Origin of the sequence: Fictibacillus nanhaiensis (genome assembly GCF_042686385.1) — a bacterium.
In the GTDB taxonomy this organism is placed as follows: Bacteria; Bacillota; Bacilli; order Bacillales; family Fictibacillaceae; genus Fictibacillus; species Fictibacillus nanhaiensis.
Genome location: NZ_JBHUPF010000003.1, coordinates 1 through 56,084 on the forward strand (window position 1 = coordinate 1; position 56,084 = coordinate 56,084).

A 56,084-nucleotide genomic window follows, 5' to 3' on the forward strand; every position below is an offset into this window, starting at 1 on the left:
CCCATACCGAACACGGAAGTTAAGCTCTTTAGCGCCGATGGTAGTTGGGGGTTTCCCCCTGTTAGAGTAGGACGTTGCTAGGCAATGAGGAAGATGGATGAAAATCCATCTTCTTTTTTTGTGTTTTCAAAACTGTTTCCATAAACGTTGTTGCTTTTGAAAGTGTTGATTTCCGTTCCAGGCTGCTCGCTTTCAACGGGGCAGGCGGTGAGCCACATTCGGACGTTTCAACTGTCAAAGAAGAACAAGGACTCGAAAGTGGAAGTGATGCCGGAGCCTCGGGGGTATAGAGCTTGGATCAAGCTGAGAACGGTTGTCGAGAATTAGCGAATGGCCTTTATTTTTGATTTTAGACTTAATTGAGGTTCGTTCCGACTTAATTGGCTCTCATTACGACTTAATTTTCTTTTATAGACTTAATTACGGCTGGAAAATACCCAGCATGGTATTCACGATACTCCAGCTTAAAGCTTCAAAACCTCTCAAACCCTCAAAATAGGAAGAAGATGGCCTTAGCCATCTTCCACTTCGCGATATTCTTCAGCAAAAGCTCCAAAATCTATCTCATAAACCCCTCAAGCAGCTCCATCAACCATCACCCAAGCCAAAACCCCACAAAAAACCACTAATCAGCTCGCCCCACCAATCCAACCCCACACATTTACGAGGTAATCTTCTTTTTATACGAGGTAATCCTCCATATATCCNAGGTAATCTTCTTTTTATACGAGGTAATCCTCCATATATCCGTAAAACTTCATCACAATTCCGCAGATAAAAATTTTCAACAATAACACTATCTTACTAACGCAACTAACAAACCTATCTACTCTAATAAACTAAATCCTCTTTACAGAGAAACAATGAACTAACAAAATCCTAACACCATAATTCCAACCAATTTTATGCTAAACTAAAAGATAAAAAAACAATGGGGAGGCCATATATCATGAAGAAAGTTCATTTTGATACATCCAGCGTACATGCAAGTGGTCATAATAGTGTGAAGTCGGTAAGTAAGATCAATCCGATCTATCAGACGTCAGCTTTTTCATTTAACGATCTAGACGACCTAGAGGATTATTTTAGAGGAAAGAACGATTATTTATATACACGTATGAATAACCCCAATCAGAATGATTTTGCGAGTGGTGTAGCGAATCTTGAACAAGCTCCTGCAGGTGTTGTGACTTCATCGGGGATGTCAGCCATTTTGGTCGGTATCTTGGCCGTTACACAAGTTGGAGATCATATTCTAGCTTGTGATGATTTGTATGGAGGAACCTATCAGCTTCTTTCTGACGATCTTAAAAGTTTTGGGATCGAAACAACATTCGTTTCATTCAAAGACTTAGATGAGATAAAAAGAAACATTCGTAGCAATACGAAGCTCATTTATTCAGAATCTATAACGAATCCTTTATTGCGCGTAGAGGATCTAGAAGGACTTGTTGCGCTTGCAAAAGAACACAATCTTACGACGATGATCGATAATACATTTGCAACACCTTATGTTCTACAGCCTTACACAAAAGGTGTTGATCTTGTTGTTCATAGTGCGACGAAATATTTAAACGGACATAGCGACGTAACAGCAGGTGTGGTAGTAGGGAAAGAAGAATTAATCGCAAAAGCGCAAGCGAAAATGATTCACCTTGGTTGTAATTTAGGACCGTTTGATGCGTGGTTAGCTTCTCGCGGATTAAAAACGTTAAGCGTTCGTATGGATCGTCATATCTCTAACGCCACTGAATTAGCGGACCAGCTTAAACAAACAGATGGAATTAAAACTGTGTACTATCCAGAATACGTGAGTGAAACGGGTAATTCTTCTATTGTTACGATCGAACTCGACGAGAAAAGCAACGTGCACACGTTCTTTAAGTCATTAGATTGGGTTCACATCGTTCCAACCCTTGCAGGTGTAGAAACGACGGTATCTTACCCGTTAGGAACTTCTCACCGTTCTTTACCAGCAGAGACATGTGAAAAATTGGGGATTAATAAGAATGTGATCCGTATTTCGGTTGGGATTGAAAATATTGAGGATATCGTAACTGTTTTTAAAGAAGCTGCCAAAAAAGCCCTGTTACAATAGGGCTTTTGGGCTTTAAATTGTAATAAAATCGAATTGTTCCTTTTTGTCGAAATATGTTATGATACCTGAGTGAAAGCGCTTCATCATATACATCAAGGGAGGCATAAAAATGAAGCCAAAACAAGAATTACAGCGTGGGCTCGAAGAACGACATATCACACTTATGTCACTCGGGGCCGCTATTGGAGTGGGCTTGTTTTTAGGGTCAGCTTCAGCAATTGAAATGGCGGGGCCAGCAATTTTATTCGCATATGCATTAGGCGGAGCCGTAATGTTCATCATTATGAGAGCGTTAGGTGAGATGGCGATCCATCAACCGGTTGCCGGATCGTTTAGCCGTTATGCAAGAAACTATATCGGACCACTAGCTGGTTATTTAACAGGCTGGAACTATTGGTTCTTATGGATCGTAACATGTATGGCTGAGATAACAGCCGTAGGTATTTATATGAAAATGTGGTACCCAGATGTACCTGTTTGGATTTGGGCACTATCAGCACTTGTGATTATGGCGAGCATCAACTTGCTTGCGATCAAAGCTTATGGAGAGTTCGAATTCTGGTTTGCCTTAATCAAGATCGTTGCCATCGTATTGATGATTATTACAGGTTTAGGCATGATACTATTTGGGTTTGGTAACGGTGGAGTAGCAACAGGAATCAGTAACCTTTGGGAAAATGGCGGTTTCGCTCCAAACGGCATACAGGGAATCCTGATGTCTATGCAGATGGTTATGTTTGCATTCTTAGGAATTGAAATGATCGGGGTTACAGCAGGTGAGGTTAAGAACCCTGAAAAATCTTTAGCACGAGCTGTAAACTCTGTATTCTGGCGTATCCTGATTTTCTACGTTGGGGCATTATTCGTTATCATGTCCATCTACCCGTGGGATCAGATCGGTACGCAAGGAAGTCCGTTCGTTCTAACATTCGAAAAAATCGGTATCGGACAAGCTGCTGGTATCATCAACTTTGTCGTCTTAACAGCTGCATTATCTAGCTGTAACAGTGGAATATTCAGTACGGGACGTATGCTATTCAACCTGGCTGAACAAAAACAAGCACCGGCAGGACTTCATAAAGTAAGTAAGACGGGTGTACCGTCTGTAGCCGTATTGGTTTCAGCTGGAGCACTTCTAATTGGAGTCGTATTAAACTATCTTGTTCCTGAGAAAGTATTCGTATGGGTAACAAGTATCTCAACATTCGGAGCAATTTGGACATGGTCCATTATCCTTGTGTCACAGCTTAAGTTCCGTAAAAGCTTAAGTGAAGAAGAAAAGAAAACATTAAAATTCAAAGTGCCGTTCTTTCCTTATGGCTCATATATTGCACTAGCGATTCTAATCTTTGTAGTCGGGATCATGGCATACTTCCCAGACACACGTATCGCCTTGATCGTAGGCCCTTGTTGGTTGATCTTATTAACAGCGATCTACTATTTTAAAGGGTTCAACAAACGCCCTGAGAATAACGATAAAGTAGCATAAAATAGAGGGCACAGGAAATAAATAAAATTTCTTGTGCCTAATATTTTTAAAACACTTGCATCATACTAATAAACGTGATATATTAATAAATGTCCGAAACAAGTTGTTATCTAAACCAGAGAAAACAACATTTTATAACGTCGCGGGGTGGAGCAGTCTGGTAGCTCGTCGGGCTCATAACCCGAAGGTCGCAGGTTCAAATCCTGTCCCCGCAACCAATTATTATCTAAACAATAACTACATCAATTACATACAAGCTGGACCCGTGGTGTAGTGGTTAACATGCCTGCCTGTCACGCAGGAGATCGCCGGTTCGACCCCGGTCGGGTCCGCCACTTTTAAAAACGAAACAAGGTTTCGTGTTTTTTTATGTCTAAAAGTAAGTTAAACTAATATACAACTGTCACCTTAGGAGTTTTATTATAATCCTAAGGCTTTTTTATAATTTGAATTGTCTTTAAGTTTATTCTTAGCTGTTTTTTTGAGCTGTTGATTTCCGCTCCAGGTGCTTCGCTTTCCGCGGGGCGACCGGTGAGCCCCTTGCCGCCATGCGCCCTTAAGGGTCTCACCTGACCGCTCGTCCCGCAGGAGTCTTGCACCTTCCACTACAATCAACTTATCATTGAAGTGAAAAGCTATTTTAAAAACTTTATTTAAAAGCAAAGACCAGAGAGGAGCACATCCATGATTAAAGATGAATTTGAATGGATCAACAGCATCACGCCTCGGCACTTTTTTCAAAAAGAGGTTGTTCAAGGTATCGGTGATGACGCTGCTCTCTGGTCGGTGAACGAAGAGATGGATCAAATCGTTTGTGTGGACACCATGGTAGAAGGCGTTCATTTTACGAGGGATACCTTATCTCCTTATCAAGCGGGATTTAAAGCACTTGCTGTGAACGTGAGTGATATAGCCGCTATGGGTGGTATTCCGCAGTTCTATCTTGTCTCGATCGCGATTCCTTCAGAATGGTCGGAGGATGAGCTTCAAGAGATCTATCGAGGCATGGGAGATCTTGCAGAGAAATACAAAATGGATCTTATGGGCGGCGATACCGTTTCTACAAAAGGACCGTTAGTATTATCGGTGACGGTTATTGGAAAAGTAGAAAAAGGAAGATCTTTATTAAGAAGTAACGCGAAACCTGGAGACATTGTATTTTTAACAGGAACAACGGGAGAATCAGCGGCAGGACTCAACATTCTTCTTGAAAAAACAAGACATGCTGATTTCACGGCAAACGAAGCAAAATGGATAAATCAACATCAGATGCCCGTTCCTCATATCGAACAAGGAAGACTTCTTGCAGGAAGCGGTTTTCGAATTTCCTTGAACGATGTTAGTGACGGAGTGGCTAGCGAATTGAATGAGATCGCTGAAGCGAGTAACGTTTCCATTCATATAGAAAGAAACAGCCTGCCTGTTAGTGAGTCCTTAAGAGATTTACCAGATGCTGACGTGCTCAACCACCAGTTGTTTGGTGGAGAGGACTATGTGCTGGTTGGGACGGCAAGAGAAGAAGACTTTAAGGTGCTGGCAGATACTTTCAAACAACATAGGCTGCCGCTTTATGAAATCGGGAAAGTTGGAGAAGCTGGTAAGGCTGAGGTCTATCTTCATAAACAGGACGAGAAGCCTGAACTTCTCACGAAAAAAGGATTTAATCATTTTAGGGAAAGGTAAGGGGAAGTCATGAGTACTTATCAATACGAAACAAAGTCAGCGGAAGAAACGATGTCTTTTGCCGAAAAGCTGGGCTCTCTTCTTCAAAAAGGAGATGTACTCACACTGGCTGGAGATCTTGGAGCGGGAAAGACGACTTTTACAAAAGGGCTTGCAAAAGGGCTCGGAGTGACCCGTACAGTGAACTCTCCTACTTTTACCATCATTAAAGAATATAGTGGACGACTGCCGCTTTATCATATGGACGTGTATCGATTAGAAGACTCGGACGAAGATTTAGGATTCGAAGAGTACTTTTCAGGAGATGGCGTTTGTGTGGTAGAGTGGGCCGTATTTATAGAAGACTATTTACCAGAGGAAAGACTTGAACTCGTGATCTCACATAAAGGCGACGAAGAGCGCGAGATTCAATTAAGACCTATCGGAAGCAGATACGAAGAACGCGTTAAGGAGATTATGTAATGAAAGTTCTTGCAATAGATACATCCAATCTTGTGATGGGGATCTCAGTATTGGATGAAGGAAAAGTACTCGGTGAGTATATAACGAACTTAAAAAAGAATCATTCGATACGAGTGATGCCTGCGATTGAAGAAGTATTAAAAGAGACTGGGGTAAAGCCTGCAGATCTTGATCGCATCGTGGTTGCGAAAGGGCCAGGATCATACACAGGTGTTAGAATCGGTGTAACGATCGCAAAGACACTCGCGTGGACCCTGAAAAAAGAACTCGTTGGGATCTCAAGCTTGGAAGTACTCGCTCAGAGCGGGAAATACTTTGAGGGCTATACTGTTCCTTTGTTCGATGCGCGTCGCACACAGCTGTTTACGGGCCTATACGGAAGTAATGATTCAGGGGAATTTCAAAATCTTTGGGAAGACCAGATCATCTTATTAAAAGATTGGTTGGAAAAGCTTCAAACGCTAGATAAAAAGATATTATTCGTAGGTAATGATTTGCCTTTGCACCAAGAAACGATTCAGAACGTTTTGGGGGATCAAGCTGTTTTTGGACAAGTATCTGATCACAATCCGCGTCCAAGCGAACTCGGACGTATCGGTATGACGAGCGAACCCGTAGATATCCATTCGTTTACACCAAGCTATCTTCAGTTGGCAGAAGCAGAAGTGAACTGGCTGAAGTCACAGGGGAAGTAGGTGGATCTGATGGGAGAGCCTTATACATTCAGACTGGCAAAAGTAAGCGATATAGATGATATCCTTGGTATTGAGCAAGCATCGTTTGCCGTTCCATGGTCAAGAGAAGCTTTTTATCGAGAGATCGTTGAGAACCAATTCGCTCATTACCTCGTGATCGAAGATTCCTTTCAGCCGGTCGGTTATTGCGGCATCTGGCTCGTTATGGACGAGGCACATGTTACGAACATCGCAATTCTTCCTTCTTATAGAGGAAGAAAGCTAGGAGAGATGCTCATGAGAGAAGCGATCAAACTGGCGAAGATGCACGGCGCTGCAACGATGACGCTAGAGGCACGCGTAAGTAATCATGTGGCACAGAATTTATACAAGAAACTAGGATTCGAAGCAGGCGGTATCCGGAAAAACTATTATAGCGATAATGGTGAAGACGCTTTAGTGATGTGGGTGGAATTATGATAAAAGACGAATTGATATTAGCGATAGAAACAAGCTGTGATGAGACGGCAGTAGCGATTGTAAAGAACGGTACTGAACTGTTGGCAAACGTAGTCGCGTCACAGATTGAGAGTCATAAGCGTTTTGGCGGGGTGGTGCCTGAAGTGGCGTCACGCCATCATGTTGAAGAGATTACGGTCGTGATCGAAGAAGCCTTAACTCAAGCAGGATTAGAGCCAGCAGAACTCACGGCGGTTGCTGTAACAGAAGGACCTGGCCTCGTGGGAGCGCTATTGATCGGTGTTAACGCAGCGAAAGCGTTCGCCTTTGCACATAATCTGCCGCTCGTGCCTGTGCATCATATCGCAGGACATATCTACGCGAACAGACTCGTTAAAGAAATGACGTTTCCACTCTTGTCTCTTATCGTCTCAGGCGGGCATACAGAGCTTGTCCTGATGGAGGAGCACGGCACGTTCAAGGTGATCGGTGAAACAAGAGATGATGCAGCAGGGGAAGCGTATGATAAAGTCGCGCGAACACTGAACATGCCATACCCAGGCGGTCCTCATATCGATAAGCTGGCACAAGAGGGTGAAGCAAACATTGACCTGCCTCGCGCTTGGCTAGAGCCGAACTCGCTTGATTTCAGCTTCAGCGGCTTGAAGTCAGCCGTGATCAACACGGTTCATAATGCAACGCAGCGCGGAGAAGTGATCAAGCCTGAAGATCTAGCTGCAAGCTTCCAAGCGAGTGTTGTGGATGTACTTGTGGAAAAAACATACCGTGCCGCAGAGCAATATAACGTAAAACAAGTCCTCTTGGCCGGTGGGGTAGCAGCGAACAAAGGACTTCGTCACATGCTAGAAAGCCGTTTTAATGGAACAAAGTACGACCTCGTCATTCCTCCGCTTCACTTATGCACAGATAATGCAGCCATGATTGGAGCTGCAGGAAGTGTGGCGTACCAAAAAGGAACGCGTGGAGATATGTCATTAAACGGTGTACCAGGATTAGATTTAGAAGCGCAATAATGTAAAAGCTCTTTTCCTTATATGAGGAGAAGAGCTTTTTTAGCAATCGACTTAATTCGACACAAAAACCCTTCATTTTTGTGGAAAAGTTATACACAGGTTTGTGGATAATGTGGACAATGGTTTTGAAACATTTGAAATAAAGGGTTTGTGTTATACACAATTCACATCATGTATACACATGTTCATGTGGATAAAGTGGATAAGTCGTCAAAAAGTGCAGAATCCACAGGGTGAACTGTGGATAAGAATTTATAGTAGTAACGTTTTTAAGATTTTTTGGGGCTCTTGTTCGTAAAATTGTGTGTAAAATGTATGGAAGTGATGTCGAAATGTGCAAAACCAACTTGGAGATGAATATAAAAAAGCTGACATCCCACTATGTAAGGATATCAGCTTTCAACTTAAGCATTCTGAAGTTCTTCCCATTCTTCCATCAACGTTTCCATCTCTTCATTCAAATCATCTAGCTGAGACTGAAACTCTTGTGTCTTTTCATAATCCTGAAAGACTTCAGGTTTACAAAGTTCAGCTTCTGCCGAAGTGATCTTGCTTTCGAGCCCTTCAAGCAGACCCTCAATCTCCTCGATGCGACGCTGTCTTTTACGATCCAGCTTCTTCGCTTCTTTATCGATCGAGTTCTTCGCACCGTTTCCTTGGTTAGAAGAAGGAGTGTTAACCGCATTTTCTGCTTTCTGGCGCGCGGCGATTTCTTCCCGTGCTTTCATCTCATTTTTCTTTTCCGTGTAATAGTCGTAGTCACCTAGATACTCGGTCATGCCTGTTGGCGCGAGCTCAACGACTTTCGTGGCGATACGGTTTATGAAATAACGGTCATGCGATACGAATAGGATCGTACCAGGATAGTGGATCAGAGCTTGTTCAAGGATCTCTTTGCTGTCAAGATCCAGATGGTTCGTCGGCTCGTCAAGCAGAAGAAGGTTTCCTTTCTCCATCATAAGCTTCGCCAGGGCAAGTCGAGCCTTCTGACCACCGCTCAGCTCTGTTACAAGCTTAAGTACATCGTCACCGCTAAACAGGAACTGTCCGAGGATCGAGCGGATCTCTTTTTCCGTTTTTTCCGGGTAGTCATCCCACAGCTCGTTCAGTAAGGTCTTGCGTGAATGCAGATCCGCTTGTTCCTGATCATAGTGAGAGATCATGAGTCCACTGCCGTAACGTATATCGCCCGATATGAGCGGCAGCTGCTTACGTATCACTTTTAATAAAGTAGATTTGCCGATTCCGTTCGGTCCAACGATCGCGACGCTGTCCTGGCGGTTAATCGCTACCGATACGTTCTTAAATAACGGCTCACCGTCTTCATATCCTGTGCTCACGTTCTCAAGCTTCAGCACATCGTTCCCGCTTTGTCTTTCAATCTCAAAAGAAAAACTAGCAGACTTTTCGGCACCAGCGGGACGCTCTTTCAATTCCATCTTCTCTAACTGTTTGCGACGACTTTGTGCACGTTTCGTAGTGGAAGCACGCACGATGTTGCGCTGAATAAAATCTTCTAACTTCGCAACCTGCTCTTGCTGCTTCTCAAACTCTTTCATCTCTTGAGCGAAACGCTCCGCCTTTTGCTCGAGATAGCTAGAATAGTTACCTGTGAAACGGTAAGAACGTTTTCTCGAAACCTCGTAAACGGTCGTTACGATCTTATCGAGGAAATACCGGTCATGGGAAACAATTAAGATGCCACCAGGATAACTCTGCAAATACTGCTCGAGCCACGTGAGCGTTTTGATGTCTAAATGGTTCGTCGGCTCATCGAGAATGAGTAGATCTGGTTTGGTTAATAGGAGCTTTGCAAGTGCGAGTCTCGTTTTTTGCCCACCACTCAATGTGTTGATCTTCGTATCGCGATCAAAATCGGCAAACTGAAAACCGTGAAGCACCGTACGAATCTCCGCTTCATACTGATAGCCGCCTTCGTCTTTAAACGTAACCTGCAGCGCATCATAATCTTTCAGAAGACGTTCATACTCCGCTTCATTCGCAATCACTTCCGGATCGCCCATACGCGCTTCCATCTCACGCAGCTTTTTCTCTTTTTTACGAAGGTCTTCAAACACCGAGAGCATCTCATTCCAGATTGATTCATCCGAATCTAGCCCTGCATCTTGCGCAAGATAACCAGTCTTCACGTCTTTTGGAATCATGACATGACCAGAATCATAGGAATACTCACCAGTAATCACGCGAAGCAGCGTAGATTTACCCGCACCGTTCCGCCCAACAAGCGCAATTCGCTCACCTTTTTGAACCTCTAGTTTTATATTCGATAAAATAACGTCCGCGCCAAACGACTTCGTAACGTCTTGAACTTGTAAAATAATCATTGTAATTTCACCTCTATGAAAAACGGGTGGTTTTATTTATTGGCTTATTCCCAAAAAGAATTGAGTTAGTGCTTCATTGAATAGTTGATTGAAGTGTAAGGTGAGAGACTCCTGCGGGACGAGCGGTCAGGTGAGACCCTTAAGGGCGCAAAGCGGCAAGGGGCTCACCGGTCGCCCCGCTGAAAGCGAAGCACCTGGAACGGAAATCAACTACATTCAACAATCATGCAATCAGCCTTTATACAAATAACCCTGTCTAACTAGTAGTTTAGCGTAGTTTGGAGATTCGCGCCAACAAAGGGAATGTTCAACATTTTGCAATAATTACAAGTAAAATCTTAACGACAATAAAAGCGGTTTCGTGTATATTCATCATGAGGAGGGGTTTTATGACAGAGTTTACCCATTTTAACGAAGAAGGCCGCGCGCGCATGGTTGATATTTCGGAAAAAGAAACATCTCACCGAACAGCCGTAGCGGTAAGCGGGGTAACGGTTTCTGAAGAAGTCTTACTTAAGATCAAAGAAAACGGATTTAAAAAAGGGGACGTTCTAGCCGTCGCACAGATCGCTGGGATCATGGCTGCGAAAAAAACCTCTGACTGGATTCCGATGTGTCACCCGTTATCACTGACTGGCGTTGATCTGTCTTTTTCATGGGATGAATTAGCGGACAGCATGTATAAATTAAACATCCAAGTTGAAGTGAAAACGAAAGGTAGCACCGGTGTTGAGATGGAGGCGTTAACAGCGGCTTCTGCAGCAGCATTAACCGTCTATGATATGTGTAAAGCAGCGGATAAGGGAATGGTGATCGGGCCTACATACCTCCAATCGAAAACAGGAGGCAAGAATGGGGACTTTCTACGTTCTTCAAGCCCTGACAAAATATGATACAATAGGAATAGATAAGCTTTCTAAACTTGGAGGGCTCCAAATATGAACCAAGACCAGTTAAAAATACCCCACGCAACAGCAAAACGGCTGCCCTTGTATTATCGTTTTTTGAAAAACTTATCATCTTCCGGTAAACAAAGGGTGTCTTCTGCTGAATTAAGCGAAGCCGTAAAAGTAGATTCTGCAACAATCCGCAGAGATTTTTCATACTTTGGCGCATTAGGCAAAAAAGGTTATGGCTACAATGTTAATTATCTGCTGTCGTTCTTCGCAAAGACGTTGAACCAGGATGAAACGACAACCGTAGCGTTAATCGGAGTAGGTAACTTAGGCACGGCCTTTTTACATTACAATTTCACCAAAAATAACAATACCAAAATAGAAGTCGCATTCGATGTAGACCGAGCTAAAATCGGCACCGAAATTGCCGGAGTTCCGATCTATCACACAGAAGACATCGAGCAAGAACTGAAGAATCGAGGCATCGATGTTGCGATCCTGACCGTTCCAGTAGGAGCCGCTCAACCGATCGCCGATCAACTCGAGCGCGCAGGTGTAACAGGCATCTTAAACTTCACACCCGCACGATTGACCGTCTCACCCGAGATTCGTGTTCATCACATCGATCTAGCTGTTGAATTGCAATCGCTTGTTTATTTTATGAAAAACTATTCTTAAAACAAGGAGGTAATCGTTATGTTAGGACCAGGAAGTATCGCGGTAATCGGACTTGCAGCTCTTGTTATGTTTGGACCGAAAAAGTTGCCTGAGCTAGGTAAAGCAGCAGGTAAGACGCTTCGCGAGTTCAAAAATGCAACAAAAGGCATGATGGACGAAGAAGATGAGAAAAAGGAAAGCGAACAACTGAAGAAGTAAGGATGTTTGTCTATGACCTCTGAAAAAAATATGTCGCTATACGGTCACATTGGCGAATTACGAAAGCGCATCATATGGGCGATCCTAGCCTTCTTCCTATTCTTGATCGCTGGATTTTTCTTAGCCAAGCCCGTAATCGTATATCTGCAAAGTGACCCAATCGCAAAGAACATTCAGATGAACGCTTTTCATCTAACCGATCCACTGAACGTGTACATGACATTTGCCTTCTTCATCGGCCTCGTCCTATCCGCACCAGTGGTGTTGTACCAACTCTGGGCATTCATCAGCCCGGGGCTTTATGAGAACGAACGAAAAGTAACGCTCATGTACATCCCGATCGCATTCGTGCTCTTCTTGACGGGACTCGCATTCTCGTACTTTATTCTGTTTCCGTTCGTTGTGAGCTTTATGGGAAATGTCGCCGTGGCACTTAGTGTAGAAGGTGAATACGGAATTCAGGAATACTTCTCATTCCTATTCAACATCACACTGCCGTTCGGATTGTTATTCCAGTTTCCAGTCTTAATTATGTTCTTGACTCGACTTGGAATCGTAACACCTGATTTCCTTAAAAGCATTCGTAAGGTAGCTTACTTTGGGATTTTAGTAGTAGCGGGTCTTATCACACCGCCAGAGCTGCTGTCTCACTTGATGGTTACGTTCCCGCTTATCCTGTTATACGAAATCAGCATCATCATTTCGAAGACCGCTTATAAAAAACGAATGAAAGCCGAAGTCGAAGCACTCGTAAAAGAACGAGAAGCTCAGGCAGAAGCGATGTATCATGATTAAAAAGAGGATGACTCCACGTGGGGAATCCTCTTTTTTGTGTGGTTGGAATGAAGCTGCGGTATGGGAGAGTGGGAGTGGACAGTAAAAATGAGGAAGTAGACAGTAAATATGCAAAAGTGGACAGTATTTCAACGAAAGTGGACAGTAAAACTCAAAAAGTGGACAGTATTTTCGTGAAAGTCGACAGTAAGCATCGTTTGAGGTGACTTGCGGGCTATTTAGGTGCTACCTAAAGTACTGCTCGTGATGATAATCTGTCGGATTCGATGACTAATCTGTCCAATCCCACATCCGCCACTGGCCATCCTCACAAAACACCGCCAAAAAACGAAAAAAACTGCCTCCAATAAGAAGCAGTTCCCGCATATTATTTCTTTCGTTTTCTTTTCAAGTGGTTGTTTAACGCAAAATAGCGGATGGCATTGGCGTAATCGAAGGTTGCAACGACCATCGTGATGATCGTCCAGAAGCTTGTCATACCGTACTCGCTTGCGTAATGAACGGCTAAGTACGTAAAGACGACTCCGATTCCTAGATATAAAAATGCCATAAACAGTGGTGATGTCTTCATAATAGTCCTCCAATAATCAGTTGCGCTGTTTCTAGCTGTTGTTCCATTTCTTTGATTTTATCGGCAAATAATACTTGAACGATCAAAACGAGCGTGTTCATGGCAACGTGTGCCGCGATCGGTACGATAAGACGTTGCGTTTTAACATACAGAAAAGCGAACGTGAAGCCCATTGCCGTGTAGATTAATAAGTGTGTGAAGTCCGCATGAACAGCAGCAAAGATTAAAGAACTGATCAAAGCAGAAATAAAGAAATTAAAGCGTTTATGAAGAGAGCCGAAAATGATCTTTCGGAAGATGATCTCTTCTAGTATTGGCCCAACGATGGCCGTTACAATCATAAAATATTTAACGTTTTTCACGATCTCAACAAGTTGCTTCGTGTTTTCCGATCCAGGCTGGATACCAAACAGGTTCATCTCGATCATGCTCGCGATAATTTGAGCGGCGTACGCCATGAAAATACCGATGATCGACCATAGAATGGCAGATCCTTTTGAGACGCGCTTAGAATTTCGGTGGCGTTCTCTCATTTCAGGGATCAGCATGTAAAGGATGATTACAAGAGCCGCGATAAAGCTGAACGTTCCCCACATTCCAAAAAGTTGATTTTTAGGAACACCAAGTTCATGTAGCAGTGGAACCCCAATGTAACCTGAGAATTGCATCACGATATATATGAAGATGATCCACCAATATTTTTTCTTCAAATTACCTTCTCCTTTACGTACAGCCCTAAAAATAATTACGTTTCATACCTCTTTATATGCTTACCCATTTTAACATAGAATAGGCAGGGCTCGCGAGGATATCGAATTTGCGGGTAATTCGATTTATATTTATATTTCTCACTTGCAAAATTTTTTAGTTTTATTTATTATTAGAAATGGAGTTAGCACTCACTAACAAAGAGTGCTAATAAGAAATCTTTTAACTATTTAAGGAGGGTGTTTCACTTGTTAAAGCCACTAGGTGACCGTATTATTATTGAGCTTGTAGAAGGTGAAGAAAAAACTGCAAGCGGCATTGTATTGCCAGATTCAGCAAAAGAAAAGCCTCAAGAAGGAAAAGTTGTTGCTGTAGGTACGGGCCGTGTAACGGATAACGGCGAGCGTATCTCTTTAGAAGTTTCTGAAGGCAACACGATTATTTTCTCAAAATACGCTGGTACAGAAGTAAAGTACCAAGGTAAAGAATACTTGATTCTTCGTGAGTCTGACGTATTAGCGATCGTAGGCTAATCGTTAGGTAACTTGGAAGCTTCAATATTTTGAAGCTACATAAATCAAACATAAAGCATATGTAAGTCACTAACTTTTAAAATTAATGGGAGGGTTTTTACATGGCTAAAGATATTAAATTTAGTGAAGACGCACGCCGCTCAATGCTTCGTGGTGTTGATGCACTAGCAAACGCTGTAAAAGTAACACTTGGACCAAAAGGACGTAACGTTGTGCTTGAGAAGAAATTTGGTTCTCCTCTAATCACAAACGACGGTGTTACAATTGCAAAAGAAATCGAGCTTGAAGATGCATTCGAAAACATGGGTGCTAAGCTTGTAGCTGAAGTTGCGAGCAAAACGAACGACGTAGCAGGAGACGGAACAACTACTGCAACAGTTCTTGCTCAAGCAATGATTCGTGAAGGATTAAAGAACGTAACAAGCGGTGCAAACCCAATGGTACTTCGCAAAGGGATCGAAAAAGCAACGGCTGCTGCTGTTCAAGAACTAAAAGCGATCTCTAAACCAATCGAAGGCAAAGAGTCTATCGCACAAGTTGCGGCGATCTCTGCAGCTGACGAAGAAGTAGGACAATTGATTGCTGAAGCGATGGAGCGCGTTGGAAACGACGGCGTTATCACGATTGAAGAATCAAAAGGATTCACAACAGAGCTTGAAGTGGTTGAAGGTATGCAGTTCGACCGCGGATACGCATCTCCATACATGGTAACAAACTCTGACAAGATGGAAGCAGAGCTTGAGAACCCGTACATCCTTATCACAGATAAGAAGATTACGAACATCCAAGAAATCCTTCCAGTACTTGAGCAAGTCGTTCAACAAGGAAAATCTCTATTGTTGATCGCTGAAGACGTTGAAGGTGAAGCACTTGCTACATTAGTAGTTAACAAGCTTCGCGGAACATTCAATGCAGTAGCTGTTAAAGCTCCTGGATTCGGTGACCGCCGTAAAGCCATGCTAGAAGACATCGCAGTACTAACTGGCGGTGAAGTGATTACGGAAGAGCTAGGTCTTGACCTTAAGACTGCGAACATCACGCAGCTTGGTACAGCTTCTAAAGTTGTGGTTACAAAAGAAAACACAACTATCGTAGAAGGTGCTGGAGATTCTTCTAAGATCGCAGCTCGTGTTAACCAAATCAAAGCACAACTCGAAGAAACAACTTCTGAGTTCGATAAAGAAAAATTACAAGAGCGCCTAGCGAAATTAGCTGGCGGAGTAGCCGTAATCAAAGTTGGTGCAGCTACAGAAACTGAGCTAAAAGAGCGCAAACTTCGTATCGAAGACGCACTAAACTCTACGCGTGCAGCGGTTGAAGAGGGTATCGTATCCGGTGGTGGTACAGCTCTAGTTAACGTGCTAAAAGCGATCGCTCAAGTAGAAGCGACTGGCGACGAGTTAACAGGTGTGAAACTAGTACTTCGTGCACTAGAAGAGCCAGTTCGTCAAATCGCACACAACGCAGGTCTTGAAGGATCTGTAGTGGTTGAGCGTCTGAAGAACGAAGAAATCGGAGTTGGATTTAACGCTGCAACTGGCGAGTGGGTAAACATGTTCGAATCCGGAATCGTTGACCCAACTAAAGTTACACGTTCAGCGCTACAAAACGCAGCATCCGTATCTGCAATGTTCTTAACAACAGAAGCAGTAATCGCGGATAAGCCAGAAGAAAACGCTGGCGGCGGAATGCCTGACATGTCAGGCATGGGCATGGGCGGAATGGGCGGCATGATGTAAGGATTTTTTAAAAGTAATAAGCATTATAGAAAAATTAGAGACTACTTTCTATTATCAGAAAGTAGTCTCTTAAGTTTTCTGAAATATGGTAAGTTAAAGGTGTATTTCTTAATATGTAAGTAAGGAGACTAATTATGAACTGGTTAACGAATTTAGACACATTATATGCATCTAGTGTTGAAAAAAAAAATAATAAACAATTAATTTATTATCCTCTTGTTAATATCAAATGTGCGACTGAAGGTGTGGAATTCATTTTTAGAAAAAAAAATAGAAAAACACAAATATTGTTTAAAGATGAGTATGGAAGGAGAGTATACTTAACAGATGTAGATATTATAAATATTTTAGTAGAGGCTAAAGATAAAATATTTACTTTAATACATCAAAGTTTGGTGAATTACTTAATTGAGAAACATCAAAATAAATTAATATGGGAAATTGAAAATAAGACTTTTGAATCTGGGTTTGTTATGCCAGAATATTCAGATCAAAATAAAGAAGATCTAGAGTTATTAAAAAAACATACCTTTAATACAGTAGCTGATTTCGAAGTCAGTTATTACGATTTATTGGTACTCATAAGTTTAATAGTTGATAAAGAATATGTAGTCAATGAAGTAGATGCTGAAATTAGAAAAGCAAGACAGCTAAAGAAGTTTATCGTCTTAACAACTTTCTATAGAAATTATCATTACGCACAAGAGCTTGAAGAAAATGGATACAATGTTGGTTTGAAAATTGAACAGGTTTATTATAATAAGAGCATCGCCAAAGAAATAGATAAAGTATTTGATAAAATAAAGTTTTAAATTCATATACTTAGTGGTATATTTAAAATAATGAGCCCTAGTAAAACTGTCATGTACACAGTTACCTTAGCGTCTAAGGTTGAGACAATCACAAAATGTAAAAATATTCAGAACTTGCGTTCATTGTTTTACAAGAATGCAATTAATTTTATAACAACCGCTCGCTTACGCAATCTTTGCTCCAGCTCGGAACGCTATAAAATTAATAACATTTACAATGAAATTCATGAATATTTTTAGTAGGGCTCTTTTTATTTATTTTGGGGGTAAATTTATTGTATGGAGAATTTATCATATTTTAAATTAAATAAAACATTAGACAATCCTTTAAGGATTTTTTTTTTATGTGGTAGTTATTTTAACCCTGGTGAACAAGATAAAGTAGATAAGAGAATAATACTTAAAAAGTATATTGAATCTATTAATTCTAATTTTAAATGTTTAATATTAGAAGAAAACTTTATGTTCAGTAGTAGAAATAATAAATTAAATTATAACGATATTCAATTAAAAAGTTTAAAATCTATTGAGTTAATTACTAGCTTAATGAGTGATAAAGTCATTATATTACATGAAAGTATTTCTACTGCTGCGGAGATAGGGTTATTTTCAAGTGAAAAAATAATAAATGATAAATTAATTGTCCTGGCGCCAGATATCTTTTCTTCTGAAGAAGATTTAATTTCAGGGTTTATGAAATTAGCCTATGCCAATAAATTTTATTCAGCTAATAATCTTAATATCATAAGGTATTTTCCTGGACAGTTTTTCTATGAGATATCTTCTGAGTTAATTAAACCTCATTTTTACTTTGTTAATAATGTTTTAGGTGATAATTTACAAAATAAAATTAATAATTTGATAGATTTTAAATGTAATACAATTAAAATAACTAAACAAAATTACCTTAATGCTAATAATAATAGAGTAAGTAAATACACGGTAGACAATAAAAATATAAATGTGACTTTAACTCTAGATAATTTGGTAACACTTCTAATAAGTCTTTTCACAGTTGATATCATAAAATCAGATTTGCGATCTCCAATAACAAAATTGGAGGGAGATAATATAACAAAAAGAAGAAGAGTTTTTCATAAAACTATAGACATTCTTAAAAAAAACTTCATAAGTTTTATGGCCCGTTCTATAGAAAGTGAAGTCCCACTTAAATCAGAAGAAATCAATGTTAGTACTAATTATTCTGATATTAATATTTCACAAGCAATTGGATACTTTGTGTACGTTATGTATGCTATTGGAATGATAAACATTGGTAGTCAGAATACTAAACTTACTATTTCTAATGAATTTGATTCTGTTCTAACTGAGTATTCTGATTTAATTGTTACACCAAGTGGTGGGCTAACGGAGGTGTTAAACTCTTGAATAAAGTTGACGCAACATGGTATAAAATTAAGTTTATCAGAAGAAAAGGAAAGATAAGAAAAATAATAACATATACAGATCAGTCTGTAATTGAAAAACATACAAGAATAAAAGAATTTTTAGAAGAAAGACTAATTTTTTCGAAATTCACAAAAGCATATGTAAAGAATTCCTCTATATTTAACAATGCAAAGGCTCACATGTATAATGATATTTTTATCAAACTTGATATTAAAGATTTTTTCATAAGTATAAACCATAAAATACTTTTAGATTTATTATTTTCACAATTAAATGTAAACCCTGACCAAACTAAAGTTAGTAAAATGGAAATATCGAGATTAATTAGTATTTGTAGTATAGAAAAAAAAGGTCTTCCTTTAGGCTTAATTACGTCACCAATTTTATCAAATATCTATCTAAAAGAATTTGATAATATCTTGTATGGCAAGTTAAAAAAAATGAATTTTAAAAATATAATTTATACAAGATATGCTGATGATATAACAATCTCTTTTAAATCTGAGGATACAAATGAGTTTATACAAGGGTTAAAAGTGGAAATTCTAAATTTAGTTGAGGTTTTATTAAAAAGGTATAAATTAAAATTAAATAGAGATAAGATATCACTGATAAATTTAAATATATCCAATCATGTAAGAATAACAGGAGTTAGTGTTACAAAAGATTCCAATAATTATAGAAGGATTTCTATTGGTCGTAAAAGAATCAATAAATTATATCACGATGCATTAAATTTATTTATTAAGATTAAAGTGCGTAATATGTCACTTGATAATCATGATTTTCTTAAAATTAGACAAATAAAAGGTATGGAGTCTTTTATTTTTTCAATTGAGAAAAATGGATATGATACTATTTATTCAGAGAAAATGAAACTAAGAATAAATGAACTTGGTTTTGAATCCTTATCTCAATTAATAAAAAATCTACCGGAAAAAAATTTTTAATAATATTTGTTAACTTGAATTAACTATTGTGAAAGTGATTTTAAATGTTCGATTTTTAATTTTTCTCATAATATAGAATTGTAATCCATTGTAACTTAAGCCCTCCCGCAATTGAGGAGGGCTTAAGTCATGTAATTTGTAGATCTATTTTTCCACCTTCTCCCTAAAAGCCTCAGGAATCATCGTAAAGCCTTCAATCACCGTATCTTCCTCAACTTCAATCATAAGATACCGTTTACCACTAAGTTGCACTTGTTTCACATACCTTAAATCCTGAGGACTAATCGATATTTTAGCTACCTTTGTGTCGATCTTAATAGATTTTGAGTTGTATTTCGGTACAACACTGCTTGCTTTTATTTCATATTTATCATCATCGATCACCTTTTGGAAAGCTGATTCAACCTTCTCCACACTGATATCTTCAACACCGCTCGCTTTTAAAACGCGTTCAACGTCTTTGGAATCTAAGCGTGGATGTTCTTCCTCTTCGTTCTCTTCAATCATTCGGTTGATCTCTTCGTACACATTGGAGAGGGTGGATGTGTTCAACTGATCTCGTGTTACGTCTTTAATGATTTCTTCAAACACGATCTTATCGTCTTTTGCCGTCATGATTTCTTCGCCATTTAAAACGTCCACGATGAATTCATAATCAGGCTCATGCACTTTGCCTGCTGAGTACAGGATGTGGTTCACGTCTGCTGCATTATCACTGAAACAAGGGAAGAGAAATCCTCCGATGGGCGCGTTCAGGTTGATGACAGGATTGACCACGAAATTGTACTTGAACTCTTTTTCCACATAGTCAAAGAGAAGTTCTTTCTTTGGTTCTTGTGTATTGTTTATGCTGCACAAAATAAAGGGGAAGGAGTAGACGGCATCTCGTTCACTAATCTCAGCCTCATCATTTTTGCGTTTCGTAGGCTTATAGTATTCCCCCTTAATAAAGGTGATCACGATATCCTTTTCGTACTGACGGTTTAGGAGCATTTTTCCTACCATTTGAAGCATTCGTTCTTTCCAGTCTTCTGTATCGCTTGCGAGTAATCCCTGATGCAGAATAAGCTGGCTATTGTTTTCAGCATTTCTATTAAACTTTAATTCAAATAACTTTTCATCGAGATTTCCACCAAGTAATTTTTTGAAGTTATTAAAAAAGAGCTCTTGTTGTTCAGCGTCTAGCATCTCAAAAGGCTGACTCACGTGATGATAGATCTCGCTGGATTCTTTCGTAATATACACATTAAAGATGCTGGAGATTTTCAGTAGATCGTTCTCTTTCTTGAACTGTTTTCGTATTTGAGCGATATCTTTTTTGTTCATGCTTGTATACACTCCTAAGTTGTTGCGATTTTAAGTCGACACTCTATATGTCTAACAGGGAAGTATTCTTTATTTTAACATTCAGAAGGAGTGAAGTGTGAAGGTGAAGTTTTGTTGGTTCATAGATTGGTTGCATTAGTAGTTTAATATCTTTTTTAATTTAACAACATCAAGTTGCTGCAGGGTATAACCCGTACTTGTATCGTCGACATACATAATCATTCCACTATCACTGTCTTTTCGTAACCAAAGGAAATAGTTCTCCTTATTTCCATTTGAATCAACAAGAGTCATCTCTAAATTATTTCTTGATACATTTAAGATCCCAGGTATTCTTTCGGCAGACTGTATCGCATCTCTAGCAATTCTAACGGCCTTGTCATTTTTAAAGGTCTTCTTCACTTCGCCTGATACGATAAGCGTCTCTTTTGTATCCTGCTTAATGAGGTTTGGAGCGGTCTCCTTACTTTCAGAATAAACACTACACCCAACAAACAAGATACTAAACGTAATAAAAAACAGTTTAAGTAATGATTTCTTCATCTTCACACCCCTGATATCCATTTTATAGTAAGTCGCTTTGTATTCTTAAAAGGTTTCAGGGTACTCCATAAACATAAAAAAACCCCATATCGCATAGCGTTTAAGCCGATACGATACAAGGTCTCTGTTACTAAAGAATTCTTTTCTTAATACGTGCTACGAGTGGAACCACGATTAGTCCAGCAAATCCAACTTGCAGAACGTTTCCTGGAATTGATCCGAATGGTTGAATCCAGTTGCTATAAAGCACAACTTCTGCAAAATAGTAGCCTACCACTTTAATCAGCATAGCTACGACAACTGCCAAGGAATAAACGAGCACACGTTTTCCTGGTACTTTTTCAGATATAGCGCCCGCTACATAGCCCATTGCCCCAACGATGATAAATGTGAACGGAGCCCATATTGTCCATCCAGATAGAAGATCGAATAATCCCATCCCAAAAGCACCTGCAATAGCACCGGTTCTTCTGCCGAAAACAAAAGCCGCTACAAATAAAGGAATGTTACCTAAGTGGATTAGACCACCGTTTCCTGCGATGGGAAGCTTGATGTTGATGAACATTGTTGCAACAAGCGTTAGTGCCACGAATAGTGCGCTGATGACTAACATTCTTGTTTTAGTAGATTGTATTGATGAATAAGTAGTATTCATACCATAACCTCTTTCATAAAAAATGAATGTAAAAAAATGATTGCACTCATTCATTATATATGTCCTTATTCTTTTAGAAAACAGCTATTTTCTGGGTAGGGTGAAGAAATAGAAAAATAAACTAGTGGAATGAGCGAGTTTCTCAAAAGGAAAGAAGGGGAGAACGACACATTTGCCGAAATCTATTTAGTAGAGCATAGACGTATTGATACAGTTTATTGCGAATGCCTATAGTAGAGGAATTAAACGATATGTATCGCATGGCGATATAAGCAATAGATGAAAAGAAATGAAGGAGGCCCGATATGCGACGTGATATACAACCGAATGAACGAGCTTTCTCCTCCAAGGAAGTTGCAGAAGAAGTAGGAATCGCAACACCTACTGTTCGAAAGTATGGACAAATTTTAGAACGAAACGGATACGAGTTTTTAAAGGATGGAGATCGACGTATTTTCGTTCAATCTGACATTAAATCGCTCATAGCGCTACGCGATACAGAAAAGCCTTTAGACGATACAGCTAAAGATATTGTGCTTCAACAAAAAGAAAGACTGAAAGAAACGATTCAAACGGACGTAGCGCTACCCGATACATATGAGAACCTTCCACAAGATCCGAACCAATTACGAGAAGTCTTAATGATGCTAGCGAATGAATTAGCAGCGACACGTGAGATGAATGCCCAGCTGACAAACGATATGTCAGAGCTTAAAGTAACCGTTTCAAGACTTCAGCAAGATCATCACGCCATCAGTGCGAATGTTGGAAACGCAGCTCAGAAAACCAACGCTAAGATTGAGAAGCTGACCAACCAACAGAAAGAACAATACGAAGCATTGCTAGAACAGGAAAAAGAGAAAAGTGAAATTCTGCAACAGGAAATTCAAAAACTAAGAGAAGAACAAGTCAAGGAATGGCGTCTGCAGAACGATTTTAATAGACGACTTGAAATCGTGGTTCAAAGCCGGCCGAAAAGCAAATGGGAAGCCATTCTTTCTTTATTTAAAAAGTAAGGTTGTATGTATCGGTGGGCGATGCGGTCAACTTACGAAGCTCTATTTAACATGGGTATATCGTGACCCGATATGGATTCTATAACGATACAAGATACAATCCTCAACAACAAATCGTCATATTTCTACAATTTCCCGAGAAATATCTACAAAAACAGCAAACTAATTAAGCTTGGGAAATTAGAGTTTAAGGTCTTAAAACAATGTCAGAAAGTACGATTACGGTGCACTGTATAGAGTGCATCTTTTTTTATTTATTTTCCTATATCGAATCTTCTCTTTTTTTGTAAAAAAACAAGGAATATCGTCTGTGTGATTAGAATATTTAAAGGAAAGAAAAAATTAAATAATGTAGAGACAGAAATGTTAGAGGGGAGTCTATCATGAACGCTAGAAATGAAAAGACATTTGAATATCATCCTCAACTTAGAGAGGTTATCGCAAACGTAGAAAAAGTTATGGTAGGTAAGAAAAAGGTCACAGAGCTGACGCTTGTTTCGTTATTAGCAGGTGGACATGTTTTACTTGAAGACGTACCAGGAGTAGGGAAAACAATGATGGTGCGATCTATCGCTAAATCCCTGGGCCTAACCTTTAACCGCATCCAGTTCACACCAGATTTATTGCCGTCTGATATGACGGGAGTATCGATATATAACCAAAAAGATATGAGTTTTGAATTTAGGCCCGGTCCTCTTGTAGGAAACATCATTCTCGCTGATGAGATCAACCGTACATCACCGAAGACACAATCTGCACTTCTTGAATCCATGGAAGAAATGAGCATGACGGTTGATGGGCAGACGCACATATTGCCCGATCCGTTCTTAGTAATGGCCACACAAAATCCGATCGAATACGAAGGAACTTATCCGCTTCCAGAAGCACAGCTTGACCGCTTTTTAATGAAGTTGACGATGGGATATCCGACTCCAGAGGAAGAGTTTAACGTATTGAACGTGATCGGAAACGAACACCCGATCCACCTCCTTAAACCAGCCATCTCACCTGAAGAGATCTCAGAACTGAAAACAGCCGTAAAGAACATCTTTGTATCAGATTCAATCAAGCGATATATCGTCGACCTGATCAACCGTACACGTAATCATAAGTCCATTGCGCTAGGCGTCAGTCCGCGTGGGTCGCTCGCGTTATTAAAAGCAGCACAGGCTTTTGCATTGCTCATGAACCGTGATTTTGTAATCCCTGATGATGTGAAATACTTGGCGCCGTATGTTCTTGTACATCGTGTGCTATTAAAACCGGAAGCTCGTTTTGAAGGAGTTTCAGCTGAAGAAGTAATCAATGAGCTTTTGGCACGTGTGCCTGCACCTATTCATAAGGAACAGCATGCATAATGAAGGCGTTTCTTCATAAATTTCGGGAGCGGTATAAAACACCGATCGGGTTTTCAGGGATCATCTTTTTACTGCTTGTTACCTTCTCTTTTGCCATGTTTCAAGGAGGATTCGTAAGCTGGTTTCTGTTTTACAGTGTACTTCCGCTTGTCATTTATTCCATTACGATGGCTTTTTATCCGATACAACGGTTGAAGGTGGAGCGATATATCTCTAAAAACAAGTTGATGGCAGGCGAAGAAGTAGAAGTTACGATTGTCATCAAACGAAGAAGCAACTTTCCGCTCTTTTACGTTGTGTTAGAGGACGTGCTGCCAGAGGTGCTGCTTCGTGAAACGCGATATGAGGGCAATACGCATCAGATCCAGTCTCGGATTTTGCTGTTTCCGTTGTTCCGCAGGCATCTAGAATATTCATATACGATCAATCCTGCACCGCGTGGGTTATTTAAATTTGATCAGATTCAAATCAGTACAGGAGATATCTTTGGCTTTGTTTTAAAAAGCACGAGTGTCTCCGTTCAAGACCAGATCTTTGTGTACCCGCAATATCAAGATATCGAACGCTGGGAAGCAGGAAAGATGCTGCAATCTGGTATGAAAAAAGTCGGAAAGCGCTCTTTCACAGACTACACTTCAACCGTTAGTGTTCGTGATTATGTGGCTGGCGACCGTATGAACTGGCTGCACTGGAAAGCGAGTGCGAGGTCGAATAAGCTATTAACAAAAGTGTTCGAACAGCAGCGAAATGATGATTTTGTGATCGTGCTTGATCATTGTGAAAAGAGTTACGGCACGCAGGATTGGCTCTTTGAACGCGGCGTTTCACTTGCGGCATCCATCGTCCACTATGCGATCTCAAAAGGTGGTTCGATCGGCTATCATCCTTTATCCGGAAAAGAAATCCCGATGAATATAGGGGTTGAACAAGAGTGGCGGATTCTTCACGAACTGGCAAAAGTAAAATCAGACGTGAAGCTGCCGTTTGAAGAACGATTGAAACAAGAATACATGGCAGGCTTTATGGAAGGTAAAACGGCGCTTATCATTTCGCCGAATCTTTCTGAATACACGATGAAAACGCTCGAACTTATCGCATCGAGACAGCAAACGAACGTAATTTTCTTTTACCTAGCGCTTGATTCTAAACTAAAGAGTCAAGAACTTACGTATATCTCTCGAATCAGACAGTTCGGTGTGCCTGTAACACCGATGATAGGCTCTGACTTTAACGAATCGCTGAAGGCAGGTGGCACATATGCCTCAATCTAATCAGCAACAAGCGTCAACGCTACACGTCTTGGTTCTGTATGGCTTGGGCTTCCTTCTTTTATGGGAGTGGTTAAGACCGCTTAAAGAGCTTACGACGACAAACGATATCCAGATTTTTGTGATGTATACGCTCTTTTTGTTTATTGTAACGTATTTTCAGCTTCCGCTCTGGATATCTTTTCCGGTGAAATTAGGAGCAATGTTATATGCGCTTCATTCCCTTTACTTTTTTGATGTCTTCTTATCCTTTAAATGGATTCCATTCTTATTTGAAGACATTCAATACAATCTAGGGCTGTTTTCGGACCAGAACTGGGATGAGATGACGTCTCTTTCCAGGAGTCTGTTGTTCTTTATTTTACTTTGGCTCGTCAGTTATTTGATGCATTATTGGCTCGTCCAAACGCGAAAAATATTTTTGTTCTTCTTGATCACGGTGATCTACATTTCCATACTCGATACATTTACGGTGTATGATGGGAAATTTGCTATCATCCGTACCGTTTTCATCGGACTGATTTTGGTCGGTATCTTACGAATGATGAAGATAATTGAAACGCAAGGCTTTTCCCTTTTAAAAGGAAAGTTCCCTGTTCTTTGGGTGGCTCCACTATCTGGCGTCATCGCGGTATCGTCAGCTCTAGGCTATGTGGCACCAAAAGCATCCCCGATCTGGCCAGATCCTGTTCCGTTCATTCAGAATCTGTCTGGGAAAGGCGATGAAGAAGGTTTAGGGAAAGGTCCTGGTATCGCAAAGATTGGTTATGGAGAAAACGACAGCCAGCTTGGCGGACCATTCGAGTTCGACTATACGCCAATTTTCACCGCTTATGATAACGGCAGGCATTATTGGCGGATAGAAACAAAAGAATTCTACACCGGTAAAGGGTGGGAGAATGTAACTCCGACTCAGGCAATCGCTTTAGAAGCAAATAATCCTTCAGTGGATACCGATTACACGAGAATCTGGGTAGATGGATTAGAAATGAAAGACCATAAAGCACGCATTGAAGCGGAAAAAAGAAAAGAATACTCATTTTTAATGATTCCAGGAAAACTGACCAACATTCAAGCCGATCCGGATATCAGTTATCAGTTAGATGGTGTGAACGGCAAAATTTCTACCTTTCAAGGTGGAGAAGAAGAGAAGCTTTCTGAATATGAGATGGACTATCAGCTGCCTGTTATCAAAGAAGAGCAGCTAAAAGCTTCAACCAATCAATATCCTGAGGCAATAAGTGAAAATTACCTGCAGCTTCCTACTACTTTACCGGAAAGAGTAAAAAATTTAGCGCGAAACGTTACAGCAAACCAACCAACAATCTACGATAAAGTCAAAACAGTTGAAGGGTATTTTGCAAAGAACGCTTATGGCTATAACACGATCGAAGTTGCTGTTCCAAAGGGCGATGAAGATTACGTCGATCAGTTCCTGTTTAAAACGAAAAAAGGGTATTGCGACAACTTTTCAACGTCGATGGTTGTAATGCTTCGCTCAGTTGGCATACCTGCGCGCTGGGTAAAAGGTTTCACACCAGGAACCTTTGAGGCGCTTGGTGATGATGGCCTTCGCGAATATACTGTAACGAATGCAAATGCCCACTCTTGGGTAGAAGTGTATTTTTCAGGAATCGGATGGGTTCCGTTTGAGCCGACGCGCGGATTCGATAATCCATTCCAGCCTGAAGGCGAAGAAAAAGATTCAACACCAGAAGCACCTGTACCGACTCAACCGGACAAGCCTGAAAAAGAGGTAACGAAGGATGATAGTTCTGCTTCAGGAGAAAAAACAGGTTCAGATTCAATCCTGAAATCTGTTGGAACGTTAGCCGTAATTCTGTTAATCAGCCTTGTTGTGATCGCTGGACTCGCTTATCTGTTCCGCAGAAAATGGCTTCGTCAGTACACTATCTGGCGCTATAAACACAAAAAAGGCTCTGATAGCTTTGAGGAAGCATTCGAACGCTTGATGTGGCTATTAAAGGTATATGGCATAAAAAGAAGACCTGCTTTTACACTGAGAGAGTATGCTCTTTATGTTGACAGAGAGCTCGATTCAAAGGACATGAGAATCCTCGCGAAAGCCTATGAAGGCGTTCAATTCAGTCCGAAAAAGCAGGCAGATCTGTGGAATGATTTCCATAAAGAATTGTGGGAAAATTTAATTAAAAGAATCCGCCCTTGACCGCTATAACAGGCATTGTTAGAATGTCTTTAAGATTATAGTGTCAGATATTATTCTCCTTCGTATATCCTCGATAATAAGGTTCGAGAGTCTCTACCGGGTTGCCGAAAATGACCTGACTATGAAGGCAGGATTCTTTATAGCTACATTTTAAGGAATTCTGCCTTTGTTTTTGTATGTGGAAAACAAGGGTAGAATTCTTTTGTTTTATAAAGAAAGTGTAAAGATAGACAAGCTGACGGATACTATAGCTGATAATAATAGATGGGGTGAAGTACATGAGCGTAACGAATGATTTGCACGTAATGAGTGAAATGATCGTTGTGTTAGATTTCGGTGGACAATATAATCAGTTGATTGCACGTCGTATCCGTGACTTAGGAGTATACAGTGAATTACATCCGCACACGACTACGGCGGAAGATATAAAGAAAATGAATCCAAAAGGAATCATCTTCTCTGGTGGACCTAACTCTGTTTATGCAGAAGGAGCACCGGCTTGTGATCCAGCCATTTTTGATCTGGATATCCCAGTGCTTGGCATCTGTTATGGTATGCAGTTGATGAGCTACCACTTTGGAGGTAAAGTAGAGCGCGCGAGCCACCGTGAATACGGTAAAGCAGAGATCACTGTAACAAACATGAACAAGCTTTATGAAAATCTTCCAGAACAACAAGTGGTTTGGATGAGCCATAGCGACTTAGTTGTTGCACCACCAGAAGGTTTTGTAACGGACGCAACAAGTCTTTCTTGTCCTGTAGCGGCGATGAGTGATGTATCTCGTAAACTTTACGGCGTACAATTCCACCCAGAAGTTCGTCATTCCGAGTACGGTATCGAGTTTCTTGATAACTTCGTAAAATCTGTTTGTGAATGTGAAGGCAACTGGACGATGGAAAACTGGATCGAAGACGAAATTCAAAAGATCCGTGACGTTGTTGGCGACAAAAAAGTCATCTGCGCGATGTCAGGTGGCGTTGACTCATCTGTTGTTGCCGTACTTGTTCATAAAGCGATCGGTGACCAATTAACATGTATTTTCGTTGATCACGGACTTCTTCGTAAAGATGAAGCTGATCAAGTAATGAAAACGTTCAGCGAAGGATTCAACATCAACATCATCAAAGTCGATGCGAAAGACCGTTTCTTAAGCAAGCTTGAAGGTGTATCTGATCCTGAGAAGAAGCGTAAGATCATCGGTAACGAGTTCATCTACGTATTTGATGAAGAAGCGTCAAACCTACAAGGCATCGAATTCCTTGCACAAGGTACGCTTTACACTGATATCGTAGAGAGCGGTACAGCAACTGCACAAACGATCAAGTCTCACCATAACGTTGGCGGACTTCCTGAAGACATGCAGTTCAAATTGATTGAGCCACTTAACACACTCTTTAAAGATGAAGTGCGTAAAGTAGGTACAGAGCTTGGCATTCCTGAACACATCGTTTGGCGTCAGCCGTTCCCAGGCCCAGGTCTAGGAATCCGTGTACTTGGTGCGATTACAGAAGAAAAATTAGAGATCGTTCGTGAGTCTGATTTCATCCTTCGTGAAGAGATCGCAAAAGCAGGTTTAGAGCGTGAAGTGTGGCAATATTTCACAGTCCTACCTGACATCCGTAGTGTCGGTGTTATGGGTGACGCTCGTACGTACGATTACACGATCGGTATTCGTGCCGTAACGTCGATCGACGGAATGACTTCTGACTGGGCACGTATCCCTTGGGACGTATTAGAAAAGATCTCTACTCGTATCGTCAACGAAGTGGATCACATCAACCGCGTGGTGTACGATATTACGTCTAAGCCACCAGCAACAATCGAGTGGGAATAGGTTTGAAGGCGAAAACACGAACGATTATTGTAAAATAACATAAAATCATTCGTAAAAATGCTTGACGTACGACAAAGTTCGACCTATACTCAAGTAGTAATTAAAAATTAAATGTATTTCCTACGTATAAATTCGGGGATATGGCCCGAAAGTTTCTACCAGACTGCCGTAAATGGTCTGACTACGAAGGATTTTTGAAACATGGCGCACATGCTCTCTTTGCATAGCCCTCGTTTCATTAACTCTTACGTATTCAGACCCAAGGGCTTGTCCCTTGGGTCTTTTTGTTAGTTATTTTCTATAGATTGCTGCTAGTCGCAGAATTTTTATGAAGTTCATCTTTGAAAGTTGATTGTAGTGCAAGGTGCGAGACTCCTGCGGGACAGGCGTGCAGGTGAGACACTTATACGTGAAACGTACGAATGTTGCTCACCGCTTGCCCCGCGGAAAGCGAGCACCTGAAACGGAAATCAACCTCATCCAAAAGCGACTTGAAATAGCTATCGTTTTTATACGTAGACAGGGTATAGGGGGACATATAGATGGAAAAGTATTTCGGTTTCAAGGAGTTCAACACTTCTTACAAAAAAGAAGCAACAGCGGGATTAACAACGTTCCTTGCGATGGCTTACATTTTATTCGTTAACCCATCCGTATTAGGTGATGCTGGCATGGATAAAGGTGCCGTGTTCACGGCAACTGCACTTGCAGCGGCGCTTGGAACACTTTTCATGGGGATCGTAGCGAAGTATCCGATCGCACTTGCTCCAGGTATGGGACTTAACGCATTCTTCGCTTACTCAGTAGTCTTGGTCATGGATATCCCGTGGCAAACAGCACTTGCTGGCGTATTGATGTCTGGAATTATCTTTATTTTTATTACATTATTTAAAATTCGCGAAACGATCATAAACGCAATCCCGGAAGATCTTAAATTTGCTGCAGCGTCCGGTATCGGACTGTTCATAGCATTCATCGGATTGAAAAACGCAGGAATCGTCGCGCCAAGTAAAGCAACACTGGTTTCTCTTGGTGACTTAACACAAGGTCCAACACTTCTTGCCATCTTTGGTTTCATCATCACGATTTTAATGATGATCCGAAACGTTCGTGGAGGAATCTTCTACGGAATGGTAATCACAGCTGTAGTAGGTATCTTTACGGGCTTGATCAATAAGCCAGACCAAATTGTAGGGGCGATTCCAAGTCTTGCACCAACATTTGGACAAGCTTTCTCTCACTTTGATCAAATTTTCACCATAGATATGATGATCGTTGTTCTAACGTTCTTTATCGTTGATTTCTTTGATACTGCAGGAACATTGATGGCAGTTGCATCACAAGCAGGAATCATGAAAGACAACAAGCTGCCTCGTGCAGGTAAAGCTTTGCTTGCCGATTCATCAGCGATCGCAGTTGGTGCGATCCTTGGAACATCTTCAACAACAGCTTACATTGAATCAGCTTCCGGTGTAGCAGCGGGTGGACGTACAGGATTCACATCCGTTGTAACAGGTGGGTTGTTCTTATTAGCTCTTTTCTTCTCACCATTATTAGTTGTCGTAACACCATCTGTAACAGCACCAGCACTTATCATCGTCGGTGTGCTGATGGTATCCGTACTAAGTAAGATTAAGTGGGACCGTTTAGAAATCGCAGTACCAGCATTCTTAACGCTGATCGCAATGCCGCTCACATACAGCATCGCAACAGGTATCGCACTAGGATTCGTTATGTACCCACTAACAATGACAGTAAAAGGACGTTTCAAAGAAGTTCACCCGATCATGTGGGTTCTCTTCATCGTCTTTATCAGCTATTTCGTATTCTTAGTCGAATAGTGAAAAACTTTCGTAGGAATGTCCATTTTTGGGCATTCCTTTTTGTATGTGTTGGAAAACATATAAAAAAGATAGCCGATAACTTTAAGGAAGAGAGATGCAAAAAAAAAGTTTCTTCATTATAATAGTGTGCAGGATGAAGATTGAGGGAGAAGTGGGAAATGGAAGCAATGTGGAGCGTTTGGTTTTTTGTAGTAGGAGCCGTCTTAGCCTCGTTTGGTGGAGTGATCGGCTACCGTCTGCCAAAGGGAATGAAGGTAATAGGTGTAGAACGTTCACAATGTGACCATTGCGAAAGGCAATTAAAATGGTACGAGCTGTTTCCCGTCGTTTCGTTTCTAGCTGCGGGTGCAAAGTGTAAATCATGTAAGAAGCAGATCCCCCTTTTATATACGATTGTGGAACTGGCAACTGGAGCTCTTTATAGTTTTTCATACATAAAATACGGCTTCTCTATTGAATTGTTGTTAGCCTGTTCACTCGTATTGTTATGCGCCATCATTACCGTTTCCGATTTGTTGTACTTCATCATCTCGGACAAAGTACTGATCGTATTTTTCGTGTGGTTCTTGGCATTACAAGTGATCTTTGAACCTAGAGGCTGGGTAGACGCGGCAGTTGGAAGTCTTCTCGGATTCTTATTTTTGTTATTGTTAGCCATTCTCTCTAAAGGCGGAATCGGCGGCGGAGATATTAAGCTGATGGGCGTATTAGGACTCGTACTCGGGTTTCAAGGTGCATATCTGACACTAATGGTCGCATCCATCGTCGGGGTATTAGTCGCAATCGTAGGGTTAGTGACGAAGAAATATAACCGTAAGACCGCGATCCCGTTCGGTCCGTATTTAGCGGTAGGCGCGTTAGTAACGTTTTATTATAGTGAGGAGTTGTTGGGGTTGATTTTTTGACCCCGACTTTTTTATGTCGAAACTTTGATTTGGATTGAGCGTAAGTAGGGTATGAAAATTAGAGTAGTTTGAGGATTACGAATACATATAGAAGGGGATTAAGTTAGGAGGTATGGTGGCCAGTGTGGTTAATTATATTTTGGAATCTACTAGCGTTCATTTTAGCATTAATATTTGGAATAGGTTATTACAAAAAGAAAAAGAAAGAAAAAGTTAGTCAAATTAGAGCTGAACTCTGGGGGACAGCAGTCTTTATAGGAATTATGGTTTTTTTTAATGGATTATTTGTATATTCCAATTTTATTAATGACCGTAGAGAAAAAAATGCATTTAATGAAATGGAAGAAAAATATAAAGAAGAAGGAATTCCAGATCAAGAAACCTTCAAAAACTTAAAATTATCCATTAAAAGGTACAATCTAAGTAGTAAAAGATATTATGCAGTTTATGTCGCCAATTTTAATGAAAAAGCAACTTTTACTGGGAACATTCTTATAACAGTAAAAGATGATAACAAAAAAGTTGGGGAAATCAAAACTGAACAGATAACGCTCAAGCCAGGTGAGAAGAGGATGATTGATTCATACAAGGGACCTAAATATTCTGATAAGTACTCCTATAAATGGATTGGAGAACTAAAATAAATATTAAGGTAAGAATGTGTTTCGTTGAAAAGAAAGGAAGATGAAAGTGATCTTTAATTCTATGCATTTTTGGTTTAATATGGGGGCTTTGGCTTTGGGACTTATTTTAGCCATTAGCTCATTCGTTCACTATAAAAAGTTAGGTAGAACGAGAACAGGTGTTTATTGGGCAATTGGCTGTATAGCAACATGTTTACTAGCGATGAATGGAATTATGAAGGTTGCAGATGCAATGGATGAACATATGAAGAAAGAGGCCTTTGAATTACTTGATGAAAGATACGAAGACCGTGGAGACCCGAATAACGAGTCATATAAAAATTTAGAGCTCGTTGTGAACCCTGAAAAAATTAGAAGTTTTACGGCTTATAATTTCTATGTGGCGAATTTCAACAAGAAGTATACATACAAAGGAAAAATTCAAATCACGATTAGGAATAAGAAAGATAAGAAGATTTTCACACATGTTACGAAATCAATCACTATAAAACCTGGTGAAAAAAAGGAAATTAAAAATGCTAACTATGAAACTTGGCACCCAAACTACTCGTGGAGATGGTTAGGTGAGCTTAAGGAATAATAGTACGAAATTAAAACATCACTAACTTAAATATTTACTATCTAAATAGGAGGGGGGATGTGTATGAGTTTTCAATCTTTATATTTTTGGGGTAATATTGTTGGGGTATCTATAGGATTATTTGTAGCCATTAGCACATTTATTCATTATAGGAAGTTAAATCAAACTGGTAGAGCTATTCGTTGGTTTATTGGCTCTTTGACGGTCTGTTTAATTTTTGTGAATGGACTTATTAAGATTGTTGAAATTATGGATGACCATATGAGGAAAGAAGCTTTTGAATTGCTTGACGAAAGTTTTAAAGAACGTGGTGACCCAAATAACGAGTCTTATGATAACTTGGAAATTGTTGTAACTCCAGATAAACAGAGGAGTTCTACTTCATACAATATTTATGTGGCGAATTTTAACAAACAGTATTCATACAAGGGGAAAATTAAAATTACAATTAGGAACAAGAAAGACAAAAAGGTTTTTACTCATGTTACGGAAACGATTACTATAAAACCGGGTGAAAAAAAGGAAATAGAAAATACGCTTTATGATACTTGGCACCCAGGTTATTCGTGGAGATGGCTAGGGGAATTAAAGAAATAAAGCAGAAAGACCATCTAAACACAGTTTAGATGGTCTTTTTTGTATTTGAGTCTTTTTTCCCAGTAATTAAAGATTAGTCCAAAAGTATGAAAACCCTTTGGATACAGCTTTTTAGGTTTTAGATTGTCATTTTAGTGGAAATTAAAATTTAGCATTAATGGTTATTTATGTATTTTAGTTATGATTATATTCCTAGTATAGTTATTTTGTAGGGTTGTCGAAAAAAGTCGAAGATTGAAGGAGGATAGTAAGAAGGTTGTGGATAAGTCCTATAAACCTTTATGAGCCAAGGAATTAGAGGGGTTGACGCTCTTGGAAAATATGTGATAGTTTTGGCATAGAAAATTGGCGAGTTATAAAATTAAACCTAAAATTTTATCGAAATAGCAATTTAGAGAGAGAGGTCAAACACAAGAATGCTTGAGTCCAAAAGAAAAGCCATTATTTTTATTACCTTATCTGTGTTATTAGCTATCCTTGCTGGAGTTATGTTTCTCCAGAAAGTCAAAGCGCTTAATAACCAACTAGGTGATACAACCCCGGTATATGTAGCTAAGACTGAAATTATATCTCGTGAACTGATCAAGCCGAGCCAAGTTAAAACCATAGAAATTCCTAATAAATTTATTACGGATAAACATATTGTCGATAAACGAGAATTGGCTAATATGGTTTCAATCGTTCCATTATCCAAAAATGACATCATAACAACCAGCATGTTAAAAGAAGCTTCAAATGTACAAGATCAAAATAACAGACTAGTTACTATAGTTCCTTCTGAAAAAGTAAGCTTTGATCAAGAGCTGGAAATTTCCGATCGTGTGGATATTATCGTTTCACACAAATTTGAAGAAAAACCAAAAACAGAACTATTTATGAGTGATGTACTTGTTTCAATGGTAGCTAAGAAAGGCGAAAAGTTTCAAGGTGTACGTCTTGAAGTATCTGTAGAAGATGCAGCTAAACTTATCCATATGCAGAATTATGCTGACAGTGTTCGAATATTAAAAGCAAACGTGGGTAAATCTGAATCAACAGATAAAAAAGAGCAGCCAGAAGCACCAAAACCTGAGACTCCAGCACCAGCACCAAAAGCTCCAGAGAAAACACCACCTGCTGAACCTAAGCCAGCAGCAAAACCAGCTCCGGCGCCAGCACCAAAAAAAGAATAGCTTTATTCATCAGAAAAGTAACATGATCTGGAGGTTCATTAAATGAATACGCGTCAAAAAATTGTGGTCATTAGTGAAGATACACTACTAAAAGAGAACATTAGTAACTCTTTACTTGAATATGAAAAGGTAGAACATGTTTTGCCGTTCCAAATGGCGAAAGAGATAGATAGATTGGCACCTGATATTGCGATTGTGGCTAAACTGACGTTGGAACAGAGTGTTGAGATGGTTCAGAGCATACATTCTATCAATCCATCTGTGCAAATTATTTTTGTTTCAGATGTACCTGACTTTGAACTGTTACGAGAAGTTATAAGAGTAGGAGCAGTTGATTTCTTTGTCCTTCCAGAAGAACAGACTCTCATGCATGATTCATTAGAAAAGGTTTGCAAGGTCATCGAACAAAATAAGAAACAAGAAGGAAACGCACAAAGCTTTAAAAAAGGAAAAGGTACTATTATCTCTTTTTATAGCGGAAAAGGCGGTAGTGGAAAGACACTGTTATCCACATCTTTTGCACAAACTTTAAAACTAGATTCAACTGCACAAGTTTTATTTATAGATCTAAATCTTCAATATGGCGGAGCAGAAGCTTTTTTAGGATTGGATGAGAGTAGGTCAATAGTTGATTTAAAGCCTGTTATAGAAGAATTGAATGAGGGACATATCAAAAACGTTACTCAAAAAGAAAAGTTTTCATCATTAGAAGTATTGTTGAGTCCTTGTGACGCAGAATCAGCTGAAATGGTAGACACGGAGTTTATAACTAAACTACTAAGAACTTGTAGAAGAGCTTATGACTATGTAATTGTAGATCTCCCTGCTTATATGAATGAAGTGAACGTAACGGCATTAGAAGAATCAGACTTAATCTATTATGTTATGAATTTAGATACACCATCATTAAGAGTATACAAAAACACAGAAGAGCTATTTAATAGATTGAGTATTAATACAGAAAACCGACTATTCTTTGTTTTTAATCAGGTGGGCAAAGAGAACGAACTTACGATTAAAGATTTTAAGAGCCTTTTAACAAAACCAGTTGTGGCAGAGATTAATCGAGATCTTAAAGGGATACAAACTGCAATAAACAATAGCACTCCACTTAGAAAAGAGCCAAATGAAAAGAAAATCTCGGTTGCTGCTAAAGGCATTAAAAAATGGGTTGCTTCAACACTGAAGTAGAAAGGAGAAACGTATATGTCGCTCTTTAATAGAAAAATTTCTGAAACTATTAACGACAGTTCTAATCAAGAGCAAGGCTTTTCTTCTTATAATAACCCTTTTATTGATGAATTAGTGGAGCACTATAAAAACCGGTTATTGAATGAGTCAAATTTAGATCAGATAACCAATTTGTCTAGAGCAGAAATGAGATCAGCTATTGAACGTGTGGTCACACAGTTTATGCAAGAAGAAAAAGTGGTTATTCCAAGAAGTGATAAAGAAAAATTATTGACTAAGCTAATAGATGAATCTGTAGGATTTGGTCCTTTAGAAGCTTTGTTAAATGACGCGGATATAACAGAGATCCTCATTAATGGTCACGATGAAGTATATATCGAGAAAAAAGGTAGACTCGAGCTTACGAATATGAAATTTAGAGATGAAGCACATGTGCGGCATATCATTGATCGAGTTGTTGCACCTTTAGGACGAAGGATTGATGAAAGTTCTCCAATGGTTGATGCCAGGTTACATGATGGGAGCCGTGTAAATGCGGTAATACCACCAGTTAGCTTAAAAGGCACACTAGTTTCTATTCGTAAATTTAGAAAAGATCCGTTAACGATGGAAGAGTTAATTAAACTTGAATCTTTAAACGAAGAGATGAGTATTTTTCTGCAAGCAATCGTTACAGCAAAAATGAATATTATCATCTCTGGGGGGACAGGTAGTGGTAAGACAACTTTATTGAACGGTGTTGCCCGTTCAATCCCTTTCAATGAACGCGTTATAACAATAGAAGATTCTGCTGAATTACGTTTGAATCGACCAAACGTAGTAGGAATGGAAGCCAGACCTGCTAACGTTGAAGGTTCAGGAGAAATTACGATTCGACAACTTGTAAAAAACTCACTGAGGATGCGTCCTGACCGAATTATCGTCGGTGAGGTTCGGGGACCTGAAGCGTTTGATATGTTGCAAGCCATGAATACAGGTCACGAAGGGTCGTTAACAACAGTCCATGCTAACTCACCTCGTGATGCTCTAGGGCGTGTTGAGGGGATGGTAATCATGTCAGGAATGGACTTGCCTACAAGTGTCATTCGAGAATATATCGTAGGAGCCATTGATTTTATTGTTCAGGGTGAAAGATTAACGGATGGTAAAAGAAAGATTGTATCTATCTCTGAATTAGTAACTAATTCAGAAGGTAAGGTGCAGATTAATGAAATTTTTAAATACAAAAAAACTGGTATGGGAAGTTCAGGAGAGGTGAAAGGGCATTTTACACCTACTGGAATTATCCCTGAATGTCTTGAAAGATTAAAGATTTTTGGATTGGATATAGATGAAGAAATGTTTAAGCCAGTAGGAGGTCAACTCCATGACTATAGCCGTTCTATTTAGTTTAGCAGTACTTTTATTAATATTTGGAATTTATAGCTTGTTAGGTTATAGAGCACAAAAGAAAGAATGGAAAAGAAAAACGGAATCCTGGTACGGAGCAACAGATAAAAGAAAAAGTTATTTAGTCGTATTGGGAGATCGATTCGATCAATCACCTTATGCGGTCAAAATGTATGAAAAGCTCCAACAAGCCAATGTTCCATTAACACCTTCTGAATTTTACTCTATGCTGATTGTTGGTGGAATGGCAATAACCGTTCTTTCAAGCACCATGTTTAATATACACATGCCAATCAATTTGTTAATTGCTATAGCATTAGTTGTAATAACGTACTATTCATTATTTGCTATCCGAAAAAACAAGTATCAACAACGATTCGATTCACAATTAGCTGAAGTTTGTCGCCTACTTGGAAATGCCGCGAGAGCAGGGATGACCATAACGCAAGGTGTAGAGCTTGTTTCAAGAGAAGTGGCAAATCCGGCAGGGGGAGAGTTTAAGAGGCTGGCTAATGAAATTAGACTAGGCGTGGATTTTGATAAGGCCATGGTGAATTTTCAGAAAAGAATTCCTTCTCGTGATTTTAAATTGTTTATTGCAACCCTCCTTATTCAGAAAAGAGCGGGGGGGAATCTTCATTCCATATTAGATGGTATGGCACAAACCCTTGAAGATCGGAAAATATTAAACCAAACCATTCAAACGATGACAGCAGAACAAAGATATATTTCGTATATTTTGCCAATGATACCCATATTCCTCATTTTAATCATGAATACTATTATGGACGATTTCTTGTCACCGTTATCTACCTTACCAGGAATTATTTTACTCGTACTATTTATAGTAGGAACATTCCTAACTTTCTTCCTCGTTAGAAAAGTAACCAATATAAGGGTGTAATTAGATGGATGCCATAATTATTATTTCCGTTTTCTTACTATGGTTTTTACTAATCATAGGTTTGTATAATCTATACGTTTATCAAAAAAAGAAACAAGCTTTAATCACTCACGTTAGGGAAGTAACTGATACTTACCAGTTTAATGTAAGAAAAAGAGAAACACCTAGTTCTAAATTGATTAAAAGAGTTTTAAAATATGCCGATGATTTCTCTTCACTTGGACAACGGATAAACTTTTTTAGTGAACCTCATGATGTAGAAGATTGGTTAAGAAAAGCTGCTTATCCTTATGAATTAACTGTTGAAAGATTTCAAGGTACAAAGATGTTCTTTACAATTGTAGGATTCGGAGCAGGACTGATAGGATTGCTTCTCGGCTTACCATTTTCTCAGTTTGGTGTAATTGTTCTTCCTTTAGCTGGTTACTTTGGTACCATTATGTGGCTGAAGAGCAAAGCAAAGAAAAGACAAGAAGAGTTACGGTATGATTTACCTGATTTTTTAGATACAGTCAGCGTTAGTTTAGAAGCGGGTATTGGTCTTGATAAGACTCTTAATGAAGTCGTTAAATACTTTCAAGGTCCAATCAACGAAGAGTTTTCAAGATTTAACCAAGAAATTAGTCTAGGTGTTCCTAGAGAAGACGCGTATCGTGAGCTTCTTCGCCGAAACGATAATCCTGAGTTTCAGACACTCATTAAATCTTTAATTCAAGGTCAGAAGCTTGGAGTTCCGATTGCTACAACTTTTAAGTCGCAAGCTCTTGATATGAGAGTGATCAGGAGAGAATTAGCAAAAGAAAAGGCTGCGAAAGCCTCACCTAAAGTCACACTAATTACTACTTTTATTGTTGCACCAACCGCAATCATTATGATTGCTGGTTTGATGATATTAAACATGTTTTTTGGAGATGATAGTCTATTTAACTTTCTTTAGTCTTAACGGAGGTGAACTGAATTAACCGGGTCTATCCATTTAACATGTGCAAAGCTAAAAACTTACATTCTTGGGAGGAAACAAAAATGATGAATTTATATGTAAAATTAATGAACCAACTATCTAATCAAAAAGGATCACAATCACTTGAGTGGTTAGGTATTGCTGCTGTAATTGTAATTATCGTAGGAATGATTTCACAAGTATTTGGTGGAGACACTGCTTTTGGAGATGCAATTAAAAAGAAACTGGTAGAAATGGTAGATGATATCGGTTAAGTAATACTTACATCGCTCACTCATAAACCGCACAACTTACAGCATGTATTGCTGTAAGTTGTGCCTTTACATAATACAAGGAGGAGTGTAAATGTTACTCAAACAAACAAGATATTTACTAGTAGTTATTTTTCTATTATTAGTAGTTTTAGTAGTAGGTTGTTCTAATAAAGAAAGCAGCACTAATGGTGATAACCAAGAAAAGGCTCAAAATAATGAGCAAAAAGACAAAGAGCCTCCAAAAAAGGATAAAAGTGAAGAAAAAGAACTAAATACTGACGTAACACCTCTCCCCACTTCTACTAACGAGATCTTTACATACCCAAATGGGGATTTGGCAGGTACATCACTGTATGGCTCTGATGAAACTCAAAAGCAATTATTAAAAACAATGCCAAAGTTACCAAAAAATGCAGATAAGGAAACAGTAGATTTATATTTTAATAATTTAGTAGCACTTTATTGGAGTGGATTTGATGATCCTGCCACTCTTGTTGATAAGTGGGAATTGTATTCTTTTGGTAGCCCTGATATTGAAGATCAAAGGTATCAATTTAAAGAGAACTATAATGTTGAAATAGTCTTAGATGCAAGTGGAAGTATGGCAAAAACGGTAAATGGAAAAACACAGATGGAACTTGCAAAAAGTGCTATAAACAATTTTTTAGGAGCTTTACCGGACAATGCCAAAGTCGGTTTAAGAGTATACGGTCATAAAGGTAGTGGATCAGATTCAGATAAAAAGCTCTCATGCAGTAGTTCAGATCTCGTCTACGAAGTCGCTCAATATGACTCGTCTAAATTTAAACAGGCTTTAGATCCTATTCAACCAGTAGGGTGGACACCTATTACACTTGCATTGGAAGAAGCTCAGAAAGATTTATTAAAATATCCAGCTGAGAATAATAATAATATTGTTTTTCTTGTAAGTGATGGTATTGAAACCTGTGATGGCGATCCGGTTGCTGCTGCAAAAAAACTTTCTGATTCAAACATATCACCAATTTTAAATGTTATAGGGTTTAATGTAGATGCTGAAGGACAAAAGCAATTAAAAGAGGTAGCTAAAGCTGCTGATGGCATCTATTCAGATATTAGCGATCAGAAGCAACTGGACAACGAATTTAAACGGATTGAAGAGATTGCAAAACGCTGGGAACAGTGGAAAAAAGATTCTCTCCGTGAAGCAGATGCTGTAAAAGTGGAACGGTCCTTTGAAGCATTGGGCTTTAAAAATGAGTGGAATGATAAAGAAATTACGTTAACAAATAATTTAGGTGGCTCAATTACTTTCCTTGCTAATAGTGATTATATTACAAAAGAGCAAAGAGAAGCTCTACGAGAAAAGAAAAATGAATTTGAAACATTCTTAGATGAATCAGGCACTGAGGTAGAAGAATATTTAAGTACCATGAACGAAAAATCCTTTGAAGAAATGAAAAAATCAATAAATGAGAAGTATAACAAAAATTAAAAGATAGACTGAAAGGGGATTATGAGGTGAAAACAAGATTAAAACCCTTTTTAGCCGGTTTTGCTGTTTTTACACTACTAATTATTCAATTTACTCCTGTTATTGCATTTGCGTCTATTAATCCTTGGGAAGGTAATCCATGGGAAGGTAAAGAGTTTGAGGGTAATCCGTGGGAAGGAAACACTTGGGAGGGTAATACGTTTGAAAAAGACTCCTTTGAAAAGGATTCTTTTGAAAAGGACTCATTTCAAAAGGATCCAAACAATAGTACAAACCCTAATAACCCAGTAAATCCTAACAATCCGAATAACCCGCTAGACCCAAACAATCCCAACAACCCGAGTAACCCTGGTAATGTAGATCCCAATAATCCACAAGGACCGAGTAATAACACCGATTCGTCAAATCCTGAAAATAATTCATCTGCTGATCCTGAATCGACAGATGAATCATCAGGTAAAGATGAAAGTTCTAAAGATAAAAAGGAAGAGTCAGAAACATGGGATAACATTAAATGGGTAGGTCAGGTTTTTACTGATCAATTTGCATTTGCTAGTAAAATGTTAGAAGATCAAGCTGCTCGTGACTTAATAATTGCTCAAGGTGGAGAAGCGGTTGATACTACAGCAAGTAATCTTAGAAACTTCGGTTTAGGGACAGCCCTTTTATTTGCGAAGAATATATCAAAAGATACTATTTTAGAGACTCCTTTTGATATGGCATACGACGCAAAAGACATATCCAATAATATTGCTCCTGCTGCAAAGGCAATGAAAGATAGTTGGAGTATGATCAGTAATTCTAAATTAGGAGAGTTTTTCACCAGTAGAGGAGTCTTTAATGCAACTCCACCTACTGTTACACCACCAGTTCCTGGAATTGTCTCCAAGCTAAACGTTGGGTTAGCGGCTGTAGGAACGGTTACTTCAGGGATTGATGCAGTTAAGGCATATCAAGACGGAAACACAGTGGATATGGTTGGTAACATAGGAAGTACACTTATGAATGCAGGTGTTGTAGCTGCTGCTATTCCTGGAGCTCAAGCTGCTGCACCATTTATTATTGCTGGGGGCGCTGTCCTATACGGTGGTGCCATGATTGTAAAGCATAGTAAAACAATAGCCAAAGCAGCAAAGAAAACCTACGAATTCGCCAAAGACACTGTCAAATCAGTGGGTGATGGCATAAAGAATATTGCTAAAGGTATAGGGTCGCTATTTGGTTAAGGAGATGAATTATGTCATTAGAAACAAATTTTAAACAGTATAAACGATTCTTAGAAACAATAGATATAGCAAAGTATACAGTTATTTGTAAGGAATCTCGTTTTCGCGTAGCGGCTTATAACAAATTAGGTAGTACAAAAGGTTATTTAGTTTTACGAGAGGATGGAGATGTCGCCTCCAGAGATGAAGCAATTCCTCCGTATAGAATGTTTATGGCATTTAACTCGTATATGTTTGCTCTTCATGAACAAGGACAAGCAGAAAGTAATAAACCGACAGCGATTTTTAAAGATACGATAAATCTTTTAAATGAGATTAAACCGTTTGTTACAACAAGTAAAGATGATATTGAGATTGCTATCAACAATATTCAAGAATTAGATGATGGTTATAAAAGAATTAAAGAAATACAACCAGAAGCTATGAAAATATTTAATGAAATGATGAAAGAAGGCATCTTAGATCAAACTGTGTTAGACAATATAACATCACTAATGAAAGAATTTACACGTCTTCAGTATAAACATCTATATATTCAGATAAAGGCAAAAGAACAATTTGTCCGTATTTCTACAGAACTTAGTACAGTTTTGAATACTTTAAGTGGTGATGAAAGAAAAACAGCATCAAAAGCTGAAGATGTATTTAAATTTTTGACGGAGGAAAAGTATCAATCTGGATTAAGGAAAAGTTTAATAGAATTTGAAAAAGATCCTCAAGGTAACCAAGTTGCTTTTTTTGAACGTTCTAATTGGCAAGAGGCTTTAAGCCAAAATACCGATGATAAAAATGATATTTTGTTCGAAAAAACATTATTGTCACAGCTTAGAAATTAATTAAGAACTAGAAAGAGCTTTAGCTCTTTCTAGTTGTAAAATTAAAAAGAAGGAGGCTTCCGAATGAACTACGCTAAAGAAGGGTTCAAGATTTATGTACAAAATATTGGCCCATTATTACTTCTTTCTTTCTCTATTGTTCTTCCAGTGTTACTGTTACACACCATCTATGTGAATTACATTTATGCCATTACAGTAAATTTTGCCTCGACATATATTGGAGACTTTGTAAACGCATTTCTTGTCATTATGTTAGTCGTTGTAATTCAACTTCCCTTTATACAATATGTACATTCTGATATTGAAGGTGAAGAAAATAAGATAAGGAAAGCCTATGTTGCTTTATTTAAATATGGATTTTCTGTTTATCTATTTGGTCTAGTTTATTCCTTTTTGACAATCATGGGACTTGCATTATTTATTATTCCAGGTGTATTACTTCTTATATTCTTCTTTTTGACACCTTATTTAACAGTTCTACGTCAAGAATCAGCATGGAAAACCTTTAAAATGGCTTTTGAATATGGAAAGAAAAATTTTTTATCTTTATTTGCTATTATTCTATTAACAAGTTTCGGTGAATTTTTAATTAGTATTGTTTCTCTTTACGGAGTGGCTTTAATTACAGCAAACTACTTAGCAATTTTATTTAGTCAACTTTTATTGAACATGCTACTACTCCCCCTTATTGTTTCCATAATTACACTTTATGCTAAGAACCTTGATCAAGGTGTGGTACCTGCTCGTGCGTTTAATAAGTTTGCTGAAAATTAAATTAAACAATAAAAAATGGAGTGAAGAGTGATGTGTCGTATTCCTAAAAAGTTTAAAAGTGAAAAGGGTTCAGCTGCCATTGAATTTTTAGGAATGGTTCCACTTGTGTTGCTTTTAATGGTTGCACTATGGCAGTTTTTTGCTGGAGCTTATGCGTTCATCGTTACACAGTCCGCTGCAAATGAAGCGGCAAAGGTTTATGCGATGACAGAGAATATGGATGAAGCCACTAGTGCAGCTAATAAGGTCGTTTCAGCAGCGGGGGATAGTATTCTTTTTAATGCGTCGAGAACCTCTATAAATGCCTCATCTGAAAAGCAATTTTCAGCAAATGTAGGAGTTGATTTTGAACTCTCATTTTTAAAGAAGTTGTTTAAAGGAAGTACACCTAAGATTCCTTTGGATGCTGAGGTTAGTAGCAGGGTGATCAAATGATAAGTAAAGCGAAGAACGAAAAGGGTAATATTAGCTTACTAGTGATGGGTTTAATGGGTGTAACCATGATCATGTTTCTGGTGGTGTTGAGTTTTTCTAAAGTATTCGCGATTAAAGAGAAAGCCTCTACAGCATCAGAACAAGCTAGTTATGCAGCGACGTCTGTCATTTATGAATTAGCGATAACCGCTGTTGAAGATTACGATAGTTCTTTACCAGGTAAGATCGATGAGATTATTGATAAAACGTTACAAGAGAAGATAGATAAGAAAAAAGAAGAACTAATGACGTTTAATCCTTTCCTATCCGAAAATGAAGCCAAGATTGAGGCGATTGATGCTATCTTAAGCGAAGAATTAAATGGAGCGGGATTAAAAAGTGAGATCTTAAATGAAATGTTACTAGAACAGTTAAATCAAGCTGATCAGCAGATACGAGATGCGGTTTCAGGAGTCATCTTAAGTAATGACGGTATTCTGGAAGGAACAATCGTGACGCTGTTGGATGAAAATCAAGTTAAAGTCGAAACTTCTGCTCGATATGAAGCATTAAAATATGATGAACTTATTCCAGAAGATAAGCGAAAGCTGAAGCAAAAAGCTAAAGGCCCAGAAATTGGTTTCATTAAAGAATTAAAAGGGTGGTCTGATTATCCAATTGAATTTTAAAAGAGGTGATGCATATGTCTAAAAAAGAAAAACGTTGGAGAGTATTTTATAAATTTATGTATATCTTCTTTTATGGGTTTATTTTACCGTTTGCCCTGCTCATGTTTTTTCTGGGTGAAGATAAATTTCCTTACACACTACTGCCAGTTGCATTAGGTCTGCCAGTTATGAAAAGTAATCACATACAAAGAATTAGAGAGAAAGAACAAACCTATTAAAACTTAATGAGGGGAATTGTCACTTCCTCTCTTTTTTTATTTACTTTTATTCTCAGAGAGGAGAGGCAGTGATATGAAAATTAAACTAAGACCATTTCTTGCTAGTTGTGCAGTTATGGTATTGTTATTGATACAATTCACCCCAATGGTTGCTTATGCCACGATCACCCCATGGGAAGGTAATCCATGGGAAGGAAATGAGTGGAATAAGAATTCTTGGGATGGTGTGACTTGGGAAAGTGAGGAATGGGAGAAGGATGGGTTTAGCTCAGATCCAAATACTTCAACAGATTCATCAAGTCCAAAAGATAATGATTCTAAAGAAGTAAATGAAACTAAGAAAATTGATAAAGATGATAAAGGATCTTCCGATTTTAAGATTTATGATGGTCTAAAGTTTGCTGGAACGATGATCAATGAGTCTTTTGTCTTTGCTAAAGATATGTTAAGGTCTCAAGACTTAGGAGAACTTACAGATGTAAAAAGCATTCAAAATATGAAAGTATTCGGTTGGGATGCGGCATTATTAGGTATAAAAACTATTTCTCAAGGTACTTTTATAGAAACACCTAGTGATTTCGCATATGATTCAAGAGATATAATTAAAAATGCCGAGCCAGCTAGGAAAGCATTAATAAATAGTTGGAGTGTAATTACTAATTCAAAAACAATTGAAAAACTTAGTGGGAAGTTCGGTGGACAAATTGCAAGAGTATCACCGATTGAAGAGAAACGCACATCAAAAATTGTTGGCCGACTTAGTTTGGGCACAGCAGCAACAGGTACTGTGTTGTCTAGTATTGATGCTTATAAGTCATTTAAAGGCGGAAAGAATGCAGACGGTGTAATTAATACAGGGAGTGCATTTATGAATGCAGGCATTGTTCTTGCATCAGCGCCTCATCCACTAGTAAAAGCAGCATCACCATTTGTTGGGGCAGTTGGAGTTGGCTTGTATGCAACAGGTATGTTATACAAAAAGTCAAAAACTATTTCTTCAGGATATAAAAAATCAAAAAAACTTTTAAATAAAGCCGGAGGAAAACTAAAGAGGGGTATCAAAAGCCTTGGTGCTATCTTTGGTTAAAAGATAATCTATGCTAATAAAAAACATTAAATTACAAAAAAAAACATTCGAGAAATATGACACTCCAGAGTATAGGGTTATTAATGAAGGTGAGCGTTATATGGTTGCAGGTTATTATTTGTTTGGATTAACTCGAGGGTATTTGCTTTTAGATGACAGCGGTGAAGTGTGTCCTCGTGAAAAGGCCATTGTACCATTTAAAATGTTCATCCAAGTAAACTCTTACATGAATGGTTTCTATAGAGAGGGTCGTGCAGAAATTCAAAAACCCTTACATGCTTTTCAAGATACAATTGAACTTGCAAACAAAGTAGATCTATATCTTTCTAAATCAAAAGAAGAACTTATAAAAATAATGGAAATGATTAATGAGTTAGATCGAGGGTTTAAAAGATTAAAAGAAGTGTATAAAGAAGCTGACGATACTTTTATTGAAATTAACAAAAATGAAGAGTTAACCCAACAAGGTGTTAGCAAGATAATTGAGCTGAAAAATGAATTTACTGTTCTTCAATATAAGCATTTGAACATTCAATTAATGTTTAAGGCCTTACTTGAACCAGTCTTAACAGAATTAAGAAGTATTAATGACACGTTAAATAGAAAAGAAAAGAAAAATGTTACAAAAGCTTATGAGGTGTTTAGCTTCTTAACCAGTGAGAAATTTCAAAAGGGATTAAAAAATAGTCTGAAAAGTTTTGAGACAGATTGTAATGGAGAGCAAATTAACTTTTACTCTATGCCAAATTGGGAACATGAACTAATTACAAATGGAATTGCTCGGAGTGAGAAACAATTTAAGAATGAATTGCTGCCAATGCTCAGAAATTAGAGTAATTCAATATATCCCAGGCACACAGTACGACACAAACTATGAATCTCTTTGAGATTTTAAATAAATACAAAAAAATCTTTTGGAACTGTGAATCTGTTTAATTTCGTTGTTAGCTGCTTGCTAAATTACGGAATTAGAAACTATTTCAAAATAAATTCGTAGTATGTATTAACATATAAGATTTGCATAAGAGATGGAGATCCCATCTCTTTTCTTTTTAAACATGAATGGGAAGAAAGCATTTTATTTAAAAAGGAGTATGAAAAGTGATCAGCAAAGTAGATAGATGGAAAAAGAACTATCTGTATCTCTTTATTGTATTTTATGGCGCAATAGGACCGATTTCCTTTTACCTTTTTAAACAAGGTTATACATCCCTTTTTTATGGTTTGGTACCCATTGCTGTCGCGCTTCCGAGTGTTAGAAGAAACCATTTGGGACTCCTTGAAAGAAAAGAAGAAAGTATGAAACGTATTAGGTGAAATATTTAACAAAGGAGTACAACAAATGAAAAACAAACTAACCAATTCTCTTCTGCTTCTCATGGTTTTGACACTAACCGCCTGTACATCAGACCAAAAACCTTCAGTCCAACCTAAACAAGAAGAGAAAAAAGACAAGTACACGACACTTGCTGAGGAAGCGAACAAAGAGGACACATTAGAGAAGCTAGAACTACTTCCGTATGCAGAAAAAGTGGAAGCGACTTTATCCAGTCCTAAGTACAAAGAGTTTAAGGCAAACTCAACGGTAACGATTAAAGGTAAGGCAAAAAAGTACAACAGTTTCAAGTCAGACCATGTATGGATCAAAGTGAGAAGTGATGAAGAAGGGCCGAACGGTCAGGACTTCAGCTATTACGCTCCTATAAAGGAAGGCAAGTTTGAACAAAAGATCCACCTATTTAATGGGAAGGGAAATTATTCTGTCAAAGTGAGTGTGCCGAGCGATACGGCTGAAGATTACTATTACGATATTGCCTCATTTGATGTAGAAAACGTAAACCCTGAAATTAAAAGAGATATTGCTTATACGAAGAACGCGTTTCAATATGATTTAAAGTTAAAAAATTCCATAAATGGGTATATGGAAAGAGATGGTTCTTTCGAGCTGACGGGTGAGGTTGCTGATTCAAGTGTGGAGCAGCTTATGGTTGAGCTAAAAAAAGAAAGTGAATCTACCAAAATTATGGTCCCAGTTGAAAATGGGAAATTCACGCAAAAAATCCCTCTTTATTATGGCGCGGGTGTTCATGAGGTTCAGATCATGACGCCTAAAGAAGGATCGACCGACTTTTTTTCGGATGCGGCTCACTTATATGTAAAGAATTTATCTAGTGAATCCTTTGAACCTGTAAAATACTCCTCTGCTTATGAGGAAAAAGGCTTTAAGCTTGAGACGCCAGAAGTAGGCGGTGAGAAAGCGGATCTGACCTATAGAATTAAAGGAAGTATTGATTCAAAAGGTGAGGATGCGAACAAGACGACTGTCGTTTTCGTTCAGACTAAAAAGGACGATTTACAAGCGATGTACGCAATCCCAGTTAAGAACAATAAATTTGATGGAGAGTTTTTCCTCCGTTTTGGACCAGGGAAATACGATGTTTCCGTTATGGCACCTGAATTTAATAAAACGAATGGATATATGCAGTTCTTTGTTGGTGTAGCAAATTTCACGGTGGAGAATACAAACACGAGTGATCAAAGATTTACCTTACCATCTAGAGGTATTCAGTCGGATGCACCTGCGATTAAGAATCTAGCTCAACAACTGACAAAAAATAAGAAAACTGATAAAGAAAAAGCGCTAGCGGTATACGAGTATGTTGCAAAAAACGTGAGCTATGACGTAGATAAGCTAAACAATCGAACATTCGAGTTTGACGACAGTGCGGTAAAAACGTTGGACGAGAAAGAAGGCGTTTGTCAGGACTTTGCGTATTTAGCGATTGCTCTATTACGTGCAAGTGGTATGGAAGCGCAGATGGTAACAGGGTTTGCTGGGCAGAATCATGCGTGGGTGGAGACAAAGGTCGACGGACGCTGGTTAACGATGGACCCAACATGGGGTTCAGGTTACCTACAGAACAACAAGTTCGTTCCAAAATTCACCATGGAATATTTTGATCCAAAACCATCAGAGTTTCAGAAAACACATACGAAAAAAGAGGTGGAGTTTTAAAATCAATGATAACCGTTAAAAGTTTGCCGGAGCACATTAAAGAAGTAGCTCGAAGACATCAAAAAAATGATAGACGGTTCCACGTATTCCCCTCAATCTTTGATATAGATGAAAAGAAATTTTATTTAATAATGTACGAACCTACGAAACATCAGATCGTGATTAGCTTAGATGGTAGTGTTATGTCCAGAGAAAAAATAAAGATCCCTTTTTTGTACGCTCTAGCTTATAACGCTTCTATAGAGAATATTTCAAATATAGGTGGTGCTTGGGTAAAGGATATTCCTATTCCAAGATACGAGAAGCTCATTAACATCTTAAATAGATTGCAATCTATTATTTCTAATAAGGCGTCACCACCTATACTAGACAAAATAGAAATTTTAAAAAACATGTCTAACGTTCTTCTTGAAGAGCAAAAAAATATCAATTCTTGTGTAATAAAAGGATTGGAACTGACTATGAAAACGAATGACCTTGAACTTGTAACCATTGAAGATTACAAACAAATGCGAATGTACGTTCATAGCATGGTTCAATCCGCCTACAAACAGAATAAAATACAGTTAGATACAGAACACGAAAGAGCTGAAGTATTAAATTATGTAATGGTAAATATTTTTTCTTACGGATTTAAATTATTGCCGATTTTATTTCATTTGTATTTCTATAAAAAGAATATGAGAACAAGTGAAGCGTATGGGTCAAATGAATTGGATGAAATTAAAAAGACTATTTCAGAAGATGTGAATGTTGAGGAAGATATCGAAGCATTATCCATTGTTAAACAATTAAGAAATCCAATTTAGACTGGGGATTCTTAATATTCCTAGCTAAATTAATATTAATAAAAGTAGAGTACCGAAAACATATACGAAAAAAGAGGTGGAATTTTAAGAATTAATGATAACAATTAAGAGTTTGCCGGACCATATATTAAATATTGCCAAAGGATTTCAGGAGAATAATAAACAAATTCATGTTTTTCCTTCCTTACTAGATATTGAAGGCGATAGATACTTTTATTTTAGATTCTCACCTAAACGAGGACAGTTAATAGTAAGAGAAGATGGAGCGGTTTTACCTATTAATCAAGTAAAAAAAGCTTTTGTATACGGATTGGTTTATAACACTTCATTTGAAAATATAACTAAATTTGGACTTAAATGGGTTGAAAGTGGTACTTTACAACGCTATCAAAAGCTATGCCGAATTTTAACGAAACTGTCTTCAACTATTCATCAACAAGCACCACAAGAGGTTATTAATAGCCTTACCAATTTCAAAGAATGTGCAGATGAGATTATTAAAGAACAGAAAAATATAGAGTTTGTAGTAGGAAAAAGTTTTGAGTTGGCTTCAAAAACGAATGATTTAGAACTTGTCACAATGGATGACTGTATACAAATGCGTATATACAATGAAAGTATGGTTAGGTCTGCTTTTAGACAGAATGAAGTGCAGTTAGAAACAGAAGAAGATAGAGCGCGGGTGTTTAAATATATTTGGACTAAAAAGTTTTCTTATAATTTAAAGTTACTTCCTATCTTCGTCCAACTTTTTCCATATAAGAACCACATGAGAACAAGTCAAACCATTGGATCGGATGAAATGGAGAGTATCAAAATTATGATATCCAAAGATTTAATTATTGAGCAATCCGAAGATGCTCTAGCAGCTTTAAACACTTTAAGAAATCCATCTAATTAGTGAGGTGAATTGTACTTGTCCAAAAAAGAAAGAAGATGGAGACGAGTCTATGTTCTTCTATATCTATTAATCTATGGACTTGTCACACCGTTAAGTTTAATTCTCTTTTTCATTGGAGAAGAATCATTTCCGTTCTTTATTATTCCAGTGGTCCTGGCACTGCCAGCTATGAAGCATAACCATATTCAGAAGATAAGAGAAAAAGAAGAGATGAGAGCTTAAAGAATGATGATTAAGGAAAAGGAGAGAAAAATGAATCGTTTATCTAGTGTAAGGTTATCCCTTATTTTATTATTTGTTCTTTTATTAACAGCATGCTCATCCGAAAAAACAGCATCAGAAACAGAACCGAAGAAAAAAGAACCTAAAAAAGAGACGGTTGAAAAAGCGCCTACTGATCCTGAAGAGATGGTAAAAAGAGGTGCAGGTAAGTATAACGAAGAGGTAAAAGATCTTGAGGGTGATGCCCTTGATAAAGAGATTAACAAAATCACAAAGAACTATCCTAAAGGTATGAAGGCTGAGGAAGCCTATAACCGAATTGTTGCTGCGTTCGCTGCCAATCATCAGCCGGGTTTTCAGGAGTTAGAGAACTTTGACATTTCGTTTGAAGAAGTAGAGGCGTATGAGAAGTATCAAGAAGAAAGTGAAGACGGAGAGGAAACGAAGGAAGGTCCTCTTAATGTTGCCATTCTTCTAGATGCAAGCGGTAGTATGGCAGGAAAGGTTTCAGGAACGGATAAAATGACGGCAGCAAAAGAAGCGTTGAAGAAGTTTGCAGGTGGATTGCCTGATGACGCGAACGTCATGCTGCGCGTCTATGGACATAAAGGAAGCAACGATGATAAAGACAAGAAGGTTTCTTGTGAAAGTACGGAAGTTATGTACCCTTTAGGCGCATATAATGAAGGAACTTTCCAACAATCTCTCTCTAAATTCAATCCAACCGGTTGGACACCGCTCGCAGCTTCTATTGAAGCGGCTGAAAAGGACCTACAAGGAAAAGAAGGAAATAACGTCATTTACATCGTGAGTGATGGAATTGAGACATGTGATGGAAACCCTGTAGAAGCGGCGAAAAAGTTACACGAGTCGAACATCAAGGCAGAAGTCAACATCATCGGATTTGATGTGGATAACGAAGGTCAGCAACAGCTAAAAGCAGTAGCAGAAGCGGGTGGCGGAGAGTTCCAATCGGTTTCTTCTCAAAAAGAATTGTTTGATGAAGTCGATTCTAACTGGTCTGAAGCGATGTATGATGCCAGTATCAACTGGAGTTCATCGATGGATTCATCAAGCGTAAATTGGAGTAGTTCGGGTAAGGGTCATTCTATGGGTAAAGTCCATTCAAAAATACTGGATAGTATCTCTGATGAATTTGAGTTACTCCGTTCTGTAAAGAGAGATCTCTACGATAAAGAAAAGATGTCTAATGAAGAATTTATAAAGTTGGACAAACTCCTTTTAGACAGATATACAACGCTTAGAGAGTACAGCTCTAAAAAACATGATGCTAGACAAGAAGAATTGAATCAAGAAACAGACAGAGTGCTAAAACTAATTGATGAGTACGCTGAAGATGCCAGAGTAGAATAGGGGATTGAATCTTGAGTAAATTAAAGCTTTTATTAATAACTACAAGCATTGCCTTAATGGTTTCGGGGTGTAGTAGTAACGAATCAACAAGCGGTAATAAAGAAAATCAAGAACAAGAGAGTAAAAGTGAAAAAGAATCCGTTAAGGTCACAGATAAAAAAGTAAAAGCTCCTAAAGACCAAGGCGATTACGAAGTTTGGTTTGAAGGAGAGGCAGATCGTAAAGGGAAGCAAATTACGGTTAAAGGGCAAACGAACCTTATTCCAAACACTAACCTATTAGTTACGATGGATAGTGTAGAAGATACTTTAATTGGAGGTTCAGATCGAGTACAGGTTAGTGAGGAAGGGACTTTTGAGACAGATTTACAAATACCAAAAAGCTCTGAAGGATTAATTGAAGTTAAAATAGAGTTTGATCCTCATTCCGACAACCAACCAATCAAAGATCACTATGGAGAAAACGGTGAAAAACTCAAAGGCCCATTTGTCAGATTGCAAGAAGAATCAGATATGAAGCAAAACATCACACTTTTAACCCTTGAAATTCCTCAAGATGAATCGAATGCTTCTGCTAAAATAAAGAAGCCTGAGTGGGACAAGCCTGAAGATTTCGGTTCTCCAACAGTTCGATTAGACGAACCTGACATTCAACAAGATGATAGATATCTTTATATAGAAGGAAAGTCAAATCTGTTAGAGGGAACAAGACTGAAAGGGAGCTTGGATATTCCGAATTATATTGTCTCAGGATTATCGGATGTGGCGGTTGTTAATCCCGACGGATCATACAAATTAATCATTGAAAAAACTTCAAGCATAAACAAATTGAAGGATGTTAAGGAATACGAAGTGGTTCTGAGTGTGAGCCCCGTGGATAATCAGTGGAAATCAAACTTAGAAGTATATGGCGTGAATGGCGAGAAGTTTATGGGTGATTATGTTGTCGATCAAAATGGAGTAAAAGAGATTGAAAAGCGTCTTTCCATCTCAGAATAAGAAGTAGCCCGATGATCTTCTAGGTTATCGGGCCTTTTATTATGTTTAACAACCACCCAAATAGAGAAAAATGAAGAGAGAGAAAGGCGGGACTCATACATGAGCTATGAAGATTTAGCATTACATACAGATAAGTATCAAATTAATATGATGTACGCCCATTGGAAAAACGGAACGCACAACAACATTCGCGTATTTGAAGCGTTCTTTCGAAAGAATCCGTTTAAAAGCGGTTATGCCGTATTCGCGGGACTTGAGCGGATCATTCGTTATTTGGAGCATCTTCATTTTACAGAGGAAGATATCGACTACTTAAGAACACAAGAAGAACACTATGAGGAACCTTTCTTGGAGGAGTTAAAGAACTTTAATTTTTCGGGAGAGTTATTCTCTGTAAAAGAAGGAACGATTGTTTTTCCGAATGAGCCGTTAATTCGTATCAAATGTCGTGTGTTTGAAGCACACTTGTTAGAGACAGCACTTCTTAACTTCATGAACTATCAAACCTTGATCGCAACGAAAGCAGCCCGTATTCGCTATGTCACTCCTGATGATCAGTTGATGGAGTTTGGGACGCGCCGCGCTCAAGAAGCCGATGCCGCAATATGGGGTGCACGTGCCGCATACATTGCTGGCTTTGATGCAACGTCAAATATGCGCGCCGGAAAACTATTCGGTATTCCGACAAAAGGAACGCATGCACACGCGTGGGTTCAAGACCACGATACAGAAGAAGAAGCGTTTGAACGGTTTGCTGAAGCTCTGCCCAATCAAAGCGTTCTGCTTGTAGATACGTATAATACATTAAAAAGTGGAATTCCTAACGCGATAGAAGTTGGGTTAAAGATGAAAGCGGCAGGTAAATCACTTAAAGGCATTCGTCTGGATAGCGGTGATCTCGCGTACCTATCCATTCAAGCTCGTAAAATGTTAGACAAAGCGGGGCTCACAGATGTGGGGATTGTAGCAAGTAATGACTTGGATGACGATGTGATTTCAGATTTAAAAGCACAAGGTGCAAAAATCACTTCTTGGGGAATTGGGACGCAGCTTATTACAGCATCAGATCAGCCTGCACTCGGAGGCGTTTATAAAGTTGTAGCTAAATATGAGAACGGAGAATTCGTACCCACGATCAAAATTTCGTCTAATGTAGAGAAAATCACAACACCTGGATATAAAAAGGTCTACCGGATCATCAACTCAAACGGAAAAGCAGAAGCGGATTACATTGCGATGGATGATGAAGTGCTCCCAGAAAAAGATATTAAACTATTTGATCCGGTGCACACATACAAAAGCAAAGTGGTTTCTTACTTTACTGCCGAAGAACTGCTACAGCCCGTTTATATAGAAGGAAAGCTTGTGTATGACCTTCCGAACCTCGAAGAAATTCGGCGCTATCATCAAGAACAGCTTGGTCTATTCTGGCCTCAGCACTTACGAAGATTGAATCCACAAGAGTATTTTGTCGACCTTTCCGTTCAAGTATGGAAGACGAAAAACGATCTTTTAGAGAAGTATTCTTTATAGAAAGCAAACCTCTTTTCGACACGAAAAGAGGTTTTTTAGTAAAATCTTTAAAAAAGCGTTGACGGGCGTCCGTATCGCTGATATAGTAATAAACGTTGTTGCTTTTCTTACATAACGTTCGACAAAAACAAACATAAACTTTTAAAAAAAGTTGTTGCTTCGAAAGAAGATATGTGGTAAGATAGTTTTTGTCGCTGCTTTAAGAGAGTGACGCGGTAAAAGAAAAAAGTTCTTTGAAAACTGAACAAAAGAAATAGGTAAGGAATTAAGAATTAATTCCGTCAGTTTTAAAAACGAGCAAGACAAACACTTTTATGGAGAGTTTGATCCTGGCTCAGGATGAACGCTG

The 56,084-nt window shown here is 38.6% G+C and carries 55 protein-coding genes, 2 tRNA genes, 1 rRNA gene and 2 riboswitches; of the genes, 52 read left to right on the forward strand and 6 right to left on the reverse strand.

The window, feature by feature from the left end; translation table 11 throughout:
* The 10 genes from rrf to tsaD all read left to right on the forward strand — a co-directional run.
* Positions 1-83 (forward strand): 5S ribosomal RNA (gene rrf, locus ACFS5O_RS02040); the annotation flags it as partial.
* A gap of 866 nt (positions 84-949) precedes the next feature.
* Positions 950-2,098 (forward strand): trans-sulfuration enzyme family protein, encoded by a 1,149-nt coding sequence (locus ACFS5O_RS02045; RefSeq protein WP_205724275.1) that lies wholly within the window; start codon positions 950-952, stop codon positions 2,096-2,098.
* Between the two features lie 109 nt (positions 2,099-2,207).
* Complete coding sequence (locus ACFS5O_RS02050; RefSeq protein ID WP_205724276.1) at positions 2,208-3,587, forward strand: amino acid permease; 1,380 nt, start codon at positions 2,208-2,210, stop codon at positions 3,585-3,587.
* A 141-nt stretch (positions 3,588-3,728) separates the two neighbouring features.
* Positions 3,729-3,805 (forward strand) — tRNA-Met (locus tag ACFS5O_RS02055).
* A 41-nt stretch (positions 3,806-3,846) separates the two neighbouring features.
* Positions 3,847-3,922, forward strand: a tRNA-Asp gene (locus tag ACFS5O_RS02060).
* A 349-nt stretch (positions 3,923-4,271) separates the two neighbouring features.
* Positions 4,272-5,270: a thiamine-phosphate kinase gene (gene thiL / locus ACFS5O_RS02065; RefSeq protein ID WP_205724277.1), complete on the forward strand. Its 999-nt coding sequence runs from the start codon at positions 4,272-4,274 to the stop codon at positions 5,268-5,270.
* A gap of 9 nt (positions 5,271-5,279) precedes the next feature.
* Positions 5,280-5,732 carry a tRNA (adenosine(37)-N6)-threonylcarbamoyltransferase complex ATPase subunit type 1 TsaE gene (tsaE, locus tag ACFS5O_RS02070; RefSeq protein ID WP_205724278.1) on the forward strand — a complete coding sequence of 151 codons (453 nt, stop codon included), beginning with the start codon at positions 5,280-5,282 and terminating at the stop codon, positions 5,730-5,732.
* Entirely contained in the window at positions 5,732-6,427 is a 696-nt protein-coding gene (tsaB, locus tag ACFS5O_RS02075; protein ID WP_205724279.1) for a tRNA (adenosine(37)-N6)-threonylcarbamoyltransferase complex dimerization subunit type 1 TsaB, read from the forward strand. Before tsaE ends, tsaB begins: the two co-directional genes overlap by 1 nt.
* A 9-nt stretch (positions 6,428-6,436) precedes the next feature.
* Complete coding sequence (rimI, locus tag ACFS5O_RS02080) at positions 6,437-6,886, forward strand: ribosomal protein S18-alanine N-acetyltransferase (protein WP_205724280.1); 450 nt, start codon at positions 6,437-6,439, stop codon at positions 6,884-6,886.
* Positions 6,883-7,899: a tRNA (adenosine(37)-N6)-threonylcarbamoyltransferase complex transferase subunit TsaD gene (gene tsaD / locus ACFS5O_RS02085; protein ID WP_205724281.1), complete on the forward strand. Its 1,017-nt coding sequence runs from the start codon at positions 6,883-6,885 to the stop codon at positions 7,897-7,899. The genes rimI and tsaD overlap by 4 nt, the downstream gene beginning before the upstream one ends.
* Before the next feature lie 404 nt (positions 7,900-8,303).
* Here tsaD and ACFS5O_RS02090 read toward each other — a convergent pair whose 3' ends face one another.
* Positions 8,304-10,244 carry an ABC-F family ATP-binding cassette domain-containing protein gene (locus ACFS5O_RS02090; RefSeq protein WP_205724282.1) on the reverse strand — a complete coding sequence of 647 codons (1,941 nt, stop codon included), beginning with the start codon at positions 10,242-10,244 and terminating at the stop codon, positions 8,304-8,306.
* Positions 10,245-10,633: 389 nt separating this feature from the next.
* Here ACFS5O_RS02090 and moaC point away from each other — a divergent pair, with 389 nt between their 5' ends.
* The 4 genes from moaC to tatC are packed head-to-tail and all read left to right on the forward strand — an operon-like array spanning position 10,634 to position 12,811.
* On the forward strand, positions 10,634-11,137 hold the full coding sequence (moaC, locus tag ACFS5O_RS02095; protein WP_205724283.1) for a cyclic pyranopterin monophosphate synthase MoaC: 504 nt from the start codon (positions 10,634-10,636) through the stop codon (positions 11,135-11,137).
* A 45-nt stretch (positions 11,138-11,182) separates the two neighbouring features.
* Positions 11,183-11,818: a redox-sensing transcriptional repressor Rex gene (locus ACFS5O_RS02100; protein WP_205724284.1), complete on the forward strand. Its 636-nt coding sequence runs from the start codon at positions 11,183-11,185 to the stop codon at positions 11,816-11,818.
* A gap of 18 nt (positions 11,819-11,836) precedes the next feature.
* Positions 11,837-12,016 carry a twin-arginine translocase TatA/TatE family subunit gene (locus ACFS5O_RS02105; protein ID WP_066391178.1) on the forward strand — a complete coding sequence of 60 codons (180 nt, stop codon included), beginning with the start codon at positions 11,837-11,839 and terminating at the stop codon, positions 12,014-12,016.
* Between the two features lie 12 nt (positions 12,017-12,028).
* Positions 12,029-12,811, forward strand: a complete 783-nt coding sequence (tatC, locus tag ACFS5O_RS02110) for a twin-arginine translocase subunit TatC (RefSeq protein WP_205724285.1) — start codon at positions 12,029-12,031, stop codon at positions 12,809-12,811.
* A 367-nt stretch (positions 12,812-13,178) separates the two neighbouring features.
* On the opposite strand, the gene ACFS5O_RS02115 is transcribed toward tatC, so the two are convergent.
* On the reverse strand, positions 13,179-13,382 hold the full coding sequence (locus ACFS5O_RS02115) for a YdiK family protein (RefSeq protein WP_205724286.1): 204 nt from the start codon (positions 13,380-13,382) through the stop codon (positions 13,179-13,181).
* A complete protein-coding gene (locus ACFS5O_RS02120; protein WP_066391181.1) occupies positions 13,379-14,092 on the reverse strand; it encodes a CPBP family intramembrane glutamic endopeptidase in 714 nt (237 codons plus the stop codon). The genes ACFS5O_RS02115 and ACFS5O_RS02120 overlap by 4 nt, the downstream gene beginning before the upstream one ends.
* A 246-nt stretch (positions 14,093-14,338) precedes the next feature.
* Here ACFS5O_RS02120 and groES point away from each other — a divergent pair, with 246 nt between their 5' ends.
* The 5 genes from groES (at position 14,339) to ACFS5O_RS02145 (ending at position 19,534) form a co-directional block, all read left to right on the forward strand.
* Positions 14,339-14,623 carry a co-chaperone GroES gene (gene groES, locus ACFS5O_RS02125; RefSeq protein WP_066242572.1) on the forward strand — a complete coding sequence of 95 codons (285 nt, stop codon included), beginning with the start codon at positions 14,339-14,341 and terminating at the stop codon, positions 14,621-14,623.
* A gap of 101 nt (positions 14,624-14,724) precedes the next feature.
* Positions 14,725-16,362 (forward strand): chaperonin GroEL, encoded by a 1,638-nt coding sequence (groL, locus tag ACFS5O_RS02130; protein ID WP_066242575.1) that lies wholly within the window; start codon positions 14,725-14,727, stop codon positions 16,360-16,362.
* A 134-nt stretch (positions 16,363-16,496) separates the two neighbouring features.
* Complete coding sequence (locus ACFS5O_RS02135) at positions 16,497-17,174, forward strand: hypothetical protein (protein ID WP_205724287.1); 678 nt, start codon at positions 16,497-16,499, stop codon at positions 17,172-17,174.
* A 279-nt stretch (positions 17,175-17,453) separates the two neighbouring features.
* Positions 17,454-18,563 carry a hypothetical protein gene (locus ACFS5O_RS02140; RefSeq protein ID WP_205724288.1) on the forward strand — a complete coding sequence of 370 codons (1,110 nt, stop codon included), beginning with the start codon at positions 17,454-17,456 and terminating at the stop codon, positions 18,561-18,563.
* Entirely contained in the window at positions 18,560-19,534 is a 975-nt protein-coding gene (locus ACFS5O_RS02145) for a reverse transcriptase domain-containing protein (protein ID WP_205724289.1), read from the forward strand. Before ACFS5O_RS02140 ends, ACFS5O_RS02145 begins: the two co-directional genes overlap by 4 nt.
* A 144-nt stretch (positions 19,535-19,678) precedes the next feature.
* Here the strand turns inward: ACFS5O_RS02145 and ACFS5O_RS02150 are convergent, their stop codons facing one another.
* The 3 genes from ACFS5O_RS02150 to ACFS5O_RS02160 all read right to left on the reverse strand — a co-directional run bounded on the left by ACFS5O_RS02150 (position 19,679) and on the right by ACFS5O_RS02160 (position 22,058).
* Positions 19,679-20,860: a DUF4317 domain-containing protein gene (locus ACFS5O_RS02150; protein WP_205724290.1), complete on the reverse strand. Its 1,182-nt coding sequence runs from the start codon at positions 20,858-20,860 to the stop codon at positions 19,679-19,681.
* Positions 20,861-20,995: 135 nt separating this feature from the next.
* The gene (locus ACFS5O_RS02155) at positions 20,996-21,403 is read right to left on the reverse strand and encodes a YhfM domain-containing protein (RefSeq protein ID WP_205724291.1); all 408 of its coding nucleotides are present in this window, start codon (positions 21,401-21,403) and stop codon (positions 20,996-20,998) included.
* 130 nt (positions 21,404-21,533) lie between these two features.
* Positions 21,534-22,058: an ECF transporter S component gene (locus ACFS5O_RS02160; protein WP_197196072.1), complete on the reverse strand. Its 525-nt coding sequence runs from the start codon at positions 22,056-22,058 to the stop codon at positions 21,534-21,536.
* A gap of 305 nt (positions 22,059-22,363) precedes the next feature.
* On the opposite strand from ACFS5O_RS02160, the gene ACFS5O_RS02165 reads away from it, so the two are divergent.
* The 33 genes from ACFS5O_RS02165 to ACFS5O_RS02325 all read left to right on the forward strand — a co-directional run bounded on the left by ACFS5O_RS02165 (position 22,364) and on the right by ACFS5O_RS02325 (position 55,735).
* Positions 22,364-23,074 carry a hypothetical protein gene (locus ACFS5O_RS02165; protein WP_205724292.1) on the forward strand — a complete coding sequence of 237 codons (711 nt, stop codon included), beginning with the start codon at positions 22,364-22,366 and terminating at the stop codon, positions 23,072-23,074.
* Between the two features lie 383 nt (positions 23,075-23,457).
* On the forward strand, positions 23,458-24,432 hold the full coding sequence (locus ACFS5O_RS02170; protein ID WP_205724293.1) for an AAA family ATPase: 975 nt from the start codon (positions 23,458-23,460) through the stop codon (positions 24,430-24,432).
* On the forward strand, positions 24,432-25,703 hold the full coding sequence (locus ACFS5O_RS02175) for a DUF58 domain-containing protein (protein WP_205724294.1): 1,272 nt from the start codon (positions 24,432-24,434) through the stop codon (positions 25,701-25,703). The genes ACFS5O_RS02170 and ACFS5O_RS02175 overlap by 1 nt, the downstream gene beginning before the upstream one ends.
* Entirely contained in the window at positions 25,690-27,888 is a 2,199-nt protein-coding gene (locus ACFS5O_RS02180) for a DUF4129 domain-containing transglutaminase family protein (protein WP_205724295.1), read from the forward strand. Before ACFS5O_RS02175 ends, ACFS5O_RS02180 begins: the two co-directional genes overlap by 14 nt.
* A 40-nt stretch (positions 27,889-27,928) precedes the next feature.
* Positions 27,929-28,030: riboswitch (purine riboswitch) on the forward strand.
* A 136-nt stretch (positions 28,031-28,166) separates the two neighbouring features.
* Positions 28,167-29,723, forward strand: a complete 1,557-nt coding sequence (gene guaA / locus ACFS5O_RS02185) for a glutamine-hydrolyzing GMP synthase (RefSeq protein ID WP_269819612.1) — start codon at positions 28,167-28,169, stop codon at positions 29,721-29,723.
* Positions 29,724-29,825: 102 nt separating this feature from the next.
* Positions 29,826-29,927: riboswitch (purine riboswitch) on the forward strand.
* A gap of 338 nt (positions 29,928-30,265) precedes the next feature.
* A complete protein-coding gene (locus ACFS5O_RS02190; protein ID WP_153236437.1) occupies positions 30,266-31,564 on the forward strand; it encodes an NCS2 family permease in 1,299 nt (432 codons plus the stop codon).
* 161 nt (positions 31,565-31,725) lie between these two features.
* Complete coding sequence (locus ACFS5O_RS02195; RefSeq protein WP_205724296.1) at positions 31,726-32,472, forward strand: prepilin peptidase; 747 nt, start codon at positions 31,726-31,728, stop codon at positions 32,470-32,472.
* A 122-nt stretch (positions 32,473-32,594) separates the two neighbouring features.
* Positions 32,595-33,116 (forward strand): hypothetical protein, encoded by a 522-nt coding sequence (locus ACFS5O_RS02200; RefSeq protein ID WP_205724297.1) that lies wholly within the window; start codon positions 32,595-32,597, stop codon positions 33,114-33,116.
* A 94-nt stretch (positions 33,117-33,210) separates the two neighbouring features.
* Positions 33,211-33,696 carry a hypothetical protein gene (locus tag ACFS5O_RS02205; RefSeq protein ID WP_205724298.1) on the forward strand — a complete coding sequence of 162 codons (486 nt, stop codon included), beginning with the start codon at positions 33,211-33,213 and terminating at the stop codon, positions 33,694-33,696.
* A gap of 63 nt (positions 33,697-33,759) precedes the next feature.
* Complete coding sequence (locus tag ACFS5O_RS02210) at positions 33,760-34,293, forward strand: hypothetical protein (protein ID WP_205724299.1); 534 nt, start codon at positions 33,760-33,762, stop codon at positions 34,291-34,293.
* A gap of 416 nt (positions 34,294-34,709) precedes the next feature.
* Entirely contained in the window at positions 34,710-35,465 is a 756-nt protein-coding gene (gene cpaB, locus ACFS5O_RS02215; protein ID WP_205724300.1) for a Flp pilus assembly protein CpaB, read from the forward strand.
* 42 nt (positions 35,466-35,507) lie between these two features.
* Complete coding sequence (locus ACFS5O_RS02220) at positions 35,508-36,656, forward strand: AAA family ATPase (protein ID WP_205724301.1); 1,149 nt, start codon at positions 35,508-35,510, stop codon at positions 36,654-36,656.
* Between the two features lie 15 nt (positions 36,657-36,671).
* Positions 36,672-38,045 (forward strand): TadA family conjugal transfer-associated ATPase, encoded by a 1,374-nt coding sequence (locus ACFS5O_RS02225; RefSeq protein ID WP_205724302.1) that lies wholly within the window; start codon positions 36,672-36,674, stop codon positions 38,043-38,045.
* Complete coding sequence (locus ACFS5O_RS02230; protein WP_205724303.1) at positions 38,023-38,949, forward strand: type II secretion system F family protein; 927 nt, start codon at positions 38,023-38,025, stop codon at positions 38,947-38,949. The genes ACFS5O_RS02225 and ACFS5O_RS02230 overlap by 23 nt, the downstream gene beginning before the upstream one ends.
* 4 nt (positions 38,950-38,953) lie before the next feature.
* Positions 38,954-39,886, forward strand: a complete 933-nt coding sequence (locus tag ACFS5O_RS02235) for a type II secretion system F family protein (RefSeq protein WP_205724304.1) — start codon at positions 38,954-38,956, stop codon at positions 39,884-39,886.
* Between the two features lie 86 nt (positions 39,887-39,972).
* The gene (locus ACFS5O_RS02240; RefSeq protein WP_197223220.1) at positions 39,973-40,164 is read left to right on the forward strand and encodes a hypothetical protein; all 192 of its coding nucleotides are present in this window, start codon (positions 39,973-39,975) and stop codon (positions 40,162-40,164) included.
* Positions 40,165-40,255: 91 nt separating this feature from the next.
* Positions 40,256-41,638 carry a vWA domain-containing protein gene (locus tag ACFS5O_RS02245; RefSeq protein ID WP_205724305.1) on the forward strand — a complete coding sequence of 461 codons (1,383 nt, stop codon included), beginning with the start codon at positions 40,256-40,258 and terminating at the stop codon, positions 41,636-41,638.
* A 26-nt stretch (positions 41,639-41,664) separates the two neighbouring features.
* The gene (locus tag ACFS5O_RS02250; RefSeq protein WP_318300058.1) at positions 41,665-42,864 is read left to right on the forward strand and encodes a hypothetical protein; all 1,200 of its coding nucleotides are present in this window, start codon (positions 41,665-41,667) and stop codon (positions 42,862-42,864) included.
* A gap of 11 nt (positions 42,865-42,875) precedes the next feature.
* Positions 42,876-43,700 carry a hypothetical protein gene (locus ACFS5O_RS02255; protein WP_205724307.1) on the forward strand — a complete coding sequence of 275 codons (825 nt, stop codon included), beginning with the start codon at positions 42,876-42,878 and terminating at the stop codon, positions 43,698-43,700.
* Positions 43,701-43,763: 63 nt separating this feature from the next.
* Positions 43,764-44,474, forward strand: a complete 711-nt coding sequence (locus ACFS5O_RS02260) for a hypothetical protein (RefSeq protein ID WP_205724308.1) — start codon at positions 43,764-43,766, stop codon at positions 44,472-44,474.
* Positions 44,475-44,504: 30 nt separating this feature from the next.
* A complete protein-coding gene (locus ACFS5O_RS02265) occupies positions 44,505-44,909 on the forward strand; it encodes a TadE/TadG family type IV pilus assembly protein (protein WP_205724309.1) in 405 nt (134 codons plus the stop codon).
* The gene (locus tag ACFS5O_RS02270; RefSeq protein ID WP_205724310.1) at positions 44,906-45,577 is read left to right on the forward strand and encodes a Tad domain-containing protein; all 672 of its coding nucleotides are present in this window, start codon (positions 44,906-44,908) and stop codon (positions 45,575-45,577) included. Before ACFS5O_RS02265 ends, ACFS5O_RS02270 begins: the two co-directional genes overlap by 4 nt.
* 14 nt (positions 45,578-45,591) lie before the next feature.
* Positions 45,592-45,795, forward strand: coding sequence for a hypothetical protein (locus ACFS5O_RS02275; RefSeq protein WP_197223228.1), 204 nt, complete (start codon positions 45,592-45,594; stop codon positions 45,793-45,795).
* A gap of 73 nt (positions 45,796-45,868) precedes the next feature.
* Entirely contained in the window at positions 45,869-46,882 is a 1,014-nt protein-coding gene (locus ACFS5O_RS02280) for a hypothetical protein (protein WP_205724311.1), read from the forward strand.
* 100 nt (positions 46,883-46,982) lie between these two features.
* The gene (locus ACFS5O_RS02285) at positions 46,983-47,714 is read left to right on the forward strand and encodes a P-loop NTPase family protein (protein WP_205724312.1); all 732 of its coding nucleotides are present in this window, start codon (positions 46,983-46,985) and stop codon (positions 47,712-47,714) included.
* A 269-nt stretch (positions 47,715-47,983) separates the two neighbouring features.
* Complete coding sequence (locus tag ACFS5O_RS02290; protein ID WP_205724313.1) at positions 47,984-48,199, forward strand: hypothetical protein; 216 nt, start codon at positions 47,984-47,986, stop codon at positions 48,197-48,199.
* Positions 48,200-48,224: 25 nt separating this feature from the next.
* Positions 48,225-49,898 (forward strand): transglutaminase domain-containing protein, encoded by a 1,674-nt coding sequence (locus ACFS5O_RS02295; protein ID WP_205724314.1) that lies wholly within the window; start codon positions 48,225-48,227, stop codon positions 49,896-49,898.
* 5 nt (positions 49,899-49,903) lie between these two features.
* Positions 49,904-50,707, forward strand: coding sequence for a hypothetical protein (locus ACFS5O_RS02300; protein ID WP_205724315.1), 804 nt, complete (start codon positions 49,904-49,906; stop codon positions 50,705-50,707).
* A 94-nt stretch (positions 50,708-50,801) separates the two neighbouring features.
* Positions 50,802-51,608: a 6-phosphofructokinase gene (locus ACFS5O_RS02305; RefSeq protein WP_205724316.1), complete on the forward strand. Its 807-nt coding sequence runs from the start codon at positions 50,802-50,804 to the stop codon at positions 51,606-51,608.
* Between the two features lie 15 nt (positions 51,609-51,623).
* Positions 51,624-51,830, forward strand: coding sequence for a hypothetical protein (locus ACFS5O_RS02310; protein WP_205724317.1), 207 nt, complete (start codon positions 51,624-51,626; stop codon positions 51,828-51,830).
* A 30-nt stretch (positions 51,831-51,860) separates the two neighbouring features.
* Positions 51,861-53,204 (forward strand): VWA domain-containing protein, encoded by a 1,344-nt coding sequence (locus tag ACFS5O_RS02315; RefSeq protein WP_205724318.1) that lies wholly within the window; start codon positions 51,861-51,863, stop codon positions 53,202-53,204.
* Between the two features lie 11 nt (positions 53,205-53,215).
* Positions 53,216-54,202 carry a hypothetical protein gene (locus tag ACFS5O_RS02320; protein ID WP_205724319.1) on the forward strand — a complete coding sequence of 329 codons (987 nt, stop codon included), beginning with the start codon at positions 53,216-53,218 and terminating at the stop codon, positions 54,200-54,202.
* A gap of 99 nt (positions 54,203-54,301) precedes the next feature.
* On the forward strand, positions 54,302-55,735 hold the full coding sequence (locus tag ACFS5O_RS02325) for a nicotinate phosphoribosyltransferase (protein WP_205724320.1): 1,434 nt from the start codon (positions 54,302-54,304) through the stop codon (positions 55,733-55,735).
* The last annotated feature ends 349 nt before the right edge of the window (positions 55,736-56,084 follow it).

Coding starts and splice junctions, on each gene's coding strand:
- ACFS5O_RS02045 (WP_205724275.1), top strand. CDS start 950: ATGAAGAAAGTTCATTTTGATACATCCAGCGTACATGCAAGTGGTCAT.
- ACFS5O_RS02050 (WP_205724276.1), top strand. CDS start 2,208: ATGAAGCCAAAACAAGAATTACAGCGTGGGCTCGAAGAACGACATATC.
- thiL (WP_205724277.1), top strand. CDS start 4,272: ATGATTAAAGATGAATTTGAATGGATCAACAGCATCACGCCTCGGCAC.
- tsaE (WP_205724278.1), top strand. CDS start 5,280: ATGAGTACTTATCAATACGAAACAAAGTCAGCGGAAGAAACGATGTCT.
- tsaB (WP_205724279.1), top strand. CDS start 5,732: ATGAAAGTTCTTGCAATAGATACATCCAATCTTGTGATGGGGATCTCA.
- rimI (WP_205724280.1), top strand. CDS start 6,437: ATGGGAGAGCCTTATACATTCAGACTGGCAAAAGTAAGCGATATAGAT.
- tsaD (WP_205724281.1), top strand. CDS start 6,883: ATGATAAAAGACGAATTGATATTAGCGATAGAAACAAGCTGTGATGAG.
- ACFS5O_RS02090 (WP_205724282.1), bottom strand. CDS start 10,244: ATGATTATTTTACAAGTTCAAGACGTTACGAAGTCGTTTGGCGCGGAC.
- moaC (WP_205724283.1), top strand. CDS start 10,634: ATGACAGAGTTTACCCATTTTAACGAAGAAGGCCGCGCGCGCATGGTT.
- ACFS5O_RS02100 (WP_205724284.1), top strand. CDS start 11,183: ATGAACCAAGACCAGTTAAAAATACCCCACGCAACAGCAAAACGGCTG.
- ACFS5O_RS02105 (WP_066391178.1), top strand. CDS start 11,837: ATGTTAGGACCAGGAAGTATCGCGGTAATCGGACTTGCAGCTCTTGTT.
- tatC (WP_205724285.1), top strand. CDS start 12,029: ATGACCTCTGAAAAAAATATGTCGCTATACGGTCACATTGGCGAATTA.
- ACFS5O_RS02115 (WP_205724286.1), bottom strand. CDS start 13,382: ATGAAGACATCACCACTGTTTATGGCATTTTTATATCTAGGAATCGGA.
- groL (WP_066242575.1), top strand. CDS start 14,725: ATGGCTAAAGATATTAAATTTAGTGAAGACGCACGCCGCTCAATGCTT.
- ACFS5O_RS02135 (WP_205724287.1), top strand. CDS start 16,497: ATGAACTGGTTAACGAATTTAGACACATTATATGCATCTAGTGTTGAA.
- ACFS5O_RS02140 (WP_205724288.1), top strand. CDS start 17,454: ATGGAGAATTTATCATATTTTAAATTAAATAAAACATTAGACAATCCT.
- ACFS5O_RS02150 (WP_205724290.1), bottom strand. CDS start 20,860: ATGAACAAAAAAGATATCGCTCAAATACGAAAACAGTTCAAGAAAGAG.
- ACFS5O_RS02155 (WP_205724291.1), bottom strand. CDS start 21,403: ATGAAGAAATCATTACTTAAACTGTTTTTTATTACGTTTAGTATCTTG.
- ACFS5O_RS02160 (WP_197196072.1), bottom strand. CDS start 22,058: ATGAATACTACTTATTCATCAATACAATCTACTAAAACAAGAATGTTA.
- ACFS5O_RS02165 (WP_205724292.1), top strand. CDS start 22,364: ATGCGACGTGATATACAACCGAATGAACGAGCTTTCTCCTCCAAGGAA.
- ACFS5O_RS02170 (WP_205724293.1), top strand. CDS start 23,458: ATGAACGCTAGAAATGAAAAGACATTTGAATATCATCCTCAACTTAGA.
- ACFS5O_RS02175 (WP_205724294.1), top strand. CDS start 24,432: ATGAAGGCGTTTCTTCATAAATTTCGGGAGCGGTATAAAACACCGATC.
- ACFS5O_RS02180 (WP_205724295.1), top strand. CDS start 25,690: ATGCCTCAATCTAATCAGCAACAAGCGTCAACGCTACACGTCTTGGTT.
- guaA (WP_269819612.1), top strand. CDS start 28,167: ATGAGCGTAACGAATGATTTGCACGTAATGAGTGAAATGATCGTTGTG.
- ACFS5O_RS02190 (WP_153236437.1), top strand. CDS start 30,266: ATGGAAAAGTATTTCGGTTTCAAGGAGTTCAACACTTCTTACAAAAAA.
- ACFS5O_RS02195 (WP_205724296.1), top strand. CDS start 31,726: ATGGAAGCAATGTGGAGCGTTTGGTTTTTTGTAGTAGGAGCCGTCTTA.
- ACFS5O_RS02210 (WP_205724299.1), top strand. CDS start 33,760: ATGAGTTTTCAATCTTTATATTTTTGGGGTAATATTGTTGGGGTATCT.
- cpaB (WP_205724300.1), top strand. CDS start 34,710: ATGCTTGAGTCCAAAAGAAAAGCCATTATTTTTATTACCTTATCTGTG.
- ACFS5O_RS02220 (WP_205724301.1), top strand. CDS start 35,508: ATGAATACGCGTCAAAAAATTGTGGTCATTAGTGAAGATACACTACTA.
- ACFS5O_RS02225 (WP_205724302.1), top strand. CDS start 36,672: ATGTCGCTCTTTAATAGAAAAATTTCTGAAACTATTAACGACAGTTCT.
- ACFS5O_RS02230 (WP_205724303.1), top strand. CDS start 38,023: ATGACTATAGCCGTTCTATTTAGTTTAGCAGTACTTTTATTAATATTT.
- ACFS5O_RS02235 (WP_205724304.1), top strand. CDS start 38,954: ATGGATGCCATAATTATTATTTCCGTTTTCTTACTATGGTTTTTACTA.
- ACFS5O_RS02240 (WP_197223220.1), top strand. CDS start 39,973: ATGATGAATTTATATGTAAAATTAATGAACCAACTATCTAATCAAAAA.
- ACFS5O_RS02245 (WP_205724305.1), top strand. CDS start 40,256: ATGTTACTCAAACAAACAAGATATTTACTAGTAGTTATTTTTCTATTA.
- ACFS5O_RS02255 (WP_205724307.1), top strand. CDS start 42,876: ATGTCATTAGAAACAAATTTTAAACAGTATAAACGATTCTTAGAAACA.
- ACFS5O_RS02260 (WP_205724308.1), top strand. CDS start 43,764: ATGAACTACGCTAAAGAAGGGTTCAAGATTTATGTACAAAATATTGGC.
- ACFS5O_RS02265 (WP_205724309.1), top strand. CDS start 44,505: ATGTGTCGTATTCCTAAAAAGTTTAAAAGTGAAAAGGGTTCAGCTGCC.
- ACFS5O_RS02270 (WP_205724310.1), top strand. CDS start 44,906: ATGATAAGTAAAGCGAAGAACGAAAAGGGTAATATTAGCTTACTAGTG.
- ACFS5O_RS02275 (WP_197223228.1), top strand. CDS start 45,592: ATGTCTAAAAAAGAAAAACGTTGGAGAGTATTTTATAAATTTATGTAT.
- ACFS5O_RS02280 (WP_205724311.1), top strand. CDS start 45,869: ATGAAAATTAAACTAAGACCATTTCTTGCTAGTTGTGCAGTTATGGTA.
- ACFS5O_RS02285 (WP_205724312.1), top strand. CDS start 46,983: ATGGTTGCAGGTTATTATTTGTTTGGATTAACTCGAGGGTATTTGCTT.
- ACFS5O_RS02295 (WP_205724314.1), top strand. CDS start 48,225: ATGAAAAACAAACTAACCAATTCTCTTCTGCTTCTCATGGTTTTGACA.
- ACFS5O_RS02300 (WP_205724315.1), top strand. CDS start 49,904: ATGATAACCGTTAAAAGTTTGCCGGAGCACATTAAAGAAGTAGCTCGA.
- ACFS5O_RS02305 (WP_205724316.1), top strand. CDS start 50,802: ATGATAACAATTAAGAGTTTGCCGGACCATATATTAAATATTGCCAAA.
- ACFS5O_RS02315 (WP_205724318.1), top strand. CDS start 51,861: ATGAATCGTTTATCTAGTGTAAGGTTATCCCTTATTTTATTATTTGTT.
- ACFS5O_RS02325 (WP_205724320.1), top strand. CDS start 54,302: ATGAGCTATGAAGATTTAGCATTACATACAGATAAGTATCAAATTAAT.